The following is a 55339-nucleotide window of genomic DNA, read 5'->3' as shown; positions in this document are numbered from 1 at the left end:
CCGAGCCGAGACAGTGCAGCATCCCTATGACATGGCCGCGCTCGAGGAGTTCGAGCCGGTGATCCGCCGCATCTATGACTACGCTGCGGCGGCCGGACTGCCGCTCGACACGCTGATCCACGAATCAGGTACGGCGCAGCTTGAGATCAACTTCCTGCATGGCGATGCGCTGCCGCTGGCCGACAAGGTGCTGCTGTTCAAGCGGCTGACGCGACAGGCCGCGCAGCAAAGCGGCATGCACGCCACCTTCATGGCCAAGCCGATCGCCGCACAGGCCGGCAGCTCGATGCATCTGCACATGTCGGTCATCGACGAGGCCGGCAGGACGTTGTTTGCCGGCAGCGACGATGCCGACACCGCAATGTTCGGCCATTTCATCGGCGGCCTGCAGAAATATGTCCCGGAAATCATGCCGCTGTTTGCGCCCAACGTGAACTCTTTCCGCCGCATCAGGCCGAACCACAGCGCGCCGGCCAACATCGAGTGGTCGCATGACAACCGTTCCTGCGGCCTGCGCGTGCCGGCCGGCGGCCGCTCCGCGCGGCGGGTCGAGAACCGGCTGCCGGGCGCGGATTCCAATCCTTACCTGGCGATAGCCGGCTCGCTGCTTGCCGGCTATCTCGGCGTCGAACAGAGACTGGCGCGGTCGGCCGAAGCGTCGGGCAATGCCTACAAGATCAAGAGCACGCTGCCGAAAACCATGGAGGAGGCGCTCGATCGTTTCGAGGCTTGCGGCCCGGTGCGTGAACTGCTGGGCGAGGATTTCTTCCAGACCTATCTGCGCGTCAAGAGCGTCGAGCTCGACCTTTTCCAGGGCGTGGTGACCAGCTGGGAACGCGACCACCTTCTGCTGAAGGTGTGACTATGGCTTGCAGTTCAACGGGCTTCAATTCGGGCCTCGATATCGCCAAATCCTATTATGTCGCCACCGCCAATCCAGCGCCGGACCATCCGGCGCTCGCCGGCGATGTCGATGCCGACCTGGTGGTGGTCGGCGGCGGGTGCACAGGGTTGTCCGCCGCCCTTCACGCCGCCGAGCGTGGGTTGAAGGTGGTGCTGCTCGAAGGCGGCAAGATCGGCTGGGGGGCGTCGGGGCGCAATGGCGGCCAAATGATCCCCGGCCTGCGCAAGGGCGCCAAGGGACTGGTCAAACTCTACGGGCCGGAGCGGGCAAAGGTGCTGTTCGATCTTGCCTTCGAGGCGCGCGGGCTGGTGCTCGATATTATCGAGCGGCATGCCATCGACTGCGATCTCAGGCTGACCCGCCATCTGGTCGGCGCGGTCAACGGCTCCGACCTTAGGGATCTCGAGGAAGAGGCCGAGTGCCTGGCCACGGTGATGAAGTTCCCGCATGCGGAAATCCTATCGGCGGCTAAAGCCCGAGCCAAGGTCGATACACCCTACCATGGCGCGATGTATGAGCCGCTCGGCGGCCACATGCATCCGCTGAACTATACGCTCGGCCTTGCCCGCGCAGCGGTTGCTGCCGGCGTCACCATCCACGAGAATTCGGTCGCCGTGCGGCTGGAGCGTGAGCCTTCGATCCGGGTCTCGACCGCAAAGGGATCGGTTCGGGCCAGACATGTCGTGCTGGCGGGTGACGCTCTGCTCAACGGGCTGGAGCCGCGCGTCAACAGCCGCATCATGCCGGTCGGCAACTACATCGTCGCCACCGAGCCGCTTGAGGGCAAGCGCAACGTCATCCCGGCCAATGTCGCGGTCTCCGATACCCGCTTCGTCGTCAACTACTACCGGATGTCGGCGGATGGACGCCTGCTGTTCGGCGGCGGCGAGCGCTACACGCCTTCACCGCCGGCCGATATTGCCGGCTTCGTGCGGCCGCACATGGAAGCCACCTTTCCGCAACTCAAGGGCTGCCGCATCGATCACGCCTGGGGCGGGCTTGTGTCGGTGACGACGTCGCGACTGCCGCATGTCGGGCACTATGGTGAGGTCTATTTCGCGCATGGTTATTCCGGCAAGGGCGTCATCCTGTCGACGCTGTCCGGCAAGCTGCTGGCCGAAGCGATCACCGGCGATGTCTCGCGGCTCGATCTGTTCTCGACGCTGACCCCGATGCCGTTCCCGGGCGGCACGGCGCTGCGCGGTCCGCTCTATGTGCTGGGCATGCTTTGGTACGCGATGCGGGATCGCATCAAGCATTGAGGGGGCGTTGCTGCAACGGCACAAATAGTACCGTAGCGATCCTTCACACCCCCCTCTGTCCTGCCGGACATCTCCCCCGCAAGGGGGGAGATTGGCAGGTTCAGCGCTGCGATCACCCGACAGCGGTGGAGATTGGCGAAAGCCGAGATGAGAGCTGATCTCCCTCCTTGCGGGGGAGATGGCCGGCAGGCCGGAGGGGGGTGCTGTCCCGCCGACGTCGAAGGTTGGATGAAGCTTCTTAAACCACAAAGAAATCCTCGATGCGCTGCTTGGCCTCCAGTAGTGCCGGCAATATCTCCCGCTCCATCTCCGCGACGGAGAAGCGTGCCGACTGGGTCGAGACGTTGATGGCCGCGACCGTGCGCTCCGCTCGGTCGCGGATCGGTACGGCGACCGAGCGCAGGCCGAGTTCTAGTTCCTCATCGACGATGGCAAAGCCGTCAGCCTTCGCCTTGGCGATGGCGTTGGCTAACAAACGCCTGTTGGTGATCGTCTTCGGCGTCCGTCTCTCGATGGTCGCCTGGCCGAGGAATGCGTCCAATTCCCCTGATGTCAGCCCGGCCAGCAGGATGCGCCCCATCGAGGTGCAATAGGCCGGCAGCCTGGTGCCGACATCGAGCGACACGCTGAGGATGCGGCGGCCGGGAATGCGGGCGACATAGACGACATCCTCACCCGACAGGATGGCTGCCGAGCAGGCCTCGTTCAGCTGAGCGGCGACCGCGCGCATGATGGGGGCGGCGAAGGCCCATAGCGAGGCGCCGCCGAGCCAGGTGCGGGCAACCGTCAGCAGGCGCGGCGACAGCGAGAACACGCGGCCGGCCTGTGTTGCATAGCCGGTGGCGGTGAGTGTCAGCAGGAAGCGGCGGGCGCCGGCGCGGGTCAGGCCCGCTTCCTCGGCCATTTCAGTCAACGTCATGCCCGAGGGATGGCGGGCCAGGATCTCCATGACGGCAAGGCCGCGTTCAAGCGAGCCGACATGATCACGGGAAACAGCCTCTTCGTCCATCTTGTCTCCGCAGAACGACATCGGCGTCAGGATTGACTCCACGCCTCTGCTCAGCATAGAAAGTATCGCATATAAAACATATGTTCACAATACGAACTTTCTCAGCCTGGAGCCGATGCGATGGTCAAGTTCCTGCCGCTCAAACAGGCCGTGGCCGAGAATTTGAAAGATGGTGACACGGCTGCCTTCGAGGGCTTCACCCATCTGATCCCGACGGCAGCGGCGCATGAGGCGATCCGCCAGGGTTTTCGCGACCTGACCTTGATCCGCATGACGCCGGACCTGATCTACGACCAGATGATCGGCATGGGCATGGCGAAGAAGATCGTCTTCTCCTATGTCGGCAATCCCGGCGTCGGCCTGCTGCGCCGCGCCCGCGATGCCATCGAGAACGGTTTCCCGCGCTCACTTGAAATCGAGGAGCACAGCCATGCCGGCATGGCCAACGCCTATGAAGCGGGTGCTGCCGGCCTGCCCTGCGCGGTGTTTCGCGGCTATCGCGGTGCTGGCCTCGCGGCGGTCAACCCGAACATCAAGTCTGTCACCTGTCCGTTCACCGGCGAGGTGCTGGCCGCTGTTCCTTCGATCCGGCCTGACGTCACCTTCATCCATGCGCAGAAGGCCGACAAGAAAGGCAATGTGCTGGTCGAAGGCATCATCGGCATCCAGAAGGAAGCGGTGCTGGCGGCCAAACGCGCGGTGGTGACGGTCGAGGAAGTGGTCGACAATTTCGACGATCTGCACCCCAATCTGACCGTGCTGCCGCGCTGGACGATTGCCGCGATATCGGTCGTGCCCGGAGGCTCGCATCCGTCCTACGCGCATGGCTATTATGCGCGCGACAATGCCGCCTATCTCGAATGGGACGAAATCGCCGCCGACCGCGAGAAATTCCAGGCGTGGATGCGGGCCAACGTCATCGAGAAGAGTGCCGGCGATTTCGAGGCCCGGGTCGAGCATCTGAGGAAAGCGGCATGAGCGACAATCAGGGCTTCACCCCCAACGAGATGATGACGATCGCCGCCAGCCGCGCGCTGCGCAATGACGATGTCTGTTTCGTCGGCATCGGCGCGCCATCCGCCGCTTGCAATGTGGCGCGGCTGACGCATGCGCCCGACATCACCTTGATTTACGAGAGCGGCACGATCGGCACCGCGCCCGACGTGCTGCCACTGTCAATCGGCGATGGCGAATTGTGCGAAACCGCCGTCACCACCGTCGCGGTGCCGGAGATGTTCCGCTACTGGCTGCAGGGTGGGCGCATCTCGATCGGCTTCCTCGGTGCGGCGCAGCTCGACAAGTTTGGCAACATCAACACCACGGTCATCGGCGATTATTTTCACCCAAAGACCAGGCTGCCCGGCGGCGGCGGCGCGCCAGAGATCGCGACGTCGTCGAAGGAGATCTACATCACCATGGCGCAGACCAAGCGCGGCATGGTCGAGAAGATCGATTTCTTCACCTCCTTCGGCCATGGCGAGGGCGGCGATCATCGAAAGCGTCTGGGCATCGACACCGCCGGCCCGACCTTGCTGATCACTGATCTCGCCATCTGGAAGCCGGATCCGGTGAGCAAGGAATTCACCGTCGTGTCGCTGCATCCAGGCGTCACCCGCCAGCAGGTGCAGGAGAGCTGTGGCTGGGTGGTTAAGTTCGGCGAGGCGCTTGACGAAACGCCGGCGCCAAGCGAACTCGAACTCAAGACATTGCGCGACCTGCAGGCCCGCACCAAGGCGGCGCATGAGGGAACCGGAAAAGCAAAGGCTGCATGACATGGCCGAGGCCTACATCTGTGACTACATCCGCACGCCGATCGGCCGCTTCGGCGGCTCGCTGTCTTCCGTGCGTGCCGACGATCTCGGCGCGATACCGCTGAGGGCATTGGTCGAGCGCAATCCCGGCATCGACTGGCAGGCTGTCGACGATGTCGTCTATGGCTGTGCCAACCAGGCCGGCGAGGACAACCGCAACGTGGCGCGCATGGCGCTGCTGCTGGCAGGCTTGCCGAAGGAGATTACGGGCTCCACCGTCAACCGCCTGTGCGGCTCCGGCATGGATGCGCTGACCATCGCAGCCAGGGCCGTCAAGGCAGGCGAGGCGGAACTGATGATCGCGGGTGGCGTCGAATCGATGAGCCGGGCACCCTTCGTCATGCCCAAGGCCGACACGGCGTTTTCGCGCAATGCCGAGATTTACGACACCACCATCGGCTGGCGCTTCGTCAACCCACTGATGAAGAAGCAGTATGGCGTCGATTCGATGCCGGAGACCGGCGAGAATGTCGCGGAAGAGTTCGCCATCTCCCGCGCGGACCAGGATGCCTTTGCCGTGCGCAGCCAGGACAAGGCGGTCGCCGCGCAAGCCAATGGCCGGCTGGCCAAGGAGATCACGCCAGTGACGATCCCGCAGCGCAAGGGCGATGCGGTTGTCGTCTCGAAGGATGAACATCCCCGTGCTGGCACGACGGTCGATGCGCTGGCCAGGCTGCCGACACCGTTCCGCCAGGGCGGCACGGTGACGGCCGGCAATGCCTCCGGCGTCAATGACGGGGCGGCGGCCCTGATCGTTGCCTCCGAGGCAGCCGTGAAAAAGTATGGCCTGACGCCGATCGCCCGCATCCTCGGCGGCGCTGCCGCCGGTATTGCGCCGCGCATCATGGGCATCGGCCCGGTGCCGGCGACGCAAAAACTCTGCGCGCGGCTTGGCCTGACACCAAAACAGTTCGATGTCATCGAGCTCAACGAAGCCTTTGCCTCGCAAGGCATCGCCGTGCTGCGCCAGCTCGGCATTGCCGAGGATGCACCGCACGTCAACCCGAATGGCGGCGCCATCGCGCTCGGCCATCCCCTGGGCATGTCGGGTGCCCGCATCTCCGGCACGGCGGCGCTGGAGCTTCGTGAGCGCGGCGGCCGCTATGCGCTTGCCACGATGTGCATCGGTGTCGGCCAGGGCATCGCGATCGCGCTGGAACCGGTTTGATCGGCGGCCCTTGCTTGGCCGGCTAAGATCAAGAATCCGGTGCGCGGTTCAAATTTGACCACGTGGACAAAAGTCTGGCGTCGTTCCATACTTCCCCGTCTGACATTTTCACGAACAGCCGGCTCGACACGGCTGTCGAACAGAGGGGAATGCAATGGAAAACCGGAACAATAAATCGCAGATAAAACGCGAAGGGCTTTCGCGACGCAATGTACTGGAGCTGGGCGCGCTTAGTTTGGCGGCAACGATGCTGCCGGGCGCCGCCTTCGCGGCGGACAAGAAGCTGAAGGTGGCGGCGATCTTCGCCACGCCGATCGAGGAGCCATGGGACAACCAGATCCATGTCGCCCTGCAGAAGGCCGAGAAGGAACTCGGCATCGAATACAAATGGTCGGAGAAGGTGCAGACCGCCGATTTCAGCCGCGTCATGCGCGAATATGCGCAAGGCGGCTACCAACTGGTGCTGGGCGACGCCTTCGCCGCCGAGCGCGAATCGCGCCGCACCGCCAAGCAGTTCCCGAAGACCGCCTGGCTGTTCGGCTCCGGCGCCGGCCCGGCGGAACCCAATTTCGGGGTGTTCGACAACTGGATCCACGAGCCCGCCTATCTCTCGGGCATGATCGCTGGCAAGATGTCGAAGTCGGGTACGATCGGCGCCGTCGCGGCGATGGGCATTCCGGAGGTGAACCGGCTGGTCAACGCCTTCTTCGCCGGCGCCAGGGAGGTCAATCCCAACATCAAGAAGAAGGTCGCCTTCATCGGCTCGTTCTTCGATCCGCCCAAGGCCAAGGAAGCGGCGGTCGCGCAGATCGACGCCGGCGTCGACGTCATCTACGCCGAGCGCTTCGGTGTCATCGAAGCCGCGGTGGACAAGAAGATCCTCGCCATCTCCAACATGTCCGACCAGTCGAGTCTCGGCCCCGACACGGTCATCACCGGTCCGGTCTGGGACATGTATCCGACGGTCGAGCAGGCGATCAAACTGGTCAGGGCCGGCGTCTTCACCGCGCAGGACTATGGCGATTTCTCGCGCATGGCCAAGGGCGGCTCGCATTTGGCGCCCTACCACAAGTTCGACAAGACGCTGCCGGCGGACGTCAAGGAGCTGGTCGAAAAGAAGAAGGCGGAGATTCTGGAAGGCAATTTCCGGGTGGATGTGGACGAGAATACGCCGGTTTCGGATTGATTTCTTTACCCTCCCCCTTGTGGGGAGGGTCGATCCGCGAAGCGGAGCGGGGTGGGGGTCCTCGTAGGGCGCATCCCCACCCCGTCTCGCAATCTCCGCTTCGCTCCGACTGCGAGCCGACCCTCCCCACAAGGGGGAGGGTGAAGCAGAGCCTCTCTCCGCAGGAGCATCCTTGTCCGCCCCACTCATCGAAATGCGCGGCATCACCAAGAGCTTTGGCGCCGTCAAGGCGAACGAGGCCGTCGATCTCAGCGTCGCGCCCGGCGAGATCCTCGGGCTACTGGGCGAAAACGGCGCCGGCAAGACGACGCTGATGAATGTGCTGTTCGGCGCCTATGCGCCCGACGCCGGCGAGATTCTCATCCAGGGCCAGACGGTGCGGATCACCAGTTCCGCCGATGCGCTGGCCGCCGGCATCGGCATGGTGCACCAGCATTTTCACCTCGCGCCGCGGCTGACGGTGCTGGAAAACCTGCTCATCGGCATTCCCGGCAAGACAGGACGGATCGACCGCGCCGGCGGGCTGGCGCGGCTGGCCGAGATCGGCCGCCAGCATGGGCTGGTGCTTGACCCGGACCTGCCGGTCTCGGCGCTGTCGGTCGGCGAGCAGCAGCGGCTCGAAATCGTCAAGGCGCTGTTTCGTGGCGCCAGGCTGCTGATCCTCGACGAGCCGACGGCGGTGCTGGCGCCAAGCGAGGTCGACGGGCTGTTTTCGGCGTTGCGTTCTATGGCGGCGCAAGGTCTCGGCATCATCTTCATCTCGCACAAGCTCAACGAGGTGCGGGCGCTGACGCATCGCTGCACGGTGCTGCGGCATGGCCGCGTTGCCGGCCGCGTCGATGACCCGGCCAACACGACATCCTCGGAGATGGCAACACTGATGTGCGGCCATGAGATCGTGCCGCCGGCGCGGGGACCATCGGCGCCGGGTGCTGATGTGCTGACGCTCGACGGTATCTCAACCTCGCATCATTCGGGCACGGCGCTGCGCGACGTATCGCTTGCCGTCCGTGCCGGCGAAATCCTCGGCATTGCCGGGGTGTCGGGCAATGGCCAGCGGGCGCTGGCGGAGGTGATCTCCGGCGTGCGGGCGCCCGATGCCGGCCGGATGACGATTGCCGGCCAAAAGGTCTCGCGGTTCTCGCCGCGCGAGGTGCAGGCGCTCGGACTTGGCCGTATCCCGGAAGACCGCATGACGACCGGACTGGTGACCAATCTGCCGCTGGCCGATTCGATGGTGCTGCCGCGCATCGGCACCACAGCGTTCAGCAGCAGGGGCCTGCTCAAGCCCGATGCGATCCGCGCCTTCACTGAGGCGCAGATCAAGGCCTATGATATCAGGTGCCCCGGGCCGATGACCCGCGCCGGGGCGCTGTCCGGCGGCAATCTGCAGAAGGCGTTGTTGGCACGCGAGCTTGCCTTCGATCCGAAGGTGCTTGTTGTCTCGCAGCCGACGCGCGGCCTCGACATCGGAGCCGCCCGCTTCATCCACGAAAAATTCCTCGACATGCGCGCCAAGGGCTGCGGCATCGTCGTCATTGGCGAGGATCTCGAAGAACTGCTGGTGCTCTGCGACCGCATCGCGGTGATGTATGAGGGCCGCATCGTCGGCACGCTCGACAGCGCCGATGCAACGATCGCACGGCTCGGCCTGATGATGACCGGGGCGGAGGGCCACAGCTGATGTTTCGCCTGGAGGTCCGCAGCTCGACGCCGACCTGGTTCAACCTCGCTCTGCCATTGCTCGCGATCGGAGCAACGCTCATCTTGTGCAGCGGCCTTATTGCGCTGGCCGGCCCCGGCGTGCTCGAAGCTTATGGCGTGATGTTCACGGCGTCGCTGGGCGACAGCTATGCGATCACCGAAACGATGGTGCGTGCAACACCCATGATCTTCACCGGACTGGCGGTCGCGGTCGCCTTCCGAGCAAAATTCTGGAACATCGGCGCCGAAGGGCAATTGCTTGCCGGCGCGGTGGCCAGCTGCTTTGTCGGCGCCATTCCAATGCCGGGGCCGCTCGCCATGGTCTTGATGGCGGTGGCGGGCGCCGCAGCGGGAGCCGCAGTCGCGTTGGTGCCGGCGACGCTCAGAGTAAAATTCAAGGTCGATGATGTCGTCAGTTCGCTGTTGCTCAACTCGGTCATCTATTACGCCTTGATGGCGCTGATCGAGGGGCCGTGGAAGGACAGTTTCAGCGGCTATCCGATCTCGCCGCCGATCGAGGATTCGGCCAATTTCCCGGTGCTGCTCGAAGGCACGCGGCTGCATCTCGGCGTCGTCGCGGCACTGATCGCGGCGCCGCTGATCTGGTTCCTGATCGTGCGCACGACGCTCGGCTTCAGGATCAGGGTCACCGGCGAAAACCCGGAAGCCGCCAGATATGGCGGCATCCACGTCGAGCGGGTGCTGATCTCGACGGCGCTGCTGTCCGGCGCGCTGGCCGGATTGGCCGGCGTCGGCGAGGTCGGCGGCGTGCATTTCCAGGTGATGAGCGACATCTCGCCGGGCTACGGTTATTCCGGCATCGTCGTTGCGATGCTGGCGCGGCTCAATCCGCTCGGCGTCGTGCCGGCGGCGATCTTCCTTGCCGCCGTGATGACCGGCGCCGAGGCGATGTCGCGGGCGACCGGCGTGCCGGCCTTCCTCAGCGACGTCATCCAGGGCACCGCATTGCTTGCCATGCTTGTGGCGCTGCTGTTCACCGCCTATCGCATCCGTCGCGTCGGAGTTGCCCGATGAGCGCGGTGTTCGAACAAATATTCCAGGTCGGCTTCCTGGCCGCGATCATCCGCATTGCCACGCCGCTGGCTTTCGCGACGCTCGGCGAAATGTTTTCCGAGCGGGCCGGCGTGCTCAATCTCGGCATCGAAGGCATCATGCTGTTGTCGGCGATGACGGGCTTCACCGCCGCCAGCCTCACCGGCAGCCTGTGGCTTGGCGTGCTGGCGGCGGTGCTCACCGGCATGCTGATGGGCGCGCTGCATGCGCTGTTCACCGTGGCGCTCGGCCTCAGCCAGCACGTCTGCGGCATCGGCGTGACGCTGTTCTCGTCGGGCCTCGCCTATTTCCTCTACCGGCTGATCTTCGGCCAGCAATCAGTGCCGCCCAGCATCAAGGGTTTTCAGACGCTGCCGATCCCTCTCCTGTCTGACATCCCGGTGCTCGGGACGGCGGTGTTCAACCAGTTCGCGCTGGTCTACATGGCGATCCTCGCCATTCCGCTCGCCGCCTTCGTGCTCTACCGCACGCCATGGGGCCTGTCGGTGCGCATGGTCGGCGAAAACCCGCGCGCCGCGGATTCGGCGGGGGTCAGTGTCACCGCCACGCGCTTCCAGGCAGTCATCCTCGGCGGGGCGCTGATGGGGCTGGCCGGCGCCTTCCTGTCGATGGCGCAGTTCAACGCTTTCACCTTCGGCGTGGTGTCGGGGCGCGGCTGGGTGGCGATCGCGCTGGTCGTGTTCGGCCGCTGGGATCCGTGGCGCTCGGCGGGTGCGGCACTGCTGTTCGCCTTCGTCGATGCGCTGCAGCTGCGCATGCAGGCCAGCGGGCTCGGACACATCCCCTACGAGGCGTTCCTGATGCTGCCGTTCATCTTCACCATCGTCGCCATGGCGGTGATGTCGCGCAACGCGGTGGCACCGTCGGCGCTGCTCAAGCCGTTTCGGCGGGAAGAGCGGTAGCAAAGCTTGGGTTCCTCGCCCCGCAAAGCGGGGAGAGGTGGCCGCGAAGCGGTCGGAGAGAGGCCTGCGACGCTGGCGAGTTGTCGCCGAAGCAAGGCAAGGTCGAGCCATTCCCCCTCTCCGTCTCGGCTTCGCCGAGCCACCTCTCCCCCCATTCGTGGGGGCGAGGAACCCGCATCCTGCCAAGTTCGCGCCTTCTTTGAGCGTCTCACATCGCGGTAAAGCCGTTATCCACAAACAGATGCGTGCCGTTGACGAAGCTCGACTCGTCGCTGGCCAGGTAGAGCGCTGCCCTCGCCACCTCTTCCGGTTCGCCGATGCGGCCCTGCTGCGCGGCCAGCGCCGCGTCGGAGACGTCGACGCCGAGCCTGCCGAGGTCGGCGACCTCGCGCAGGCCGTGCGGCGTGCGGATGAAGCCGGGGCAGACCGCATTGCAGCGGATGTTGCGGTCGCGGAACTCGACGGCGATGGCGCGGGCGAACATGTGGCAAGCGCCCTTGGTGGTGTCATAGAGCACTTCGTTGGGAGTCGCCGCCACCGCCGAGATCGACGAAGTACAGACGATCGAGCCGCCGCCGGCCGCAATCATGCCGGGCAAAACGGCGCGCGTCATCAGGAACATCGAGCGCACATTGACGGCATGCAGCCAGTCCCATTCCTGGACCGTCGTCTCCAGGAAGGGTTTGATGACGATGGTGCCGGCGTGGTTGAACAGCACGGTGACCGGTCCGAGTTTTTCGATAGCACCCTTCACCGCCGTTTCGACCTGGGCTTCGTCGGAGACGTCGGCGATGAAATGCTCGGCTATCTGTCCCCGCGCGCGTATCGCCGCTGCGGTTGCGGCGGCCGCCTCGCCGTTGCGGTCGATGATCGCCACCTTGGCGCCTTCGGCGGCGAACAGCTCCGAAGCCGCTCCGCCCATTCCCGTCGCTCCTCCCGAAATGATGGCGACCTTGCCGGCCAGTCTTGTGCCCATTTTTCTGCCCCTGTGTGACGATTTCGCTTTGCTGGTTGGGCGATGCTACCGCGCCCGTGCCGGGCGGCCAATCCACGAATTGAGCGCAGCGAGGGCAAGGCCATAGGTCCATTCGGACGCAGAAGCAAAAAACGGACGCGCCATATGGATCGGCCGTCCGAGCGCTCCCTCTAAGCAAGTGCCTACCAACTTCCGGCATCATAGGAGAAAATTATTCTGTCTTTAGCCCAAAAATAGCAATCGACAAAGTCTACCAGTTTTATAGATTAATCGCCGAGACGGAGGTCGATATGTCCTACATCCAGAACGCCCAGACGGATCGCAGCGCTCAGCGGTCGGCCAATGCCCAGGCCTTTCGCCCGGCCTATGCCGGGGCTTTCGCCTATCTCGTCTTTGCCCTTGCGTTCGTGTTCACCGGGGCAGTTGTTCTGGGCCTTATTCCCTGAGTCGTCAGATCGACCGGGGTTAGCTGCCCACCGCTTTCAGGCAATCGGAGTTGAATGAACCGAATCCTCGGCGTGCTTTCGCGCGCCCGACACAACGGAGGACATGGCAATGCCGATCGAGTTCACGCATATTCCGGGTAAGACCGCCGATGCCGCGGTTCCCTTTTTCTACGACTTTGCCGAGACCGCGACCAAGCTCGGGCTGATCGAGGATGGCGGCTTCCGCAAGATCGTCGTCGACGATTCGGCCGGGCTGCTGACCAACATGGATCTTGCGGCCCAAGTGCTCGATCGCACCTCGTCGCTGGAAGTCGTGCTCACCCATTGGGCGGGCGTGGTCGAACCGACCGTGGCAGCCCGCCAACTGGCGTCGATCGACAGGAAAAGCGGCGGACGCCTGGCGCTGAGGATGATCAGCGAGCCGCTGAGCGACGCCGACGCCGAAACACGGCCGGTCGGGCACACCGTCATTTGGCAGCGCATAGACGAATATCTGGTGTTGCTGAAGCGGCTGTGGTCGAACGACCGGCCCTTCGACCACGAAGGAACGTTCTACAGCATCAAGGGCGGCTACGTGCCGCGCAAGGGACCGCACGGCGCCGACCTGGTCATCCGCATGGGCGGGCAGTCCGGAACGGCACTCAAAGTTGCCGGCCGGCATGCCGATGTCTTTGAATTGGCACCGGGCTCGATCGATGAGATCCGGCAATTGATGGAGCGGGTGCGCCGCTCGGCCGCCGAACATGGCCGGGCCGGCAAGCTGCGCTTCGCGCTTCCGGTCGGGATTCACCAAGGTGCTTCCGCCTCCGGCCACAAGGCGATCGATGTTGCCGGGCCGCCAGCCCAGGCCGCCCTGTCGCTGCTTGCCTATGCAGCCCTCGGGATCGATGAATTCATGATTGTCGGCGTCGACACGCCGCGTGAGATCGCAACGGTCGGCCGGGAAACCATCGCCCTGCTGCGCAATTCGCTGGCGCGTCGCGAACACGAGGCATTCCAGCCTGGGGCATATGCGTCTCGTGCAGGATTGGAGACGCGCGCAACGGGCTGAGTTCTGGCCTACGGAATGAAAGCTATTCCGGTAACGCCGAGATCCTTCACACCCCCCTCTGTCCTGCCGGACATCTCCCCCGCAAGGGGGGAGATCGACAGCTTCACCCGCAGCGCTCGTCTTGCCACGTTGGCGATTAGTGAAAGCCGAGATGACAGCCAATCTCCCTCCTTGCGGGGGAGATGGCCGGCAGGCCAGAGGGGGGTGCTGTCCCGCCGGCATTGATCTTGGCGCCCTAACTCGCCATGCCCGACAATCGCGACAAGCCTTCAATGACAGCGCTGGAATCAGCGAGCGCGCCAAAGACGCCATCCTCAACCGTCACCATGTGAAGCGCTGCTTCGTGCGCTTGTCTGTCGCCGCTGGCGCAAGCGTCCGAGATCGTCAGGCGTTGGAAATTCCGGTCGCAGGCTTCGCGCAGCGTGGTGTGGACGCAGACATCCGTCGTGCATCCGGAAAACATGAGATGCGTGATGCCTTGCGCGCGCAGGACAAGCTCGAAATCCGTATAAATGAAGGCGCTGTTGCAGGTCTTGTCGACAATGATGTCCTGCGGGGCCACATTGATCTCCGGAACGATCTGGAACCCCGTGCCCGAGCGCAGCAGGATATCGGTGCCGTCGAGACCGGCGCGCTTGCGGCGCCATTTTTCGTAAGGCGTCATATCGGCCATATCGGCCCGATAGCCCTGCCTCGTGTGGATGACCCTGACGCCGGCCTTGCGCGCGGCCGCGATCAACCGGCTCACCGTCGGCAGGATCGCCCTTAGAGGCGACGGGTCATAGCCCTGCCTGGCGAAGTAGCCTGATGTCGAAAGGAAATCCTGCTGCAGGTCGATGACGATCAGCGCGGTGTTTTCGGCCACCAGCCTGCCGTCATAGGGGAAATTGAAGGGCGTTGCCTTGATCATCCGGGGCTCCCTGCCTCGGCCGCCACCATAGTGGATCAGCGCGACGACACCAGATGCTGGGCGTCGTGCAGGCGCCGATAGATACCGCCGGCGCGGAGCAGTTCGCTGTGCGAACCCTGTTCGACGACGCCGGACTCCGAGACGACGACGATGCGGTCGGCGCCGCGGATCGTGGCCAGCCGGTGTGCGATGACCAGCGTGGTCCGGCCCTCGGCAAGTTCGGCCAACGACTTCTGGATTTCGCGCTCGGTCTCGGTGTCGAGCGCCGACGTCGCCTCGTCGAGGATGAGGATCGGCGGGTTCTTCAGGAACATGCGGGCGATCGCCAGCCGCTGCTTCTGGCCGCCCGACAATTTTACGCCGCGCTCGCCGATGATCGTGTCATAGCCGGCCGGCAGGCCCGATATCATGCCGTCGAGCTGCGCCCGCCGCGCGGCATCGGTGATGGCCTCGTCGGAGGCGCCGAGACGGCCATAGGCGATGTTTTCGCGGATCGAGCCGCCGAACAGGAAGACATCCTGCTGGACGATGCCGATCTGGCCGCGCAGCGAAGCGAGCGTCATGTCCCTGATATCGATGCCGTCGATGCTGATCCCGCCGGCGCTGACCTCATAGAAACGCGGCAGCAGCGAGCAGATGGTAGTCTTGCCGGCGCCCGACGGTCCGACGAAGGCGATGGTTTCGCCGGCGTGAATGGTGAGATCGATATCCCTGAGCACCGGCTTGCCGTCGCCATAGCCGAAGCTCACACCGCGATATTCGATGTCGCCCTTGAGGCCGCTTACGGTCACGGCACCTGGCCGGTCGGCGATGTCGGGTTCGGTGTCGAGCAACTCGGTGTAGCGGCGGAAGCCGGCAATGCCTTTTGGATAGGTCTCGATCACCGAATTGATCTTCTCGATCGGCCGCACGAAGACGCCGACCAGAAGCAGGAAGCCGACGAAGCCGCCATTGCTCAGGCCTCCCGTAATGACGAGGTAGCTGCCGGCGATCATGACCACGAGCTGGATCAGCCTTATGCCCATATAGTTCAGCGAATTGCTGGCCGACATGATGCGGTAGGCGTCGAGCTTGGTCTGGCGGTAGCGCTGGTTGTCATGCGCGAACAGCGTGCGCTCATGCTCCTCGTTGGCGAAGGCCTGGACGACGCGCATGCCGCCGACATTCTCCTCGATGCGGACGTTGAAATCGCCGACACGCCGGTAGAGCGCCTGCCAGTTGCGCTCCATGCGGTCGCCATAGCGCATCGTCACCCAGGCGATCAGCGGCACGATCACCGCCGTGATCAGCGCCAGATGCATGTTGACGGTGAACATCAGCACGAAGGCGCCGGCGAAGGTCATGATGGCGATGAACAGGTCCTCGGGACCGTGATGGGCGATCTCGCCGATTTCCTCGAGGTCCTTGGTGACACGGCCGACGAGATGGCCGGTCTTGTGGTTGTCGTAGAAGCGGAACGACAGCTTCTGCAGATGGTCGAAACTCTTGCGCCGCATCTCGGTCTCGATGTTGATGCCGAGCATGTGACCCCAATAGGTGACAACCGCCATCAGCACCGTGTTGAGCAGATAGATCACCAGCAGCCCGGCCGACGCGATGATGATCAGCGTCCAGTCCTGCTGCGGCAGCAGCTGGTCGACGAAGGTGCGGACCGCCATGGGAAAGCCGAGTTCGAGCAGACCGGCCAGCACCGCGCAGGAGAAGTCGAGCGCGAACAGCCCCTTCCAGGGCGCGTAATAGGAAAGGAAACGTCTGATCATCGAGGTGAACCGCAAGCTGTTTTGATGGACGCGGCGAGGGCGCCGGCCGCCATCGATGGGCGCTGCTTACAATCGGCAGGGCAGGGCCGGCAATATGCCAGGGCCGACTTCATTGCCTGCCTTTCCACATCAGCGCCATGAAATAGGGGCCGCCGACGAAGGCGGCGATGAGGCCGGCCGGCACTTGCCAGGGAAAGATCAGCGTCCGGCCTGCCCAGTCGGCGGCAACGAGGATCAGCCCGCCTGTCATGGCGGAGGCCAGAAGCTGCGGCACGGCGCGGCGGAAGCCGAGCATGCGTGCGAGGTGCGGCGCCATCAAGCCGACGAAGCTCAGCGGGCCGATGACCAATGTCGCGGTTGCGGTGGCCAATGCGGTGAGCGCAAGCAATGTGGCGCGAACACGTCCCAGTCGCAGGCCAAGGCCACGCGCGGCGGTTTCGCCGAGCGGCATGATGTCGAGCCAGCGCGCCGTCAGTGGCGCCAGGGCGAGGACGGCAACCGCGACCGTTGCGGCGGTGAAAGCATCATTGGGTGTTGCGCGATAGGTCGATCCCGATAGCCAGGCGAGCAGGAAGTCCATGCGCGGATCGCCGCTGGCCAGAAGCAGCGCGGCGAAGGCGGACGCGACAGTGGCAACGGCGACGCCGGCAAGCAGCAGCCGTTCCGGCGACAGTGCATTGCGCCGCCCGGCCAGAACGACGATCGTCAGCGCCAGCAAGGCGCCGGCGAGGGCGGCGCCGAGCATTGCCGCGCGGTCGAAGCCGTCGCTGAGCAACAGCAGCGCCAGCACGCCGAAAGAGGCGCCGCCGGAAATGCCCAGGACCTCGGGCGCGGCCATCGGGTTGCCGGTCATGCGCTGCATCAGCGTGCCGGCGACGGCGAGCAGGACGCCCGCCGACAGGGCGACGACGACGCGAGGCGCGCGCAGGGCAAGCAGCTCGCTCAAATCCTCGGATGCGATCCAGTGCCAACCGCTTGCGCCACGGCCAAAGCCGATGGCGAGAACAACCGCGAGGATGAGCGCCAGCAGGCCCGCGATCAACGGCAGGCCGTTTGACCGCAGGCGTACCGACGACACCATGTCGGTCTGCCTTTCGGGAGTGGTTCGCATTCGCGGCAACAGGAACAGCAGCAGCGGCGCGCCGAGCAAAGCGGTCGCGGTGCCGGCGGGGATTTCGCCGGCGAACGGCAGATGCTGCACCAGAGGGTCGGTGAGCCAGAGCAGGGCGCCGCCGACCAGCGGCGACCAGACCAGGCGGCGGCCAAGCGTGCGCGCTCCGGCCAGCCGCGCCAGCGCCGGGGCGGCGAGCGCCACGAAACCGATGACGCCCACCTCGGCGACGACCAGCGCGCTGAGCGAGACGGCGACAGCCATGCCGGCAAGGCGGATGACGGCCGGCCGGGTGCCGAGCGATGCCGCGCCGTCGTCGCTGAGATCGAGCAGCCGGAGGGGTCGCCAGAGCAGGAACGCGGCGCAGATGCCGGCCAGCAGCCACGGCGCCAGAGCAACGACCGCCGCGTCGCCATTCTGCACCAGCGAGCCGCTCTGCCAGATGAACAGCTCCTCGGTGTATTCGCGGTTGAGCGCCATCAGCAGCGCGCCGGCCGAGCCGAAAGTGAGGCTGACGACGAGGCCGGCGATGATGATCGACACTGGCGAAAAGCTGCGCCCGCGCGCCAGTGCGAAGACGGCTGAGGTGGCGAACGCGCCGCCGGCCAGCGCCACGCCTTCGCGGCCGCCCTCCAGCAGCCATGGTGCATAGAGGGTGGCTGCTGCCAAAGCGAGGCTCGCTCCCGCATTGGTGCCGATCGTGGTCGGCTCGGCCAGCGGATTGCGCAGCACATGCTGCATGATGGCACCGGCGAGACCAAGTGCAGCGCCGGCCAGCATGCTGACGGCGACACGCGGCAGGAAGGCGTAGCGATACAGCAACTGCGCTGGATCGGATGTGTCGGGGGCGGTGAGCGCCTGCCACCACAGGTGCGTAGGCAGAAGGTGGATGAGATCGAAGACGGTCAGCATCAGCGCCAGCCCCGCAGGCACGGCTACCAACAGGATAAGCGCGCCGATGCCGTCGCTCTGTCGCGGCAGGGACATTGCCTGGGCGATCATGCCGCTGCCACGAATTCGGCGAAACGCGCGGCAGCAGTGAGACCGCCGAACGGCCAGACCGGCGGAATGGTCCGCACTTGGCCGTTCCGGACGCAGGGCAGATTGGCCCAGAGCGAGCTGCGGGCAATCCTGATCCTGATGTGCGGCGGGATAGGATCGAGCGAGATCAGCTGCGCCTCGCCGACGGCGACCAGTTCCTCGATGCCGACCGTCGAAAAACCCCATTCATTGGTGGCGCCGGTCCAGGCGTTGACGAGGCCGAGCCGGTCGAGGACATCCTGCAGCAGGTTGCCGGCGCCGTAGACGCGGACATGGCGATCATCGAACATGCTGACGACGCAGACCGGTTTTTGCACCGCCCGCTCCAGCTTGGCACGCGCTTGGGCGATCGAGGCTTCGATGCGCCCGACAAGGTTTCCTGCTTCCGTCCTGCGGCCAAGCATGTCGCCAAGCTGCAGCGTCACCTGTTGCGCCTGCGCGTAAGGTGGAGCCTTGCCGCTGTAGAACGGCACGTTGAAGGTCGGCGCCAATCTGGTGAAGCTGTTCTCGTCCAAGCCATAGCCATAGGCGCCGACGATCAGGTCGGGCCGCAATTCCCGGAGCAGTTCGAGATTGGGTTCGCCGCGCGATCCCAGGTCGACGGTGGCCTGCGGCAGCGCCGGGCCCTGCACCCAGTCGCCATAACCCCTGGTGTCGCCGACGGCGAGCGGCGACAGGCCGAGCGAAACCACCATTTCGGCCGATGTCCATTCCAGGCAGACGACGCGGGCAGGTGCCGCGCGTGCCATGCCGCCCGGCAAAGCGAGGCCGGTCGCGGCGAGGCCGGCAAGATACTGGCGCCGTGTCAGCGCCGCCATTTTGGGTCGGCCCGCCACCTTGCTTCTACCATGTGTATTTCACCGAACCGTTGATCCTGCGGCCCTCGCCGTAGAAGCAGCCGAAGCCCGAGGAGAAGCAGGAGGCGACGTAGCGTTTGTCGAACAGATTGCTGGCATTGAGGCTGAGCGTGGCGTTCTGCCAGGCGTAATGCACCGCCGCGTCGGCGAGCACGACCGACGGAACCTTGAAGCTGTTGTCGTCGTCGCCATAAGTCGAGCCGACATAACGGATGCCGGCACCCAGGCCCAGACCCTCCAGGCGGCCGCTGCCGAGAGTGTAATTCGCCCACAGAGACGCGGAATGCTTCGGCACGCCGAAAGGCGTGTTGCCTTCATTGCTGATTGAACTCCCATTATCATCAACAACAGAAGTCGCCTTGGTGATCCTGGTGTCGAGATAGGTGTAGGCCGCTCTCAGGTCGAGGCCGGAATCGAGGCTGGCAACGGCCTCGAGTTCGACGCCGCGAGAGCGGATCTCGCCGGTCTGGAACATGTCGTCGGGCCGGCCCTCATTGCCATAGCGCACGACATTCTGCCGGATCAGGTCGAAGGCCGAGACCGTGATGAACGAGTTCCAGCCGGTCGGCTGGTACTTCAGCCCGATCTCGTATTGTCTGCCGGTCTCGGGCACGAACAGATTGCCGTCGCTGTCGGCGCCCGCCACCGGCTGGAACGATTCGGAATAGCTGACATAGGGCGCAAGCCCGTTGTCGGCGAGGTAGACGAGCCCCGCCCGGCTGGTGAAGGCGTTGTCCTTCTGCTCGGGAATGTAGCCACCGGCCAGATTGTCGTAGACCTTGGCGTCCGACCAATCCTGGCGGCCGCCAAGGGTCAGCCGCCAGTTGCCGAGCTTGATCTGATCCTGCGCATAGAGGCCAACTTGCTGCTGGGTGGTGTCGGTATCGGTGTAGGGCGTCAGATCACCGATCTTGTAGCCGTAGACCGGATCGAAGACGTTGAAACCGTCCTCGACGGTCCCTTCCGAGGCATAGTCGCGGTAAGTATAGCGTTTGTAGTCGAGGCCGACGAGCAGCGTGTGGGCAAGCGGCCCGGTGTCGAAATCGGCTTGTGCCTGGTTATCGATGGTGACGCCGCTGAGCTTGGTGCCACCGGCATCTGCATAACGGTAGTAGTCGCCGCTTGAAGGTTCCAGGCCGTTCGAGTCCGTCAGTCCGCCACCAAAGACGCCTTCCTCGGTGTGGGTAAGGTGGACGTAGCGGGCATGCTGTCGAACCTGCCAGGTTTCGTTGAAACGGTGATCGAATTCGTAGCCGATCGAGGCCTGGTCGTTGTTGTAGGAGTCGAAGCCGGGTTCGCCGACGAACATGCTGTTCGGCAGGTACTTGCCGTCCTTGCCCGGTATGACCGTGCCGTAGGCAGGCAGATACTGCATCGCCCATCCCGAGCGATCGCGCTGATAGTTGGCGAGGATGGTCAGGCTGGTGTCGGCATCTGGCTGCCAGGTGATCGCCGGCGCGATGAAGATGCGGTCGTCCTTGACGAAATCGGTCTGCGTGTCGCCCATGTGAGCGGCACCGGTGAGGCGAAACAGCAGCGACTTGTCGGCGTTCACGGCACCGCTGAAGTCGAACTTGCCTTCATACCGGTTGAAGCTGCCACCACCGAATTCGACCTCGCGCAGGTTTTCCTGGGTTGGCCGTTTGCTGACATAGTTGATGATGCCGCCGGGGCTTGCCTGGCCATAAAGCACCGACGCCGGTCCGCGCAGCACCTCGTAGCGTTCCGCGCCATAGGAATCGAGTGCGGTGAACAGGGTGAAATTGCTCTCCTTGAGCTGCAGCCCGTCCCTGTAGAAGACGCCGCTGGCGTTCGAAATGCCGCGCAACTGCAGGCCGAGGCCGCGATTGTCGGTGCCGTAGAGATTGCCGGTGGCGCCGGGTGTGTAGCGCAACGCGCTGTTCAGGCTGTCGACGGCTTGCGCTTCCATCTGGTCCCTGGTGATGACCGATATCGATTGCGGCGTCTCGATCAGCGGCGTGTCGGTCTTGGTGCCGGTGGAGCCCTTGGTGGCAACGTAGCCCTTAACCGGCCCGAAAGCGCTTTCGACACGTTCCTGGACGTTGATCGGGTCCAGGGTGGTGGTGACCGTCTCCTGGGCCAGTGCATGGCCGCAGCCAAGCAGGGCCGGCAGCGACACCGTTGCGATCAGCAGGCGCTTGCGCGCCATCCGGTTCTGCCAAATCGGTCCATGTCCTGAAATCATCCGGTGCGCCTCCTGTTTCCCAATTCCGTGCCGATATCGCCGGTCGCGACGATTTGTTGATCGTTGCAGTCATCTTCAATGTTGACTAGTAAGGTCATGTTTCATAGTCAACCGGGCATGACCTGTCGAAAGCCGGAATCTGGAAATGCGGGCGGCCGCACTGGAGAAAAGCCATGAGCATGGCTGGAATTGATGCCCAGACTGCCTTCCATATCGATGCCGTACGCTTTGCCGTCGGCGAGCGGACGCTGCTCGGTCCGGTTTCGCTCGAACTGGAGCGCTCGCGCGTCTATGGGCTGATCGGCCACAATGGTTCGGGCAAGTCGACGCTTATCAAGCTCATGGCGCGCCAGCAGCCGGCGAGTTCAGGCGCCATCACTTTCGCCAGGCGTCCGTTGCCGCAATGGGGTGCCCGCGAATTTGCCCGCGCGCTTGCCTATCTGCCGCAGACGACGCCTGCGGCGACCGGCCTGACCGTGCGCGAACTGGCGACGCTCGGGCGCTATCCCTGGCATGGCGCGCTTGGCCGTTTCCGCGCCGAGGACAGGCAGCATGTCGAGGAGGCGCTGGCCCTGACCGATATGGAGGGTTTTGCCGACCGGCTGGTGGACGAATTGTCGGGCGGCGAGCGCCAGCGCGCCTGGCTCGCCATGCTGGTGGCGCAGAACGCCGGCGTCATGCTGCTCGACGAGCCGATCTCGGCACTCGACATCGCCCATCAGGTCGAGGTGCTCGGGCTGGTCAAGGAGCTCAGCCGCAAACGCGACCTATGTGTCGTCGTCGTGCTGCACGATCCCAACATGGCGGCGCGCTACTGCGACGAACTGATCGCGCTGAAGGACGGCAAGCTGCTGACGCGCGGCACGCCCGGCGAAATCATGCGCAGCGATGTGCTGAAAGGCATTTTCGGTGTGGAGATGGGCGTGTTCGCGCACCCCGTCACCGGCCAGCCTGTCGGCTATGTGCAGTGACAATATCTGATGCGGCGGCGGGAAATAAAAGGCGGCAGGCCGCTGTGAGAACAAGGAAGAAGCTGTTGTCGAGAACTGGTTTGTTGGCGGCGTTGGTCGCATCCGTCATCCTGTCGGCCGGCAGCGCGATGGCCCAGGAGCAACCCGCCGGTGCCGCGCCGGCGATCGAAACCCCCGCCGTGCCCGCAGCCCCAGCGCCGATTGCACCCGCACCCGCCGCACCGGCAGTCGCTCCGCCGGCCACAATGGCGCCTTCGCAGCCAGGCACGCAGCCGAATACGGCCGCGCCGGCCGAGACCGGACCTTCGACGGCGATGGAGATGACCTTGCCGCATGACCTGTCGCCATGGGGCATGTTCATGGCGGCCGATATCGTCGTCAAGGCAGTGATGATCGGGCTGGCCTTTGCCTCCCTCGTCACCTGGACGATATGGTTGGCCAAGTCGCTGGAGCTTCTCAGTGGCAAACTGCGCATCCGTCGCGCCGTGCGGGCGATCAGCGAGGCCGCCACGCTGAAGCAGGCCAGCCGTACCCTTGACCGCAGCGGCGGCCCCGGCGCGCTGCTGGTTCGGGCGGCCGAGGAGGAGACCGCACTCTCGGCCGGTGCGCTCGATCATGTTTCGGGCGACGGCCTCAAGGAACGGGTCACGTCGCGCCTGTCGCGCATCGAGGCGGCGGCGGCGCGGCGCATGTCGCGCGGCACTGGCGTGCTGGCGACGATCGGCTCGACAGCGCCCTTCGTCGGCCTGTTCGGTACGGTCTGGGGCATCATGAACGCCTTCATCGGCATCTCGCAGGCGCAGACCACCAATCTCGCCGTGGTCGCGCCGGGTATCGCCGAGGCGCTGCTGGCCACCGCGATGGGCCTAGTCGCCGCGATACCGGCCGTTGTCATCTACAACGTCTTTGCCCGTTCGATAGCCGGCTATCGGCAGATCCTCGCCGATGCCGCGGCCGGGGTCGAACGGCTGGTCAGCCGCGACCTGGACTTCCGCACCGTTGCGCCGGCAACGCCACTGGCGGCGGAGTAGCGCCATGGGAAGCAGAATCCGACAGACCATGGATGATGATCTCGAGGAAAGCCACGAGATCAACGTCACCCCGTTCATCGATGTCATCCTGGTGCTCTTGATCATCTTCATGGTCGCGGCACCGCTGGCCACGGTGGATGTCAATGTCGATCTGCCTGGTTCGACGGCAACGCCCGCACCGAGGCCCGAGACACCGCTGTTCCTGACGCTGAAGGACGATCTGACGCTGGCGATCGGCAATGACAGCGTGCCGCGCCCGGCTTTCGCCACGACGCTGGACGCCAAGACCAAGGGCGACAAGCAGACGCGCATCTTCCTGCGCGCCGACAAGGCGGTCGCCTATGGCGACCTGATGGAGGCGATGAACCTATTGCGCGGTGCCGGCTATCTGAAGATCGCGCTGGTCGGCCTGGAGACGGCTCCCGCGTCCAATTCTCCGGCGCCCGCAGCCACGGGTGCGCCGACGCCATGACGCAGGCGGTCGCTGTGCCCTCGGTCCAGTTGTCGCGCTTCGGTTGGCGCGACCTTGGCTTGTGGGCCGGTGCTGCCGCGCTGGTCCTTGGAGCCCATGTCGCGGTCGCCTATGCAGTGCAGAACCTCACAATGGTCACCGAAGCGGATGGCGGTCCCCCCCCCGCGCAGATGATCGAGATGGCACCGATGGTGGTGATGCCGGCCGTGGAAGAACAGGTCGCCGCGCTGGATGCGGTGACGCCAGATCAGACCGAACCGACACCGACGACCGAGCCGACACCTGAAGAACCGGTCGAAAAGGCGGAGCCGGTTGTCGAGCCGCCGGAAGCGGTCGCGCCAGACGAGACCCAACCCACCCAGACCGAAACGGCTGAAGAGGTCGATCAGCCGCCGCCGGACGAGGTCGTCCCGGATGTTGTCGAGGCTGTCACGCCAGACGTCGTCATTCCCTTGCCGCAGCCGAAACCGGTCGAAGCTGTCAAAGACAAGAAACCGGTCGCGGCCAAGGCGAAAAAGCCTGTCGAGAAGCCCAAGCCGCGGCCTAAGAAGGAGAAGGCGCCCCCGCCGAAGACGGCAACCGCCGCCAGCGCCGACGCACGGCCTGCGGCCAGGACCGCCGCGCCGAAGTCGGCGGAATCGACGTCTCGCTCCGGCGACTCCAGCAAATGGGACTCCCGTCTGGGCGCCTGGATCAAGCGGCACACGCGCTATCCCAGCTCTGCCAAGGCCCGACGCGTCGAAGGCAGGCCGTATGTCGCCTTCACGGTCGACTCGTCCGGCCGGGTCCTGTCCGCCAGGCTCTCTCGTTCCTCGGGGGATGCGGATCTGGACCGTGCGGCGCTCGCCGTGCTGCAAGGCGCCACGGTGCCGGCACCGCCACCGGAACTTGGTTCGCGTCTGAGCCGTACAGCGCCGTTCGTGTTCAGCCTGCGCAACTAGAGCATTCACCGTTTCACGGAAACGGCGAGCTGCTCTAACTCTTTGTTTTGACGCAATTCTCTAGGGAAAGCGCTACGCGCTTTTCCCGGGAAAACCGCTTCACACTTTTCCTAGAATTGCTCTAGAGCCGAACTTGATCGGGCCGGCCTGTCAATAGGCCAGTGACAGGCTCAGGGCCTCGACCTGTTCGAGATAGAATCGGCATTTCGTGCGCAAGGGCCCGAGGCCCGGGTCATCGGCGCCGTTGATCTCGACGGTCTGCATCATGAAGTCGAAATGGGCGTGGAAAGCGTCCACTGTACCCCAGAGACTGTCGGCCTGGCAGCTGTCGGCAATCGCCATCGAGACGAGTTGGCGGGCCTCGACCCGCGCGGCGTCAGGCGACGGCGGCCGCCTGGCGATCAAGACGTGGAGCCGGCTGAAAATGCTTTCCCTGGCATCGACGCTTCTGATGTTGGCTATCATGTTCATGTGCAGGTCCCCCTTGGCATTCCAGACGCGCAATAGGTTCCGGTCCGAAATTGAAAAACTGGTGATCGGAGCATTTTCAGCGGCGCCAATGAACGCGTCGCGTTTGGGCGGGCGACATGCATCAAGCTTGAGCGACCGACCGCCGGTCCTGCGGGCAGGATGCAATCAGGGCCGGGATGGCGGTTGCATCGGAGGGGTGGCCCCTGATGATGTTGGCGACCTCGGCATCGGCCTGCTCGAACCAGTAGACCATGTCGGCGCGGCGCAGGTCCGTCGCGGCCTTCTTCAGCAAGGGCAGCAGGCTTTGCAACGCGCACAGTGTCTCCCACCGGTTTGGGGAGGTCGAGCCGGCCACCGCGCATGCGGCTGACGATTGCATGTCGCTACGCTCTCCGTGGCTGGACGGCCCGAGTGTCTTTTGCCTGCGCCTTGGGGTGCAGCGGGTTGCCGCTGAGCTGCGCATGCCTGGCCGGCCGTGCGCCGCGAAGAACGTCGAAGGCCTCTGCATAGGCCATGCCGAGCAGATAGGAGATCATCGGAAAACGGCTGGCTTCGGCCATTTGCACGAGCTCATTGGTCATCGACGAAATATATTGAAGACTATCGATTTCCGACTGGCGTAAGGATTGATTTGGCACGTGCTGCTCCTGTCTCTGGTTATACCTAGGGAACGCGTTACTGGCCGCGATGCACATAGTTGGTCGACTAATTGATGGATTGGCCCGCCGTCGAGGGATCTCTTTCCGGGGTCGAGAGGGTCAAGGCATAGATCGGTGCGTCGGTGAAACTGTCGAGACCAAGCAGCCGCTTGATCGCGGAATGACTGAGCGCGGCTGTCGGACATGCCGACAGGCCATGGTTGGTCGCCGCCAGCATGATGTTCTGGCCGATATGGCCGGCCTCGATCAGCACGACACGATAGGCGTTGGCGTCCTCATATTTCCACATCGTGCGATCGAGCCTGGCGCAAAGCAGGACCAGGCACGGCATGGCGTCGGCCCACTCCTGTCCGCCGACCAGTTCGGAGATCTTCGGCAGATGGTTTGCAGAAATCCTGCCAAGGTCGTGATCCGCGGCGGAATAGTGATAGACACCGGGTTCGAGGCCATCGACGCCGAGCGCGACCACATAGGCCTCATAGGGATTTCGCGCGCCGCCTGAAGGGGTCATGCCGAGCGGCAGGGTGCCAACGCAATTGGCGGTCTCGCCGATGATGCCGAGCCCTGCGAACAGGCAATCGGAAAGCTGTTTGGCCGTGATGGTGGGCTGAGCCGCCGTGCGGTTGGTGCGGCGCCGCGCCATCAAGCTGAGAAGTTCATTGTCTTCCAGTGCATTCGGCAGCTGGATGGCGCCCGCGGAATTCTTGAGCATGAGGTTCGGCTGCGGCGTATGGCCGGCGCGTTCTATCTGCCGCTCTTCCGCCTGCTCGATGGTCATGTATTCGCTGTCCTGGACGCAGAAATGCATCAGCGCCGTCGGAAGCCCCCAACTCCATTGTCCTGAAAACTGTTCCTCCTGCTCGGCGAGAGGCGATCCGGCTGTGACCAGCGCGGAAAAATCGAGCAACTGCGGAACGACAGCCTTCAACTCGGACTTCGACCATCCATGGGCGCGGGCAATGTCCGCCGTCGATGCCCATTTGTCCCACGATGCGAGAAGGCCGACCATCTCGGGGCTGCATTCAAACACGCTTCTGGTCAGGAAGTTGCATGCCGTGACCTTGTTCGGTCCGGGGTAGAAAACAAGCGTTTTCGAAGAGCGCATTTTCATGAAGCTGGTTGCCATCTGCGGAGCCGAGGCGCCGACAAGCAAGACGCTCGTCGGCGCAGAACGGCTTCAGCGCTTGTTGTAGTGCATGCCCTGCGAAAAGAAGACGGTCTGTGTGCCGGCGGCAATCGTCAGCTTCGGAGCATTGGTCACTTTCTTGGCCATTTTCATCCCTTTCCTGACCCCGATTTGGGATCCGTTGAAAGACCCCCAGAACGGGATCCGCGTGAAGAAAGGTAAGGTCGGAAGAGTTAATGGTTTGTTAAAATTATAGTAAAACCACGAGCCTAAGACGGACCCGTGGATTATCTTTCCTGGCATTAAAGTGTAAAATATCGATTTTATTCAGATACAGAGTAGACAATCGTTGGCATACGCTTTATCGGCGTACGCTTATTCTTATTCGGCGTAAGACACGGCGATCCGAGGGGTTAGCCCAACCCATCCCGGGTGAGGCTGACAACCAGTTGATCGACGCCCGGATCGTCGAGATTGATGACATGCGCCATGCTGATGGCATCCCTTGGGTGGATGTTGGCGATGTCGCGCCGCATGATGACGGACACGAATGCCGGGCCGGCCTCCGTCAGTAGCATGGCCTTGCCCATCAGCACCGGTTCGGAGATGGGAGCCCATTGCACGGAGATCAGCGACGGCTCTCCGGTCTGGCGGCGATTGATGCCGCTGAAATAGATCCAGTTCAGCCGCGAGATCGCCACGCCATAATGATTGCCGCGCGCTCGTGCCCAGGTCGATCCCCGGCGCTCCGACCATCCGGTCACCCTTCGGAAGGTGACCAGTTCGGCTTCGCGCCGCACGAAGGTCACCGAGCGCACCAGGAGATCGAGGCGGCCCGGGATCGAAAAATAGGTGAAATAGGTGCCGCCCGCGATCGAAGGACTGGGAGGGCGGATCATCTGGTTGAACAGGCTCTCGGAAACCGGCGGCAGGCCACGCATCGCTGGCTCGGGTGCGCCGGGATCCTGGTACAGTTCGGCCTCGTCGATCCGAAAGTAATCGCATATCAGCTTGGCGGTGGCCTTGTTGGGAACGGTCTGCCCTTGCAGGTAGCGTTCGAACTGCGTGCGATTGATGTGCAGCTCACGGCATACCGCACTTACGGAGGCATGGTCCTTGCACAGCCGTCTAAGGTTTGCAGCGAGGTTCTCGCGAATTGACACGTCTTTGCTTCCGCAGGCGGATTTTTCATTTCGACTCGAAATCCATATAGCGTCTCCGGCCGCCCCAGCCGAAACGCCCTGGTCACAACGCACAGAAAAACTGATTTGGTGGCGTCAATTTAGTGGGGCGGTTTCCAAAAAAAACGGAAACAATCAGTGAGCGCTTCCGCCATAAGTCCAATTGACAAAAGTCTTACCGGATATCGCGAAAACAGGCGGTGCACCCGCGGCCTTTTAAGGCGCGCTGGCACAGCAAATGCCACCCGCGGGGGCAAGCCGGGACGAGCGTCGCGGACTGCATCTGGCGCGGAGAGTGGAGAATTATTCCACTGGTGGAGCTGAGGAGGATCGAACTCCTGACCTCGTCATTGCGAACGACGCGCTCTCCCAGCTGAGCTACAGCCCCGTCCAGCGGATGGGCGCATTTATCGGGCGACGCGGTTTCCTGTCAAGGCAGAGGTTTGCCGAAATCCAGTGCCGTCAAGCGTCGAGTTGGCGCCGGCGGATAGCGGCCCTTGCCGGTTTTGTGTATTCGCGCCTTCGTTGGGGTGTCGGCGACATGCCGCCCTACAGGTCAGACCGAGCCGGTATTGGCGCCCCACAGAAAGGCGGCCCTTGCCGGTTTCGCGTGCAATGGCTACATGTCGGCAACAATTGGAGACCGGCATGCTCGCCCTCATTCAAACAATCGTCATGGCGCTTGACCTCTACTGGTGGATCATCATCGCCTCGGCGATCTTTTCCTGGCTCTACGCCTTCAACGTCGTCAATTCGAAGAACCAGTTCGTCGGCAGCATCGGGAACATGCTCTACCGGCTGACCGAGCCGGCGTTGCGGCCGATCCGCCGCTTCATGCCGGACCTTGGCGGCATCGACATCTCGCCGATCATCCTGCTTCTGATCCTGTTCTTCCTGCGGCAGTTTCTGCTCACCACGGTGGCGCCTCTGATCCTGTGAGCAGGATGACCTTATGAGCACGCCGTTTCGCCTGCGCGAAAACGGCGCCGAGCTGTTTGTCCGGCTGACGCCAAAAGCTGCGCTGGACAGGCTCGAAGGCTTCGAGGCCACGGCGGACGGGCGAAGCCATCTGAAAGCGCGCGTCCGCGCCGTACCGGAAAACGGCAACGCCAATCATGCGCTCGAAAAGCTGCTGGCCAAGGCTCTGGGCGTGCCCGGGTCCGCTGTCTCGGTTGTCGCCGGCGGCACCGCGCGGCTGAAGACCGTGCGCATTGAAGGCGATCCGGCGACGTTGGCGAATAGCATCGAGGCGCTCGGCCATCAGTCCTGATGTCCTTGTCGGAGGGTTCAATCGCCCAATGGCAAACGCGGATCGTCGACTTTCAACGTGTTCACGCTCTGCTTGATGCGGCGCAGATTCTCCAGAACCCTTGGTCCGCGCGTCTCGGCGACCGAGGTGACGATCATGTCGACGATCGACAGCAGCGCATAGCGCGACGATGTCGGCTTGTAGATATTGCCGTCCTCGAGCGACTGGAAATGGATGACCGTGTCGGCGACCTTGGCGAGTGCGGAGTCCGGCGGGGTGATGGCGATCGTGGTGGCGCCATATTGCTGGGCGACCTGCACCGCATCGATGACCGATCGCGCATAGCCGGAGACAGAGAAGGCGATCAGCGTGGTGTCAGGGGTGGCGACGGCGGCGTACATGCGTTGCAACTGTCCGTCGATCTGCGCCAGCACCGACACGCCAAGCCTGAACAGCCGGTTCTGCATTTCGGTCGCCATCATGGACGAAATGCCACCGGAGCCGATGCACAGCACATTACCGGAAACAGCGATGCGTGCGGCGACGGCGACCAGCGTCGTCATGTCGAGGTTTTCGCTGGCGCGCTGGATGGCCGATATCGCCGCTTCGGTGATCGCGGAAGCGATGCGCTGTTCGCGGGCATCGCGGCTCAACGGTTCCGGCGACAGATACTGGCCGCCGATGGCGATGGCCTGCGCCAGATAGAACTTGAAGTCGCGCAGGCCCTCGCAGCCGAGGTTGCGGCAGAACCGCGTCACCGTTGGCTCGCTGACACCGACGCGCGCGGCAATTTCCGAAATCGCCGCCTTGGAAACGAAATCGAGGTCTGCCAGGACGAAGCCGGCCAGCTTGCGATCCGACTTGGTTCCGTCCTGCGACATCAGCTGCAGGCGCGTGATGATGTCGGCCGGCGTCTTCATGCTGCTATTTTCATAGAGGCAGGCCCGTCGCCTTGTCGAACAGATGGATGTTGCCGGGGTCGACAGAGACCGGCAGCAGGTCTCCCGGCCTGACCGGCACCCTGTCGCGGAACACGGCGCGTACCGTATCAGCACCGATAGCGCCATAGACATGTGTTTCGGAGCCGGTGGGCTCGACGACATCCACCCTGATCGCCATCGCATCGACAGCCTCGCCGATGATAAAATGCTCGGGCCGGATGCCAGCCTCCACCGCGCTGTCCGCCGGCACCTGTTTGCCGGCAAGCGCAAGCCGCCCGCCACCGGCCGATTCGAACCAGGTTTTCTGAGCTGCCGCCTTGAGCGAACCGGACACAAAGCTCATCGACGGCGAGCCGAGGAAGGAGGCGACGAACTTGTTGGCCGGCCTGTCATAGAGCTCCAGCGGCGCCCCGACCTGCTGGATCCTGCCGCGGTCCATCACGACGATGCGGTCGGCCATCGTCATGGCCTCGATCTGGTCGTGGGTGACGTAGACGATCGTCGATTTCAGCCGCTGGTGCAGCGCCTTGATCTCGACGCGCATCTGCACGCGCAATTGCGCGTCGAGGTTGGACAGTGGCTCGTCGAACAGGAACACCGACGGTTCGCGCACGATGGCGCGGCCCATGGCGACGCGCTGGCGCTGGCCGCCCGACAGCTGGCGGGGATAGCGGTCGAGATAGGAGAAGAGATTAAGGACGCCGGACGCCTTCTTGACCTTCTCATCGATCACCGTGCGCGTCTCGCCGCGAATCTTCGGGCCAAAGCCGATATTGTCTGATGCCTTCAGATGCGGAAACAGCGCATAGGACTGGAACACCATGGCGATGTTGCGCTGCTGCGGCGGCAGCGCATTGGCGCGCACGCCGCCGATCAACAGGTCGCCGGAGGTGATCGTCTCCAGGCCGGCCAGCATGCGCAGCAAGGTCGACTTGCCGCAGCCGGACGGGCCGACTAGGACGACGAACTCGCCGCTCTTGATATCGAGGCTGATGTTCTCGAGGATCTTGTGCTGCCCAAAGGATTTCGACAGGTCGCGGAACTCGACGTCGGTCATTGTCACGCTCCCAATATGTCGTCGATGAAGGGCAGGCAACCGGCGGTCAGCCCCGCGTCCACGGGCATCACCACGCCTGTTATTCCCGATGCGCGATCGGACGCAAGGAAGGCGACGGCTTCCGCCACTTCCGCGGCGTTGACGATGCGGCCGAGCGGATACAGCCGCTGCAATTTGCCGAGGATTTCGGGATCCTTGGCAAGGCGATGGTCCCAGGCGGCGGTCCGGATCGATCCGGGGCAGACGACATTGGCGCGCAGGCCGCTGCGGCCGAGCTCGACGGCGATCGCCTTGGCATAGGCGTTGATGCCGGCCTTGGCGGCGGCATAGGCGGGATTGCCGAAATGCGCGATGGCGTTGACCGACGAGATGAAGACGATGCTGCCTGAGCCGCGGCCTGCCATCACCTTGACCAGCGGGTCGGCGAAGTTCATCACGCCAGTCAGGTTGAGGTCGAGTTCCTGCTCTATTCTGTCGGGATCGAGTGCTGAAATCGTCTCGGCGCGCGTCCAGCCGGCATTGTTGACGAGAATGTCGGGCACGCCATCCCGGTCGAGGATCGCGGCGACCGCCGTGGCTATCGATGCCTTGTCGAGAAGATCGAAGACGTGGCGGGAGGCAAGGTGCGGACTGTTCAGCGCCTCGCTTGACTGATCGCAACCGACGACCCTGGCGCCTCTTTGCGCCATCAGCGCCACGATGGCCGTACCGAGGCCGCCGCCGGCACCCGTCACCACGACAGTCTTGCCCTCGAACTCGGCCCGGCCTTCGAACTTGGCCCTGCCTTCGAACTCGGCCCTGCCTTCGAACTCGGATTGCGAAACCACCGTGCGTCATCCTCCGGGAGTTCTGACAGATCGTGCAAGGCCTAGGCCCGTAAATGTAATTAAGCAACAAAATAATCCGCTTGCAAGCCTTCAAATCATCGATAATGTAGGAAAGTCACATAATCTTCTGCTCCGGCAACGAAGAGGCGCGCAGGCGCAAAATCAAAATGGGAGAGATCAAATGAGCCTTGCAAAATGGACTGTCGGCCTGATGGCCGGAATGAGCACGCTGGCAATTGCGGCGCAGGCGGATGCGGGCGAGGTGCGGGTCACCGTGGCCGAGTACAGCGCCAAGACTGCTCCCTATTTCGCCGACGTCAAGAAGGAATTCGAGGCGGCGAACCCCGGCATCACCGTCAAGTTCGAAGTGGTGCCGTGGGATGTGCTGCTGCAGAAGCTGACCACCGACATCACCGCCGGCACCAATGCCGATCTGTCGATCATCGGCACGCGCTGGCTGATCGACTTCGTCCAGCAGGATGTCGCCGAGCCGCTCGACGGCTACATCAAACCCGACTTCAAGGACCGCTTCATCGATACCTTCCTGTCGCCCTCGATCATGGACGGCAAGACCTACGGCCTGCCGATCGCGGCCTCGGCGCGCGCCATGTACTACAACAAGGAGCTGTTCGAGAAAGCCGACATCGCCAAGCCGCCGGCAACCTGGACCGAGCTGCAGGACGATGCGCGCAAAATCAAGGCGTTGGGGTCCGGCACGTTCGGCTTCGGCCTGCAGGGCAAGGAGATCGAGACCGACGTCTATTACTATTATGCGATGTGGTCGCAGGGTACCGAAATCCTCAACAAGGACGGCACTTCGGGCCTGAGCACGCCAGGTGCGCTTGAAGCCGCCAAGCTCTACAAGTCGATGATCGACGAAGGCCTGACCGAACCCGGCGTCACCTCCAACAGCCGCGAGGACGTGCAGAACCTGTTCAAGCAGGGCAAGGTCGGAATGATGATCACCGCACCGTTCCTGTCCAACCAGATCAAGGACGAGGCGCCCAACCTGAAATACGGCGTGGCGGCCATTCCCGCCGGACCGACCGGCGCGCGCGGCACTTATGGCGTGACCGATTCCATCATCATGTTCAAGAACTCCAAGAACAAGGACGAAGCCTGGAAGCTGCTCGATTTCCTGTTCACCACGGAGCAGCGCGCCAAGTTCACGCAAGGCGAGGGCTTCCTGCCGGTGAACAAGGAAGAGGCCAAGATGGACTACTACGTCAACAATGCCGATCTGGCGGCGTTCACCGCGCTCCTGCCCGACGCCCGCTTCGCGCCGGTCATTCCGGGCTGGGAAGAAGTTGCCCAGATCACGTCGGACGCCATGCAGAAGATCTATCTCGGCGGCGACCCCGAGGCGGGCTTGAAGGACGCAGCCGCCAAGGCCAACACCGTGCTGAAGAAATAGGGCGTATCTCCCTGCGCCCGTGGCGCGCTCCACTCAGGCGGGGCGCGCCACCCCTTGGTTCCCGGCCCGGTGCGGCGGATCCGAAATTCGCATAAGCAGACCTTCTGATCCAGCGCACCGAGGTTGCAGGCCAGCAGATGCAAAATCGTTTCTTGCCCTATCTCCTGACCTTGCCCAGCCTGTTTCTGGCGGCGGTGGTCATCTTCTGGCCGGTCTGGGACCTGATCCAGATCTCGACGCATGAGGTCAGCCGCTTCGGCCAGCTTCGCGACTTCAACGACTTCGCCAATTTCGCGGCACTCGCTGCCGATCCCGATTTCACGGCCGCGCTCTGGCGCACCGGCCAATGGACGGTGATGGTGGTCGGCGGTGCGCTTCTCTTGTCGATCCCGGTGGCGATGATCCTCAACACCGATTTCTATGGCCGCGGCATCGCCCGCGTCATCATCATGCTGCCCTGGGCGGTGTCGCTGACCATGACCGCGGTGGTCTGGCGCTGGGCGCTGAGCGGCGAAAGCGGCATGCTCAATTCGGCGCTGATCGGCCTCGGGCTCATCGATCACAACATCCAATGGCTGGCGAGCGCCGAGACCGCTTTCCCGATGCAGGTGCTGATCGGTATCCTGGTGACGGTGCCGTTCACGACCACGATCTTTCTCGGCGGGCTGTCGTCGATTCCGGACGATCTCTACGAGGCGGCGGCGCTCGAAGGGGCGACGCCGCTGCAGCAGTTCCGCGAAATCACCTTTCCGCTCCTGAAACCGTTCATCAACATCGCCATCGTGCTCAACACCATCTACGTCTTCAATTCCTTCCCGATCATCTGGGTGATGACGCAGGGCGGCCCGGCCAACTCGACCGATATCCTGGTCACCCATCTCTACAAGCTGGCCTTCCGCATCGGCAAGCTGGGCGAAGCGTCGGCGGTGTCGCTGGTGATGTTCGCCATATTGCTGGTCTTCACCATGATCTATGTGCGGCTGGCGATGCGGGAGCAACGCACATGACGAGCAAGCTGAAGCGCTCCATCATCGCCTGGCTGCTGCTGGCGCCGCTGATCGTGGTGACGCTCTTTCCCTTCGCGGTGATGTTCCTGACCGCGGTCAAGCCGAGGCAGGAAGTGCTGTCGCCGACCTGGTGGCCGAGCGAATTCCGCTGGTCGAATTTTTCCGACATGTGGGTGGCGACCGGCTTCGGCCAGGCGCTGCTCAATTCGCTCTACGTGTCTGTGATCGCCACAGTCGGCGCCATCCTGATCTCGGTTCCGGCGGCCTATGCGATGTCGCGCTTCCGCTTTGCCGGCTACGGCGCCTTGCGCCAGTTCCTGCTGATTTCGCAGATGATCTCGCCGATCGTGCTGGTGCTTGGCCTGTTCCGGCTGATGGCGGCCTGGGGCCTGGTCGAGAGCACGACGGCGCTCGGCTTCATCTACATGGCCTTCAACGTCGCCTTCACGGTGTGGATGCTGCAGAGCTATTTCGACACCATTCCGCGCGATCTCGAGGAGGCGGCCTGGATGGAAGGCGCCGGCCGCTGGCTGACCTTGCGCAAGGTGTTCCTGCCGCTCTGCCTGCCGGCGATCGCGGTGACGGCGATCTTCACCTTCATCAATGCCTGGAACGAATTCGTCGTGGCGCTCACCATGTTGCGCAGCCAGGAAAGCTACACGCTGCCGATCCAGGTGTTCTCGCTGGTCGCCGGCCGCTACACCATCGAATGGCATCACGTCATGGCCGCCACGCTGCTGGCGACCTTGCCGGTGGCCATCCTGTTCATCTGGCTACAGCGTTATCTCGTTCGCGGGCTGGCGCTCGGAGCGGTCAAGTAGCCGCTATCTTTCTACGGAGCTTTCATGCGCATCTTCACCGCCTCGCTGGCGACGGAAACCAACACCTTCTCGCCGGTGCCGACCGATAGGGCCTCGTTCGAGATGGCCTTCTATGCCGGGCCCGGCAAACATCCGGACACGCCGACGCTGTGCTCCTCGCCGATGGTGGCGCTGCGCCGGCGGGCAGCGGCCGAAGGCCTCGATGTCATCGAGGGCACCGCAACCTGGGCGGAGCCGGGCGGCCTGGTGCAGCGGCAGACCTATGAGGTTCTGCGCGACGAGATCCTTGGCCAGCTCGAGGCCGCGCTGCCGGTCGATGCTGTCATCCTCGGCCTGCATGGCGCCATGGTGGCGCAAGGCTATGACGACTGCGAAGGCGACCTGCTCGAACGGGTTCGCGCAATGGTCGGGCCGGAGGTGGTGATCGCAGTGGAACTCGATCCGCACAGCCATCTGACACCGAAGCGCGTGGCGGCCTCCGACATCCTCGCCTACTTCCTCGAATTTCCGCACACCGATTTCTACGAGCGCGGCGAACACGTCGTCGAGCTTGGGCTTGCGGCGGCGAGGGGCGAGATCAAGCCGGTCATTTCGACCTTCGATTGCCGCATGATCCAGGTCCTGCCGACCAGCCGCGAGCCGATGCGCTCTTTCGTCGACCGGATCAAGGCGCTGCACGGCAAGGACGGCGTGCTGTCGGTCTCCGTCATCCACGGCTTCATGGCGGCCGACGTGGCCGAGATGGGCACGCGCATCCTGGTCGTCACCGACAATGACAAGGCCAAGGGCGACGCGCTGGCGGAACGGCTCGGGCGGGAACTCTACGCGCTGCGCGAAAAGACGGCGATGACGATGCTGAGCGCCGCCGACGGCATCGATCGGGCGCTGGCCGTGCGCGCCGAGAATCCGGGCAAGCCGGTGGTCATCGCCGATATCTGGGACAATCCCGGCGGCGGTGTGCCCGGCGACGGCACCTTCGTGCTGCGCCAGATGCTGGCGCGTAGCCTGGACAAATTCGCCGTGGCGACGATCTGGGATCCGATCGCCGTCACCTTCTGCCTGGCGGCCGGCGAGGGCGCGGTCATCAACCTGCGCTTCGGCGGCAAGGCCGGGCCGCAGGCCGGCGAGCCGATCGATGCGCGCGTGCGCGTGCTGAAGGCGGTTCCGGAGGGTTGGCAGAGTTTCGGGCCAAGCCGGGTGACGCTCGGGCCGACGGCGCTGGTCCGCCTCGAAGGCACCGAGGTAGACATCATCCTCAACACCAATCGCACGCAGACCTTCGAGCCGGATATCTTTTCCAACATCGGCGTCGATCCGCTGGCCAAGGACGTGCTGCTGATCAAGTCGACCAACCATTTCTACGCCGGCTTCGAGCCGATCGCCGCCGAGATCATCTATGTCTCGGCGCCAAGTTCATATCCCAGCAATCCGGCGGTGACCGATTACAAGAAGCTGACGCGGCCGGTGTGGCCAAGGATTGCGGATCCGTGGAAGGTGGCTGGGTAATCTCCCCCCTTGCGGGGGAGATGTCGCCGAAGGCGACAGAGGGGGTCGTCGCGCGTGAAGCGCCAACCTTCTTCTGCCGCAGCAGGTCGAGTCCGGTCGAACCGACCCCCAGCGCTACACCAGCCCGCGCTTCACCATCATTGCTTCCGGCGACGGCATCTTGCCGCGAAATGCCGTATAGAGCTCTTCCGGGTCCTTCGAGCCGCCAGCGGCATAGATGTGCTTCCTCAGCCGTTCGGCCAGCGCCGGGTTGAAGGGGTCGCCGGTCTCCTCGAAGGCGGCGAAGGCGTCGGCATCGAGCACCTCCGACCACATGTAGGAGTAATAGCCGGCCGAATAGCCGTCACCGGAAAACACATGGCCGAAATGCGGGGTGCGGTGGCGCATGGCGATGGTGTCAGGCATGTGCAGCTTCGCAAGCGTTTCGGCCTCGAAACGAAGTGGCTCCTGCGGGGCATCAGGCCGTGCATGGTAGGCCATGTCCATCAAGGCGGAGGCGGTGAATTCTACCGTTGCGAAGCCGGCGCCAAACGTGCGCGCGGCCAGCATCTTGTCGAGCAGCGCCTTGGGCATCGGCTTGCCGGTCTTCACATGCAGCGCGTGCTTTTCCAGCACCGCCGGCACGGTCAGCCAATGTTCGTAGAGCTGCGAGGGCAGTTCGACGAAATCGCGGCTGACGGAGGTGCCCGAAACCGAGGGCCAGGTGACGTCGGTCAGCATGCCGTGCAGAGCATGACCGAATTCGTGGAACAGCGTTTTCGCCTCGTCCACCGACAGCAGCGCCGGCTCGCCGGCCGGCGGCTTGGCGAAGTTCATGATGTTGTAGATGACCGGGCTCGCACCGTGGCCGAGCCTGTAGCCGGATTGCAACGCGCTCATCCAGGCGCCAGAGCGCTTTGACGGCCGGGCGAAATAGTCGGCCAGGAACAGGCCGTGCTCGCTGCCATCGGCATTCTTCACCACGAAGACGCGGGCATCCGGATGCCAGGCCGCGATGCCCTTTTTCTCTTCGAAGGTGATGCCGAACAACCGTGTCGCCACATCGAAGCAAGCGTCGATGATGCGGTCGAGCTGCAAATAGGGCTTCAGTTCCGCCTCGTCGAAGGCGAATTTTTCCGCGCGCAGTTTCTCCTGGTAGAAACGCCAGTCCCAGGCAGCGAATTTTTCGTTGCTGCCGGCCTCCGTCGCCAACCGTTGCAATTCGATCTGGTCGCTTGCTGCCTTCTCCAGCGCCTTCTCCCACACCGGATCGAGCAGCGCGTGTACCGCCTTCGGCGTCTTGGCCATGGTGTCATCGAGCTTCAGCGCGGCGAAGGAGGCATAGCCGAGCAGCTTTGCCTTTTCGGCCCGCAGGCGCAGCATGTCGCGCACCACGTTCGTGTTGTCGGTGGTGTCGCCATTCTGCCCGCGCATGGTGAAGGCGCGGAAGGCGATCTCGCGCAGGTCGCGGCGTTCGGAGAAGGTCGAGAACGGCTCATAAATCGAGCGCGACAGAGTGACGGCATAGCGGCCCTTCTGGCCACGCATTTCGGCGGCCTCGGCCATGGAGCTTTTCACGAAATCCGGCAGGCCGGCAAGGTCGGCGTCATCGAGGAACAGCGCCCAGTCGCGCTCGTCGGCCAGCACATTCTGGCCGAAAGCCGTGCCGAGCGAGGACAATTCCTCGCTGATGCGTGCCAGCCGTTTCTTGCCGTCGGCGTCGAGCTTGGCGCCGGAACGGACGAAGCCCTTCCAGGTCTTTTCCAGCACCCGCAGGGTCTCTGCGTCGAGCTTCAGGCTCTCGCGGCGCTGGTAGAGATCGTCGATGCGGGCAAACAGCCGCTCATTCATCGAAATCGCCGAGAAATGCCTGGACATTTTCGGCGAGATGTCGCGCTCCAGCGCCTGGATCGTCTCGTTGGTGTAGGCGCCGGCGCGGCACCAGAAGATCGACGAGACGCGGTCGAGCGCTTCGCCGCCGAGTTCCAGCGCGGCAAGCGTGTTCTCGATGGTCGGCGCATCCTTGCAGCCGGCGATCGCCTCGATCTCGGCCTCGTGCGCCTTCAGCGCCGCGTCGAAGACCGGGGAGAAGTCGCCGTCACCAATGCGCGTGAAATCGGGCAGGCCGAGCGGCCCTTGCCACGCGGTCAGCGGATGGGCGGCGAGGTCGACGGCTTTCGTGGAAGGCATGGACAGTCTTTCGCTGGTGAGGGCAGGCAGGTGGATGGTACCCGATGTAGGGCGCGGCTGGCGGACCCGCAATATGCGGATTTGGCCGATATCGGCCTCAGAAGCCGTCGCAGTTCTCGGCGATCGTGGCTTGCGAACTGGCGGTGATGCGGTTGTCGCTTACCGCGAAGGTTTCGTGCATCAGCATGTCGTTGTTGGGGAAATCGTAGCAGGCGACCACCGTGGTGACGCCGCCTTCGCTTTTCTCGACCCTGTGCCGGATTGCCGCACCGGCAACCGCACCTTTCCACTCGTCGATCGAAGCGATGAATTCCTGCTTGCTTTGCACGATGCCGAGGTCGTCCAGCTTGATGCGGACATCGTCGGCGAGCAGGTCGGACAGTTCGGTGCGGTCGGCGACCAGCAGCGCCGAATACCAGCGGCTGATGAGGGCACGATCATCGGCGCGGGCGGCAATAATCGCTACCAGCAGCGCGGCCGCCGTCAAAACGATCGACCTGATGTTCACCACCTTGCGCGCCGCTGTGTTCATCCCAGCTCCGGCCGTTCGAAATCGCCGGTCTCCTTGTTCATCGTCCAGAGTTCGCCGGTCGAGATATCGAACCAAGCCCCATGCAGCGACAGTCGCCCCTTGCCCTCGAGAATCGAGACGCAAGGAAAGGTTCTGAGGTTGGCGATGGAATAGCGGATCGAGATGCGCTCCAGCGCGGTCTGGCGCTCCGACGCGGTCATGAAGGTGCTGGAGGAGACGGTTTCGGCCGCCGGCGCGATCAGGCTCATCCACTTGCCGATGAAGTCGCCCGGCGAAAGCGGCGCGGAATTGCTGTCGAGCGCGGCACGGATGCCGCCACAGCGGCCATGGCCCATGACGACGATGTTCTTGACCTTGAGGCTCTGCACGGCGAATTCAAGCGCCGCCGAGGTCGAGTGGAACTCGCCGTCGGGAGCATAGGGCGGCACCAGATTACCGACATTGCGCAGCACGAAGAGTTCGCCGGGCCCGGCGTCGAAGATCGCCTCGGGCGCCGAACGCGAATCGCAGCAGGCGACGATCATCGTCTCCGGCGCCTGGCCTTCCCGAGCGAGATCGCGATAGCGCCCGCTCTCTGTGAGATAGCGGCCATTCATGAAATTGCGGTAGCCGGCGAGAAGATGTTCAGGGAGATGGGACATGGGCGGCGTCTGGAGCCTTTCCGGGTTGGATGCGGCAGCTCGTTGCGGTCTAGAGAGGCTCTAGCGGCAAAAGCCGGTCGCGAGCAATGCAGAATTATGAGGGCTGGCTAGAAATGCCATGCATCGAGCGCAACCTTGGCCAACAGCGTTACGCCCAGATGGCGACAGGAATGCCAAAGCTGTCGCGGCGCGGCGGGTCGGGCAGCGGCCGTGCCTCACCGCTGGCGATGCGACCGGCGATCAGCATCATTGCGGCCGCGTCGAGGAAATCATCGGCGGCTGCGCCGCGCGGTGGCGGCTGGTCGAGAAAGCCCGTCTCATAGCCATGCCGGCAAAGCAGAGCCTTGCGTTCCGTCATGCCGGCCGGATTGACGCTGCCCTTGATCTTCTTCGGCAGCTGCATGGCCTGATCGCCGTTCAAGCAGCAGAAAGCGACTTCCGGATGCGATTCGTAGACGCGGCCGCGCAAATCGGGTCGCGCGATCAGCAGGGCGTCGATCTCGCGAATCTTGGCAAAAATGCCGAAGGCCTGGATCGAGACGCCACGCGGCGGGTCGGATGTGGTCATGGCCACCTCGCTTGCCCTGATGTGCGCGGCATACCAGGCTTCGATGGTGGTGAAGCCGTTGGTGTCGGCATAGAGCGCGGCGCGGGAGGGGATCGAGAAGACGCTGGATTGGCGTGCCCCGAGCAGCGGCCGCACCAGCGCTTCGGGGCCGCGACCGCCCTTGCCCGAAAACTCGGGCAGGCCGATCGGCATGTCGACAGCGATGACAGTATCTGTGGGAAGCGATGCGTGCAGGGCGGTGAAGGTTGCAAAGACACCGACCGACGGTGCCATGCCAGAAGCGCGCCGGACGGCGATCCAGCCGGCCTTGCAGCCGTCGACGCCGACAAGCACGGCCTCAGTCGACGTCACGCCCGGCGGCCCCGCCCCGGATGCGTGAGGTGGCGAAGCTGGACCATCGCCATCGGATGCGACAGGCTCTGCGCATCGGTTTCGAGCTGCAGTTCGTCGCCGCCGCGCTTGGCGGTGCGCGCCAGGATCTCGTAGACCGCCGCCGTCGTCGATTGCAGCGCCTTGATCGGCGGCTGGCCGGACAGGATACGTGCCAGATAGACGGCCGCCGTCAGATCGCCCAGGCCATTCGGCGGCTTGTCGATCAGGCGATGTTCGGCGAGCAGCGCCTGGCTGCTATCGAGCAGGAGATTGCCGGTGCCGCCCGTCATCATCGACGGCGCAGAGGTGACCAGCATGGTCAATGGTCCGGCGTGGAGCGCTGCCGCGATCGCCGATTTCAGGTCGGGCAACGCGGCGCCGGCCATCCATTCCAGTTCGTAGCGGTTGGGGGTGGCTATGTCGGCGATCGGCATCAGCCGGTCGCGCATGGCTATGGCGGTTGGCTCGGGCACATAGAGGCCGCCCGAATCACCCATCACGGGATCGCAGATATAGACGGCGCCGGGCGTCCTTGCCTTGACCGCGGCGACCAGCGAGGCGACGGCCTCAGCCTGGCCGGCCTCGCCGAGATAGCCGGACAACACGGCGCCGACTTCACCCAGCCATGGCGCCCGCTCGAGATCGGCCATCAGCGCCTTGAATTGGTCGAGCGGCGGCACGATGCGCGTTGCCCGGCCATGGCCGGGATGCCAGGGCAGGATGACGGTCGGCACCGCCCAGACCGGGAAACCCAGGGTCTCCAGCGCAAAGACGGCGGCACGGTTGCCGACCGAGCCGCGCGCGACATGGCTGGAAATGACGATGACCGCACGCGGCGCGTCGGTTTGTTCGGCGCTCATTGTCGTTTGATTCCTAACTGCCCCGGATGACGTAAAGCACGAGCCAGACCATCAGGCCCAGCGCCAGCAGCAGGCCCAGCGTGCGGCCAAAGCGGGTGCCCCAGACTTCGATCGGATCGGCGCGATCGGCATCGGCCGCGGTAGCGTGATCGTGCATGCCTTTCGCGGCCCGCCCCGCAAACGAGTCGCCGGCCGGATCCGTCTCGTGCGCGATGCGCTCGAGGATACGGCGCGATTCCTTCTCGCTGTCCTGGTGCTCCGCCATGATGATGTCCCGTTTTGCAGGACCTTATCGCGTTCGTACGGCCAATCACAGAGCCTTGCAGCGGCATTGGGCATGCCAGGCGAGGGCTGCCGGCCCGGGCGGTTTTCTTGCGCGCTGATTGTGGTAATGCTTCGCGTGCAACTTCTACCGAGGGACCCCATCATGTTTGCCCAGCGCCTTGCCTCGCCGTCCACGTTCCGCACGCTGCCCGCCTTCCTGATGATGGCGATCGTGCTGCCGCTGCTTGCCGGCTGCGGCTACAACACCATCCCCACAGCGGAAGAAAACGCCAGGGCGGCATGGAGCGAGGTGCTGAACCAGTATCAGCGCCGCGCCGACCTCATCCCCAACCTGGTCGAGACGGTGAAGGGTTATGCCTCGCACGAAAAGGATACGCTCGACGCGGTGGTCGAGGCACGCGCCAAGGCAACGCAGATCACGGTAACACCGGAAACGCTGAAGGATCCCGAAGCCCTCAAGAAGTTTCAGGATGCCCAGGCGGGGCTGACCAGCGCGCTGTCGCGGCTGATCGCGGTCTCGGAGGCCTATCCCGACCTCAAGGCCAATCAGAATTTCCTGGCGCTGCAAGCCCAGCTCGAAGGCACCGAGAACCGCATCGCGGTGTCGCGGCGCGACTACATCCAGGCGGTCAGGGACTACAATCTGACGCTGAGGACCTTTCCCTCGGTGCTGTGGGCGACCTTCTGGTTCCGCGGCAACGAGCCCTTTGCCAATTTCACCGTCGCCGAAGACAAGATGCAGCCGCCGAAGGTCGATTTCGGCACGAAGCAGGGCGGGTGAAGGACGCATGGTGAGCTTGGTCATTGTCGACCTTGTGTTCCTTCACACCCCCCTCTGTCCTGCCGGACATCTCCCCCGCAAGGGGGGAGATCGGCTGCTTTGGCGGATTGGCCAATTTTCAACATCACAGGAAAAGAGCCGTCAGTGAAGACAGCCAATCTCCCCCCTTGCGGGGGAGATGTCCGGCAGGACAGAGGGGGGTGCCAAGAAACGCCAGCCTGACATTCTTGGCTGTCATTCTCAGCTTCCTCTTCCTGCCACTCGCCATCGCCGCCGATCTCCCCGTCCTGACCGGCCGTGTCGTCGACAATGCCGGCATCCTCGATGCCGCGACCAAGGCGGCGCTGACGCGGAAGCTCGCCGACTTCGAGACAAAAGGCTCCGACCAGATCGTCGTCGCGACGATCCCGAGCCTCGACGGCGAGGAGATCGAGCCCTACGCCAACCGGCTGTTCCGCTTCTGGAAACTCGGCCAGGCGAAGGAAAACAACGGCGTGCTCCTGCTGGTCGCCCCGAACGACCGCAAGATGCGCATCGAGGTCGGTTATGGGCTGGAAGGTACGCTGACCGACCTGCATACCAAGCTCATCATCGAAAGCGACATGGTGCCGGCCTTCCGTGCCGGCGATTTCTCCGGCGGTATCAGCAAAGCCGTAGACGACATGATCATGGTGCTGGAAGGAAATCCGGAGGAGCTGGAGGCGCGCGGCGAGCGCAACCAGGAGGCGCCTTTCGAGTCCGACGACCTGTTCTTCACCGTGTTCATCGGCATATGGATAACCATTATGGTCGGCAGTCTTGCTGTCTCCATCTTGCCGCCGATCTTCGGCCAGAAGCTCGGTCCTGGCCGCTACCGCTGGCTCGGCATGACCTTCGAGCCAAGCCGGCGATCCTCCCGTGGTGGCTGGTCGTCGGGAAGTTCCAGCGGCGGCTGGTCTTCGGGGTCAAGCAGCGGTGGAGGCTTTTCCGGCGGCGGCGGTTCGTCCGGCGGCGGCGGCTCGTCGGGAAGCTGGTGATGGCATGACGATACCCAGCATCAGCCTGTCGAAACACGACCGCCTCGCCTCGGCCGTCCTGATTGCCGCGGTCGTGCTGTTCTCCTGCGTCATGGCCTACGCGGCCGACCTGCCGGCGCTGACCGGCCGTGTCGTCGACAATGCCGGCATCATCGATGCCGCGACCAGGGCGGCGCTGACCCAAAAACTCGCCGACTTCGAGACAAAAGGTTCCGATCAGATCGTCGTCGCGACGATCCCCAACCTTGATGGCGAGGAGATCGAGCCCTACGCCAACCGCCTGTTCCGCTTCTGGAAACTTGGCCAGGCGGGCGAGAACAATGGCGTGCTCCTGCTGGTTGCCCCGAACGACCGCAAGATGCGCATCGAGGTCGGTTATGGGCTGGAAGGTACGCTGACCGACCTGCACACCAAGTTGATCATCGAAAACGACATGGCGCCGGCCTTCCGCGCCGGGGACTTCTCCGGCGGTATCAGCAAAGCCGTCGATGACATGGTCATGGTCCTGGAGGGCAATCCCGAAGAACTGGAAGCGCGAGGCAAGCGCAATCCCGCCGATGACGGCACGTCCATCGATCCGATCGTTGCCGTGTTCCTGATCCTGTGGGCGACGATGTTTTTCGGCGGGTTGGCGATGGCGTTCCTGCCGCCGATGTTCGGCACGAAGCTGTCGCCGGGCGTGTACAGATGGCTGGGCATGACGTTTCGTTACGGCCGTGGGCCGAGCGGGTACTCGGGCAGCAGCGGCTGGACAACGGGTTCGTCTTCGGGCGGCTGGTCGTCGGGCAGCTCCGGTGGTGGTTGGTCTTCGGGATCAAGCGGCGGTGGCGGGTTTTCCGGTGGCGGCGGCTCATCGGGTGGTGGCGGTTCTTCAGGAAGCTGGTGAGACATATCATGGCAACACGACCAATCAGCCCGCAGGATCATGAGCGCATCGCAACCGCGATCCGCGCCGCCGAGGAGAAAACCGACGGCGAGATCTACTGCGTCGTGGCCCATGCCAGCGACGGCTATTTCTTCCCGGCCGCCTTCATGGCGACCGTGTGCATGCTGATCGTCAGCCTGGCGGTCGGCTACGGTCTGGAGGCCTGGTGGCTGTCGATCCGGCTGCCGCATTTCGTCCTCGCCCAGCTCCTGGCGCTTGCCTGCGTGCTGGCCTTGTTGTGGGCGCTGCCCGGCCTGCGCATCCATCTGGTGCCGAGGCGGCTGCGCTACCAGGCGGCGCACGCGAACGCGGTCAAGCAGTTCCTTGCCCGCAACGTCCACCGCACCACGGCGCGCACCGGCGTGCTGGTCTTCGTATCGATCGCCGAGCGCTATGCCGAAGTGGTCGCCGATTCGGGCATCGACGCCAAGGTCGGCCAGCATGTCTGGGACGGTGTCGTGCGCGACTTGACCGCGCATGCCGGCGACGACCGGCTTGCCGACGGCTTCGTCAAGGCGATCGAGCAGGTGGGTGCGGTACTGGCCGAGCATTTCCCGGTCACAGTGGGCGACAGCAACGAACTCGACGACCATTTGGTCGAAATCTGAGTCCTTCCAGTGAAGCTTCGAGGGCCCTGTCTTAGGTGGTGACCGCCTGTGAGAAAGCAGCCGGCGGGCCGCCGGGACTCTTGCAATCGGGCGATGCGGGTTTATGGTTAACAAATCATGAATACGCTGACGATCGACATCCGGAAAGCCGACCCGCGCGATGCCAGTGCCATCGCCGAGGTGCATCTGGAGGCCTGGCGCGGCGCCTATTCCGGCATCATTCCGCACCGCACCCTGACATCGATGATCAACCGTCGAGGCGCCGACTGGTGGGCGAATGCGATTCGCCGCGCCGCCACCGTCCTGGTCGTCGAGATCGGCGGCAAGATCGCCGGCTATGCGACGATCGGCAAGAACCGCGCCCGCGAACTGCGCCAGCAAGGCGAAATCTACGAATTGTACCTGCGGCCGGAATATCAGGGCATCGGGCTTGGCAGCCGGCTGTTCGCGGCGGCCAGGGCGCGCCTGGCCGACCATGGGCTGAAAGGCATGGTCGTTTGGGCGCTGGAAGACAACCAGAACGCGCTTGCCTTCTATGCCGGCGCCGGCGGCCGCGATGTAGCCGAAGGCGTCGAGATCTTCGAGCAGAAGGCGCTCAAGAAGGTCGCTTTCGTCTGGGAATGACAGCCCGGCCTTTCGGCCATTGCGTCTCCCGATTTCAGCCAGCACCATTCGCCGCATTGCACCATGGCGCGCCGCCCGCTATCGATCGCCCATCGAGAGAGGGATTTAAGCCATGCGCATCGAAGCCATAGCCAGCGGAAAGAACCCGCCTGAGGACGTCAACGTCATCATCGAGGTGCCGATCGGCGGCGAGCCGATCAAGTATGAGATGGACAAGGAAGCCGGCACGCTGTTCGTCGACCGCTTCCTGCACACCTCGATGCGCTACCCCGGCAACTACGGCTTCGTGCCGCACACGCTGTCGGGCGACGGCGATCCGATCGACGTGCTGGTCTGCAACACGCGCGCCCTGGTGCCGGGCTGCGTCATCAACGTCAGGCCTATCGGCGTGCTGATCATGGAAGACAATGCCGGCCAGGACGAGAAGATCATCGCCGTGCCGTCACCGAAACTGACGCTGCGCTACGAGAACGTCACCGAATACACCCAGCTGCCCGACATCACGCGCCAGCAGGTGCAGCACTTCTTCGAGCACTACAAGGATCTCGAGCCCGGCAAATGGGTCAAGATCGAAGGCTGGCACGATTCCAAATATGCCAAGAAGATGATCGTCGAGGCGATCGAGCGGGCCAAGGCGAGCAAGTAGCTGGGCTTAGGCTCTGCGGAGCATCAACCTCGCAGGGCCTAGGCCTCGCGAGGCCCCTCAACTTCGTCATACCAGGGCGGAGCAGCCGCGAAGCGGCGTCGCGGAGACCCTGGTATCCATGCCGTGACGCTCGGTGAAGTGCGCGGCTAAGCAGAATTCTGCACCGTTGTGGTGTTGTTGGTGTCGCGGCATGGATCCTCGGGTCTGCGCTGCGTCGCTACGCTCCTTGCTGCGCCCGTGGATGACGAAGTCAAAGGCGTTTCGGTCAATCCCGACGTGTGCGACCTGCATGTGGCAGAAGTTCCGTGCTAAGCAACTGATCTAGTTATCCACCCGGCCGAAAGCCGGCACGTTGCCGATGACAGTGCGCCTGTCCTTGCCACAGGCGAAGGTCCGTGCCTTGCCGTCGGCAAGCTTGCGCGCCTGATCGTTGGCGGTGGGATTGCCCGTGGCCAGCACCAGGCCGACGGTGCAGCCGTCGCGGGCTTCCATCTGGCCGACCTTGGCGACGAGCAGCACCTCGGTCGGCTTTTTCTCGTCCTCGGGATTGCTGATCGAGCGGCGATGGATGGCGGCATAGGGCACTGCCGTGTCGCCCTTGGTTTCGATGCGCCATTCGATCTTGGCTCCGGACGAATTGAAGCCGGAAAAGCTTTCCCAGACCGTCGTCATGTCGCCGCCGGGCGGAAAGCCGTAGAACAGCGATTCACGCGCGTCGTCATAGGCGATCAGTACGGGATAGCCGCGATAGCCCGAACAGGCGAGTTCGGCCCAGTCGCCGTCGCCTTCTTCTGCCTGCGCGTAGGTCACGCAGTCCGTTTTCGAATCCAGATCGGTGTAGGCGCTGGAAATGCCGTCGGCTTGCGCCGCCTGACCGAGACCGACCAGAACAAGCGGGATCAGAATGGCACGCATGGCGGTCAATCTCCGTTGCAAGCCGCTGCAGCGTAGCGTCAAACGCTATTTCTTCAAGCTCGCTTCAATCAGCAGGTCGGCATTGCGGGCAACCGCCTGGGCCGGGCCGCCGAGCCCGAACAGCTGGCCGCTGATATAGGCGCCCTCGATCAGCAGCAGCAGGCCGTCGCCGAGCGTGTCAGGGTCTTGCGCGCCCATCGCGGCCGCCATGGCGCGCAGCCGGCGGCGCAGTTCCTGCTTGTTGGCCTCGCTGACCACGCGGGCCGGATGGCTGTGGTCGGGATATTCGACCGCCGCATTGGTCATGCCGCAGCCGCGATAATCCGCCACTTGCGTGCGCTTGCCGATGCGGGTCAGAAAAGCCTTGATCTGTGCGCGCGGCTCGCCGGGATGAGCGGCGACCGCCTCGTCGAAACGCTCCCAATATTCAAGATCGTACTGCCTGAGATAGGAGGCGGCCAGTTCATCCTTGGACGGAAAGCTGCGATAGAGGCTGGGCTTGGTGACGCCGGCACGTTTGACGATCTCGTCGACGCCTATCGCCCTGATGCCGCGCCGGTAGAACAGGTCATAGGCCACATCGAGGATCTTCTTGGCTGCTTTCGGCGGCGCCGACGCATGACCGTCGCTGATGGTCAGATCAATATTTTTGTCCGTTGGCATCGTGTGGCTCGATTGACAATGTTACCGATCGGTACGTATACATACTCCACCTGCAACGTACCGGTCAGTAACATGATAGCTCAATCCCGCCCATTTGGCCAGCGCTACGCTTTCGTCGTGGTCGGCGTCATCTTCCTTAGCCTGCTGGTCGCGGCCGGTCTGCGGTCCGCTCCCTCTGTCATGATGCTGCCGCTGGAGACCAGTTTCGGCTGGCGGCGCGACATCATCTCGCTGGCCGCAGGTGTCGGCATCCTGCTTTACGGCCTGACGGGGCCATTTGCCGCGGCCCTGATGGAGCGCATCGGGCTGCGCCGCACATTGCTGGCCTCGCTGGTGGTGATGTCAGGCTCGACCGCGCTCAGCCTGCTGATGACCAAGCCGTGGCATCTGTTTATCACCTGGGGCGTGTTCTCGGGCATTGGTTCCGGTGCTGTCGCCAGCGTGCTCGGCGCGACCATCGTCAACCGGTGGTTCAAGACCAATCGCGGCCTTGTCATGGGATTGATGTCGGCCTCCAGCGCCTCGGGCATGCTGGTGTTCCTGCCGCTGATCGCCGCGCTGGCGCAGTCGGGCGGCTGGCAGCCGGTTGTCGTTGCGGTCGCGATCGCAACCGCGGCTCTGATACCGCTGGTCTGGCTGCTGGTGCCGGAGCGGCCGGCCTCGATCGGCATGGTGCGCTACGGCGCCGATGCCGACGACCTGCCGCCGGCTCCGCCCGCGTCACAGGGCAATTTCCTCGCGCATACGTTCTCGACGCTGCGCCGCGCCGCCGGCACCCGCGTCTTCTGGTATCTGTTCGCCACCTTCTTCGTCTGCGGCTTCACCACCAACGGGCTGGTCGGCACGCATCTGATCGCGTTCTGTGGCGACATGGGCATCGGCGAGGTGCAGGCCGCCGGCCTGCTGTCGATGATGGGTATCTTCGACCTGATCGGCACGACACTGTCCGGCTGGCTCACCGACCGCTACGACCCGCGCAAGCTGCTCGGCGTCTATTACGGCATTCGCGGCCTGTCGCTGATCTACCTGCCCTATTCCGGCTTCTCGGCGACCAGCCTGATCATCTTCGCCGTGCTCTACGGCCTCGACTGGATCGCCACCGTGCCGCCGACGCTGCGGCTCGCCAATGAGGCGTTCGGCGACCGCAGCGGGCCGATCGTGTTCGGCTGGATCGTCGCCGGACACCAGATCGGTGCGGCGACAGCCGCCGCCTTCGGCGGCACCATGCGCGAGTTGCAGGGCAATTACGAACTGGCGTTCCTGATCGCCGGCATGACGGCAATCGCCGCCGCCTGTATCTCGCTGCTGATCAACACCAGCAAGCCAGCTTTCGAGCCAGAGCCGCAGGCGGCTTGAAGCTCGGCGACGGAGCAAATCTCCCCCTCGAGGGGGAGATGGCCGCGAAGCGGCCAGAGGGGGCGGTCCGACCGGGCTCGGCCTCCTGGTGCAGATGGAGGCTGGCGCTCCATGCGCGGCGACCCTCTCTGTCGCCTTCGGCGACATCTCCCCCTCGAGGGGGGAGATCACCCGCCTGTTGATCGTCAGAAAAACTTCATCATTTCGAGATGTCCCTGAAACATTGACGCTGGATTTTGGTGGCACCGTTCAAGCCATCCAGGAGACAGCCGTGAACAAGCTTTCGATGACCCGCCGCGCTTTCGTCACTTCCGCCGGCGCCGTTGGCCTGGCCGGCGTTTCGGGTCTGGCGCTGCCCTACTATTCGCGCGCCAATCAGCGGCCGGCCTTCACCCATGGCGTCCAGTCCGGCGATGTCGACGCAACCAGCGGCATGGTGTGGACGCGCACCGATCGCCCGTCGCGCGTCATGTTCGAAGTGTCGTCGACGGAGAATTTTGCCAATGCGACGCGCCTGGCGCCTCTCGATACGTCGCCGGCCAGCGATTATACGGTCAAGCGGCTGCTCACCGACCTCGCTTCCGACCAGGACATCTTCTATCGAATGACGGCAGCCGACCTCGCCGACATCAACGCCGTTTCGGAGCCGATCACCGGCCGTTTCAGGACGGCGCCAGCCTCGAAGCGCGACATCCGCTTTGCCTGGTCCGGCGACACCGCCGGCCAGGGCTGGGGCATCGATGAGACCGGCATGAAGACCTACGCCACGATCGGCAAGCACACGCCCGACTTCTTCCTGCATTCGGGCGACACCATCTATGCCGACGGCGCCATGAAGGACGAGGTCGACCTGCCCGGCGGCGGCAAGTGGAAGAACGTCGTGTTGATCGACGGCAAGCGCAAGGTCGCCGAGACGCTGGATGAATACCGGGACCAGTGGAAATACAACATGATGGACGGGAACGTGCTCGGCCTGAGCGCCATCTGCCCGACTTTCTACCAGTGGGACGACCATGAAGTGCTGAACAACTGGTCGGATTCCAAGGATCTCAGCGCCGACAACCGCTACACGGAAAAATCCATCCACGTGCTGGCGGCCCGCGCGGCGCGGGCTTTCCACGAGATGACGACGATCCGCTACGAACCTTCCGAGCCCGGCCGCGTCTATCGCAAGATCGCTTACGGGCCGTTGCTCGACGTGTTCTTCCTCGACATGCGCTCCTATCGCGGCCCCAATGGTCCGGACATGCAGGATGAGATGACGCCGCAATCGCGCATGCTGGGCGAACAGCAGACGAGATGGCTGAAGCGCGAACTGGCGAATTCGAAGGCGACCTGGAAAATCATCGCCGCCGACATGCCGCTCGGCCTCGTCGTCTGGGACGACGGCACCAAGAAGGTTGGCGCCGAAGCGGTCAGCAATGGCGACAATGGCTTGCCAAAAGGGCGCGAGCTCGAGATCGCCGACCTGCTGCGCTTCATAAAGAATGCCGGCATCAGCAACACCGTCTGGCTGACCGCCGACGTGCATTACACGGCCGCGCACTACTACAACCCGGACAAGGCGCAGTTCCAGGAGTTCAATCCGTTCTGGGAATTCGTCTCGGGTCCGATCCATGCCGGCACGTTCGGGCCGAACGATTTCGACATGACGTTCGGTCCGGAGCTGAAGTTCATCAAGGCGCCGACCGCCGAACAGGGACAGAATCTGCCGCCCTCGGCCGGGCTGCAATTCTTCGGGCTGGTCGATATTTCAGGCGCCAGCGAGCAGATGACGGTGCGGCTGATGGATCGCGACGACAATGAACTCTACAAGGTGACGCTCGACCCGGTGCGGTCGGCATAAGCGCGCGCTGATGGAAAGGTGTCGCGCACGTCTAGAGCGCGCGGTGTCTCAGTCCGGGTAGCAGACCATGGGGATATTCGGCCAGACGGCGCTGTCGCAGTTGGCGGCGTCCTGCCGCTGCTTGAAGGCGGCGCTGACCGGGCCGGTCACCATCGGGTCGACGCCGTCGGGCGCGTCGGCGAAAATCTGCTCGGCCGACTGTGCCTCTGATGGCAAGGTAGGCCGTGATTCCTTCATCGTCGCGGCCGACTGCGCGGCGTTGGCCGCCAGCAGGACAGCGAAGGCAACTGAGGCGATGAGCGGCCAAAATCGGTTGAGTTTATCGGTCATGACGTTCGAACTGTCTGGGCCCCGAAGGGTTCCCGCCTTGGTTAACAAAATCATCTCACACGCAGATGCTTAAGATTTGATGAGTATTTGGTGACGCGCCTCCTCTTTCGCAACTGCGAAAAACCCTGTATGAGCCGCGCAACCGAAAGAGGCAGCGCCTTTGGCCTGCTGCCTGCAACGCTTCCGAGACCAGAACATGAAAATCCGTAATATCGCGATCATCGCGCACGTCGACCATGGAAAGACCACCCTGGTCGACCAGCTTTTGAAGCAGTCCGGCTCCTTCCGAGATAATCAGCGCGTCGCCGAGCGCGCCATGGATTCCAACGACCTCGAAAAGGAACGCGGCATCACCATCCTGGCCAAGGCGACTTCGGTCGACTGGAAGGATACCCGCATCAACATCGTCGACACCCCCGGCCACGCCGATTTTGGCGGCGAGGTCGAACGCATCCTGTCGATGGTGGACTCAGCCATCGTGCTGGTCGATGCCGCCGAAGGGCCGATGCCGCAGACCAAGTTCGTCGTCGGCAAGGCGCTCAAGGTCGGCCTGAAGCCGATCGTCGTCATCAACAAGATCGACCGTCCGGACGCCCGTCATGTCGAGGTGGTCAACGAGGTGTTCGACCTTTTCGCCGCGCTCGACGCCACCGACGAGCAGCTCGACTTCCCGATTCTGTACGGTTCAGGCCGCGATGGCTGGGTTTCGGAAAATCCGGAAGGACCGAAAGACCAGCAGCTGGCGCCGCTGTTCGACCTTGTCATCAAGCATGTGCCGGAGCCGACCGTTCATCCCGGCCCGTTCCGCATGATCGGTACCATCCTGGAAGCCAATCCGTTCCTCGGCCGCATCATCACCGGCCGCATCGAGAGCGGCACGCTGAAGGCCAACCAGCCGGTCAAGGTGCTGCACCATGACGGTACCCAGATCGAAACCGGCCGTATTTCCAAGATCCTGGCCTTCCGCGGCCTTGAGCGCCAGCCGATCGAAGAAGCGCAGGCGGGCGACATCGTCGCCATTGCCGGCCTGTCGAAGGGCACCGTCGCCGACACGTTCTGCGACCTGAGCGTGAGCGAACCGCTGCATGCGCAGCCGATCGATCCGCCGACCGTGACCATGTCGTTCCTGGTCAACGACAGTCCGCTGGCCGGCACCGAAGGCGACAAGGTGACCAGCCGCGTCATCCGCGACCGCCTGCTGCGCGAAGCCGAAGGCAATGTCGCGCTGAAGATCGAGGAATCGCCTGACAAGGATTCGTTCTTCGTCTCCGGCCGCGGCGAATTGCAGCTGGCCGTGCTGATCGAGACGATGCGCCGCGAAGGCTTTGAAATCGCCGTGTCGCGTCCGCGCGTCGTCATGCAGAAGGGCGAGAACGGCGAATTGCTGGAGCCGGTCGAAGAAGTCGTCATCGACGTCGATGAGGAGCATGCCGGCGTCGTCGTGCAGAAGATGTCCGAGCGCAAGGCCGAGATGGTCGAACTGCGCCCATCCGGCGGCAACCGCCAGCGCATCGTCTTCCACGCGCCGACCCGTGGCCTGATCGGCTACCAGTCGGAGCTGTTGACCGACACGCGCGGCACCGCCGTGATGAACCGGCTTTTCCATGCCTATGAGCCCTACAAGGGCGAGCTGCCGGGCCGCACCAATGGCGTGCTGATTTCCAACGAACAGGGCGAATCGGTCGCCTACGCCATGTGGAACCTGGAAGATCGCGGCCCGATGGTCATCGATCCGGGCGTCAAGGTGTATCAGGGCATGATCATCGGCATCCATAGCCGCGACAATGATCTTGAAGTGAACGTGCTCAAGGGCAAGAAGCTGACCAACATCCGTGCCGCCGGCAAGGACGAGGCGGTCAAGCTGACCCCGCCGATCCGCATGACGCTGGAACGCGCCCTGGCTTGGATTCAGGACGACGAACTGGTCGAAGTGACGCCGAAGACCATTCGGCTGCGCAAGCTCTATCTCGATCCGAACGAGCGCAAGCGGTTCGAAAAGTCGTCCAAGGTGGTCGGCGCGGCGTAAGCTCTCTATTTTCCAACAACCGAGAGGGGCGGAGCAACCAGTGTTCCGTCCCTTTTTCGTTCATCCACCAGCAGCCGAGATGATGGCCTGCCGATCGGTCTCGCGGGCCAGATCGATGCGGATCGCGATTCCCGCGCGGGCCGGCTTGCGCAGGGCCTTTGCTCCATCCGGGTCAACGATGAGCAGCCGCTTCTCCTCCAGCGCCTGAAGCCGTGATCGCGAGATGCCAAGTTCGCTGGCGAGCAGCCGGTCGAGTCGCAGCGATGTCGGCATTTCGAGCCCAAGCTGGATTTCCAACACGGTCGCGGCTTCCCTGGTGTCGCCGAGCCTGCGCTTGTGGACGCTGACATCGGGGAACTCCTCGACGCGCCCGATCCGGTTGCGCAACGCGATTACATCGAAGGCATGACGATGAGCGAGTGCAGGATCGTTGCTTTCGAGTGCCGCCAGCAGCGCCGGGTCGATGTCGCGGCGGTTGCAGCGCTCGAAAATGCCGAAATTCCAGGAGTTGTCGCAGTCGATGCAGCGATAGATCAGCCACACGTCGATGCGTTTGCCATTGGCGTTGACGCGGAATTTCCCGCTGCTGCAATAGGCCTTCACAGTGCCGCAGCGATTGCAGCTGATGAGCGGCCGAGGTGGGGTTTTGGGTGCGATCGTCCAATGGATACGCAGTGGTCCAGACATGCCGATAAGCCCTTCCCGTCGGGAAGTTCATCAGGCCGGCGATGTCGAGATGCCCATGTGGGCACGGCGTGGCGAGAGGCTGCGGTTTTTGGAAATCGGGTGTCACGGGCAAAAGCCGCGCGACGCGGTTCAGCAGTGCCAAACCGGTCTCGAACCGCCGCCCAGAAGAACACATGGAAACGAAAACAGACACCGCGAACGCGGTGTCATGCCTTGTGTCGGGGGAGTTGGCGAGACCGGCGGTTACGTAGGCAAAGTGAAGCTCGAAATTGTTTCGCGGCGGCCTTTCTAGCCGCGAGATGCTGGAGGTGCAAGGGACCTCGCAAGCCTTGGGTTCCTCGCCCCCACGGGAGTGGGGGAGAGCGACTATCTGGGGTGTCAAGTTGCAATTACGAACTCGTTGCGCGCATCGCGTGCTTTTGCATTGAGGATGACCA

General features: G+C 63.8%; 55 protein-coding genes and 1 tRNA gene (1 of these 56 cut by a window edge). 30 read left to right on the top strand and 26 right to left on the bottom strand.

Going from position 1 to position 55339, the window contains the following annotated elements:
• Both NKH97_RS15305 and NKH97_RS15300 read left to right on the top strand, forming a co-directional pair.
• Positions 1 to 862, top strand: the 3' portion of a protein-coding gene (locus NKH97_RS15305) for a glutamine synthetase family protein (protein ID WP_352797699.1). Its footprint begins 518 nt before the window's first position; 862 of the gene's 1380 nt are visible here — the last part of the coding sequence; its start codon lies beyond the left edge, outside the window; its stop codon occupies positions 860 to 862.
• Positions 863 to 864: 2 nt separating this feature from the next.
• Positions 865 to 2166 (top strand): NAD(P)/FAD-dependent oxidoreductase, encoded by a 1302-nt coding sequence (locus NKH97_RS15300; protein WP_352797696.1) that lies wholly within the window; start codon positions 865 to 867, stop codon positions 2164 to 2166.
• 238 nt (positions 2167 to 2404) lie between these two features.
• On the opposite strand, the gene NKH97_RS15295 is transcribed toward NKH97_RS15300, so the two are convergent.
• Positions 2405 to 3175: an IclR family transcriptional regulator domain-containing protein gene (locus tag NKH97_RS15295; RefSeq protein WP_352793102.1), complete on the bottom strand. Its 771-nt coding sequence runs from the start codon at positions 3173 to 3175 to the stop codon at positions 2405 to 2407.
• Positions 3176 to 3295: 120 nt separating this feature from the next.
• Here NKH97_RS15295 and NKH97_RS15290 point away from each other — a divergent pair, with 120 nt between their 5' ends.
• The 7 genes from NKH97_RS15290 to NKH97_RS15260 all read left to right on the top strand — a co-directional run bounded on the left by NKH97_RS15290 (position 3296) and on the right by NKH97_RS15260 (position 11020).
• Positions 3296 to 4153: a CoA transferase subunit A gene (locus tag NKH97_RS15290; protein WP_023811186.1), complete on the top strand. Its 858-nt coding sequence runs from the start codon at positions 3296 to 3298 to the stop codon at positions 4151 to 4153.
• Positions 4150 to 4947 carry a CoA-transferase subunit beta gene (locus tag NKH97_RS15285; protein ID WP_352442122.1) on the top strand — a complete coding sequence of 266 codons (798 nt, stop codon included), beginning with the start codon at positions 4150 to 4152 and terminating at the stop codon, positions 4945 to 4947. The genes NKH97_RS15290 and NKH97_RS15285 overlap by 4 nt, the downstream gene beginning before the upstream one ends.
• A 1-nt stretch (position 4948) precedes the next feature.
• Positions 4949 to 6154 (top strand): 3-oxoadipyl-CoA thiolase, encoded by a 1206-nt coding sequence (gene pcaF / locus NKH97_RS15280; protein ID WP_352797871.1) that lies wholly within the window; start codon positions 4949 to 4951, stop codon positions 6152 to 6154.
• A gap of 154 nt (positions 6155 to 6308) precedes the next feature.
• Positions 6309 to 7340, top strand: coding sequence for a BMP family protein (locus tag NKH97_RS15275; RefSeq protein WP_023811183.1), 1032 nt, complete (start codon positions 6309 to 6311; stop codon positions 7338 to 7340).
• Positions 7341 to 7512: 172 nt separating this feature from the next.
• Entirely contained in the window at positions 7513 to 9024 is a 1512-nt protein-coding gene (locus NKH97_RS15270; protein ID WP_128304111.1) for an ABC transporter ATP-binding protein, read from the top strand.
• On the top strand, positions 9024 to 10079 hold the full coding sequence (locus tag NKH97_RS15265) for an ABC transporter permease (RefSeq protein WP_128304110.1): 1056 nt from the start codon (positions 9024 to 9026) through the stop codon (positions 10077 to 10079). Before NKH97_RS15270 ends, NKH97_RS15265 begins: the two co-directional genes overlap by 1 nt.
• On the top strand, positions 10076 to 11020 hold the full coding sequence (locus tag NKH97_RS15260) for an ABC transporter permease (RefSeq protein WP_128304109.1): 945 nt from the start codon (positions 10076 to 10078) through the stop codon (positions 11018 to 11020). The genes NKH97_RS15265 and NKH97_RS15260 overlap by 4 nt, the downstream gene beginning before the upstream one ends.
• Before the next feature lie 208 nt (positions 11021 to 11228).
• Here the strand turns inward: NKH97_RS15260 and NKH97_RS15255 are convergent, their stop codons facing one another.
• Entirely contained in the window at positions 11229 to 11996 is a 768-nt protein-coding gene (locus NKH97_RS15255) for an SDR family NAD(P)-dependent oxidoreductase (protein ID WP_023811180.1), read from the bottom strand.
• Between the two features lie 290 nt (positions 11997 to 12286).
• On the opposite strand from NKH97_RS15255, the gene NKH97_RS15250 reads away from it, so the two are divergent.
• Both NKH97_RS15250 and NKH97_RS15245 read left to right on the top strand, forming a co-directional pair.
• Positions 12287 to 12442, top strand: a complete 156-nt coding sequence (locus NKH97_RS15250; RefSeq protein WP_023811179.1) for a hypothetical protein — start codon at positions 12287 to 12289, stop codon at positions 12440 to 12442.
• A 109-nt stretch (positions 12443 to 12551) separates the two neighbouring features.
• Positions 12552 to 13493 (top strand): LLM class flavin-dependent oxidoreductase, encoded by a 942-nt coding sequence (locus NKH97_RS15245; RefSeq protein WP_128304108.1) that lies wholly within the window; start codon positions 12552 to 12554, stop codon positions 13491 to 13493.
• Between the two features lie 235 nt (positions 13494 to 13728).
• On the opposite strand, the gene NKH97_RS15240 is transcribed toward NKH97_RS15245, so the two are convergent.
• The 5 genes from NKH97_RS15240 to NKH97_RS15220 all read right to left on the bottom strand — a co-directional run bounded on the left by NKH97_RS15240 (position 13729) and on the right by NKH97_RS15220 (position 21378).
• The gene (locus NKH97_RS15240) at positions 13729 to 14403 is read right to left on the bottom strand and encodes a cysteine hydrolase family protein (RefSeq protein ID WP_352797689.1); all 675 of its coding nucleotides are present in this window, start codon (positions 14401 to 14403) and stop codon (positions 13729 to 13731) included.
• A gap of 35 nt (positions 14404 to 14438) precedes the next feature.
• A complete protein-coding gene (locus NKH97_RS15235) occupies positions 14439 to 16163 on the bottom strand; it encodes an ABC transporter ATP-binding protein (RefSeq protein ID WP_352613055.1) in 1725 nt (574 codons plus the stop codon).
• Positions 16164 to 16272: 109 nt separating this feature from the next.
• Positions 16273 to 18276 (bottom strand): Fe(3+)-hydroxamate ABC transporter permease FhuB, encoded by a 2004-nt coding sequence (gene fhuB, locus NKH97_RS15230; protein ID WP_352797686.1) that lies wholly within the window; start codon positions 18274 to 18276, stop codon positions 16273 to 16275.
• Positions 18273 to 19133, bottom strand: coding sequence for an ABC transporter substrate-binding protein (locus NKH97_RS15225; RefSeq protein WP_352613051.1), 861 nt, complete (start codon positions 19131 to 19133; stop codon positions 18273 to 18275). The genes fhuB and NKH97_RS15225 overlap by 4 nt, the downstream gene beginning before the upstream one ends.
• Positions 19134 to 19158: 25 nt before the next feature.
• Complete coding sequence (locus NKH97_RS15220) at positions 19159 to 21378, bottom strand: TonB-dependent siderophore receptor (protein WP_352797683.1); 2220 nt, start codon at positions 21376 to 21378, stop codon at positions 19159 to 19161.
• A gap of 179 nt (positions 21379 to 21557) precedes the next feature.
• Here NKH97_RS15220 and NKH97_RS15215 point away from each other — a divergent pair, with 179 nt between their 5' ends.
• From NKH97_RS15215 to NKH97_RS15200, 4 genes are all read left to right on the top strand, one after another.
• A complete protein-coding gene (locus NKH97_RS15215) occupies positions 21558 to 22349 on the top strand; it encodes an ATP-binding cassette domain-containing protein (RefSeq protein WP_164762277.1) in 792 nt (263 codons plus the stop codon).
• A gap of 65 nt (positions 22350 to 22414) precedes the next feature.
• Positions 22415 to 23380 (top strand): tonB-system energizer ExbB, encoded by a 966-nt coding sequence (exbB, locus tag NKH97_RS15210; protein WP_352797680.1) that lies wholly within the window; start codon positions 22415 to 22417, stop codon positions 23378 to 23380.
• 4 nt (positions 23381 to 23384) lie between these two features.
• Positions 23385 to 23852: a TonB system transport protein ExbD gene (gene exbD, locus NKH97_RS15205; protein ID WP_023811695.1), complete on the top strand. Its 468-nt coding sequence runs from the start codon at positions 23385 to 23387 to the stop codon at positions 23850 to 23852.
• Complete coding sequence (locus NKH97_RS15200) at positions 23849 to 24793, top strand: energy transducer TonB family protein (protein WP_023811696.1); 945 nt, start codon at positions 23849 to 23851, stop codon at positions 24791 to 24793. Before exbD ends, NKH97_RS15200 begins: the two co-directional genes overlap by 4 nt.
• Positions 24794 to 24943: 150 nt before the next feature.
• Here NKH97_RS15200 and NKH97_RS15195 read toward each other — a convergent pair whose 3' ends face one another.
• The 6 genes from NKH97_RS15195 to NKH97_RS15170 all read right to left on the bottom strand — a co-directional run bounded on the left by NKH97_RS15195 (position 24944) and on the right by NKH97_RS15170 (position 28618).
• On the bottom strand, positions 24944 to 25264 hold the full coding sequence (locus NKH97_RS15195; protein WP_352797676.1) for a hypothetical protein: 321 nt from the start codon (positions 25262 to 25264) through the stop codon (positions 24944 to 24946).
• Positions 25265 to 25385: 121 nt separating this feature from the next.
• Complete coding sequence (locus tag NKH97_RS15190) at positions 25386 to 25643, bottom strand: hypothetical protein (RefSeq protein WP_081734866.1); 258 nt, start codon at positions 25641 to 25643, stop codon at positions 25386 to 25388.
• Positions 25644 to 25647: 4 nt separating this feature from the next.
• Positions 25648 to 25902 carry a hypothetical protein gene (locus tag NKH97_RS15185; protein WP_023811699.1) on the bottom strand — a complete coding sequence of 85 codons (255 nt, stop codon included), beginning with the start codon at positions 25900 to 25902 and terminating at the stop codon, positions 25648 to 25650.
• Positions 25903 to 25969: 67 nt separating this feature from the next.
• On the bottom strand, positions 25970 to 26932 hold the full coding sequence (locus NKH97_RS15180; protein WP_352772716.1) for a SagB/ThcOx family dehydrogenase: 963 nt from the start codon (positions 26930 to 26932) through the stop codon (positions 25970 to 25972).
• A 530-nt stretch (positions 26933 to 27462) separates the two neighbouring features.
• The gene (locus NKH97_RS15175) at positions 27463 to 28212 is read right to left on the bottom strand and encodes a helix-turn-helix domain-containing protein (protein WP_352797671.1); all 750 of its coding nucleotides are present in this window, start codon (positions 28210 to 28212) and stop codon (positions 27463 to 27465) included.
• A 330-nt stretch (positions 28213 to 28542) separates the two neighbouring features.
• Positions 28543 to 28618: transfer RNA gene (locus NKH97_RS15170), tRNA-Ala, on the bottom strand.
• 260 nt (positions 28619 to 28878) lie between these two features.
• Between NKH97_RS15170 and NKH97_RS15165 the strand changes: the two genes are divergently transcribed.
• Both NKH97_RS15165 and NKH97_RS15160 read left to right on the top strand, forming a co-directional pair.
• Positions 28879 to 29169 carry a YggT family protein gene (locus tag NKH97_RS15165; protein WP_023811703.1) on the top strand — a complete coding sequence of 97 codons (291 nt, stop codon included), beginning with the start codon at positions 28879 to 28881 and terminating at the stop codon, positions 29167 to 29169.
• 13 nt (positions 29170 to 29182) lie between these two features.
• A complete protein-coding gene (locus tag NKH97_RS15160) occupies positions 29183 to 29500 on the top strand; it encodes a DUF167 family protein (protein ID WP_023811704.1) in 318 nt (105 codons plus the stop codon).
• A gap of 17 nt (positions 29501 to 29517) precedes the next feature.
• On the opposite strand, the gene NKH97_RS15155 is transcribed toward NKH97_RS15160, so the two are convergent.
• The 3 genes from NKH97_RS15155 to NKH97_RS15145 are packed head-to-tail and all read right to left on the bottom strand — an operon-like array spanning position 29518 to position 32214.
• Positions 29518 to 30399, bottom strand: coding sequence for a MurR/RpiR family transcriptional regulator (locus NKH97_RS15155; RefSeq protein ID WP_013528979.1), 882 nt, complete (start codon positions 30397 to 30399; stop codon positions 29518 to 29520).
• Between the two features lie 10 nt (positions 30400 to 30409).
• Positions 30410 to 31477, bottom strand: a complete 1068-nt coding sequence (locus NKH97_RS15150) for an ABC transporter ATP-binding protein (protein ID WP_352797666.1) — start codon at positions 31475 to 31477, stop codon at positions 30410 to 30412.
• A 2-nt stretch (positions 31478 to 31479) separates the two neighbouring features.
• Positions 31480 to 32214, bottom strand: coding sequence for an SDR family oxidoreductase (locus tag NKH97_RS15145; protein ID WP_352677061.1), 735 nt, complete (start codon positions 32212 to 32214; stop codon positions 31480 to 31482).
• Positions 32215 to 32485: 271 nt separating this feature from the next.
• On the opposite strand from NKH97_RS15145, the gene NKH97_RS15140 reads away from it, so the two are divergent.
• From NKH97_RS15140 to NKH97_RS15125, 4 genes are all read left to right on the top strand, one after another.
• A complete protein-coding gene (locus NKH97_RS15140) occupies positions 32486 to 33718 on the top strand; it encodes an ABC transporter substrate-binding protein (protein ID WP_352797663.1) in 1233 nt (410 codons plus the stop codon).
• Between the two features lie 137 nt (positions 33719 to 33855).
• Positions 33856 to 34725, top strand: coding sequence for a carbohydrate ABC transporter permease (locus tag NKH97_RS15135; RefSeq protein ID WP_023811708.1), 870 nt, complete (start codon positions 33856 to 33858; stop codon positions 34723 to 34725).
• Positions 34722 to 35546 carry a carbohydrate ABC transporter permease gene (locus NKH97_RS15130; protein ID WP_013528984.1) on the top strand — a complete coding sequence of 275 codons (825 nt, stop codon included), beginning with the start codon at positions 34722 to 34724 and terminating at the stop codon, positions 35544 to 35546. The genes NKH97_RS15135 and NKH97_RS15130 overlap by 4 nt, the downstream gene beginning before the upstream one ends.
• 24 nt (positions 35547 to 35570) lie before the next feature.
• The gene (locus NKH97_RS15125) at positions 35571 to 37052 is read left to right on the top strand and encodes a M81 family metallopeptidase (RefSeq protein ID WP_352722568.1); all 1482 of its coding nucleotides are present in this window, start codon (positions 35571 to 35573) and stop codon (positions 37050 to 37052) included.
• A gap of 114 nt (positions 37053 to 37166) precedes the next feature.
• On the opposite strand, the gene NKH97_RS15120 is transcribed toward NKH97_RS15125, so the two are convergent.
• From NKH97_RS15120 to NKH97_RS15095, 6 genes are all read right to left on the bottom strand, one after another.
• Complete coding sequence (locus NKH97_RS15120) at positions 37167 to 39221, bottom strand: M3 family metallopeptidase (RefSeq protein ID WP_023811710.1); 2055 nt, start codon at positions 39219 to 39221, stop codon at positions 37167 to 37169.
• A 97-nt stretch (positions 39222 to 39318) separates the two neighbouring features.
• Positions 39319 to 39753, bottom strand: a complete 435-nt coding sequence (locus tag NKH97_RS15115) for a hypothetical protein (protein ID WP_023811711.1) — start codon at positions 39751 to 39753, stop codon at positions 39319 to 39321.
• Positions 39750 to 40394 (bottom strand): carbonic anhydrase, encoded by a 645-nt coding sequence (locus NKH97_RS15110; RefSeq protein WP_027037320.1) that lies wholly within the window; start codon positions 40392 to 40394, stop codon positions 39750 to 39752. Before NKH97_RS15110 ends, NKH97_RS15115 begins: the two co-directional genes overlap by 4 nt.
• Before the next feature lie 148 nt (positions 40395 to 40542).
• Complete coding sequence (locus tag NKH97_RS15105; protein WP_352797657.1) at positions 40543 to 41313, bottom strand: DUF429 domain-containing protein; 771 nt, start codon at positions 41311 to 41313, stop codon at positions 40543 to 40545.
• Positions 41310 to 42194, bottom strand: a complete 885-nt coding sequence (gene pdxY / locus NKH97_RS15100) for a pyridoxal kinase PdxY (protein WP_352797653.1) — start codon at positions 42192 to 42194, stop codon at positions 41310 to 41312. Before pdxY ends, NKH97_RS15105 begins: the two co-directional genes overlap by 4 nt.
• 13 nt (positions 42195 to 42207) lie before the next feature.
• Positions 42208 to 42459, bottom strand: coding sequence for a hypothetical protein (locus tag NKH97_RS15095; RefSeq protein WP_352797650.1), 252 nt, complete (start codon positions 42457 to 42459; stop codon positions 42208 to 42210).
• 162 nt (positions 42460 to 42621) lie between these two features.
• Between NKH97_RS15095 and NKH97_RS15090 the strand changes: the two genes are divergently transcribed.
• The 6 genes from NKH97_RS15090 to ppa all read left to right on the top strand — a co-directional run bounded on the left by NKH97_RS15090 (position 42622) and on the right by ppa (position 47079).
• Positions 42622 to 43260 (top strand): LemA family protein, encoded by a 639-nt coding sequence (locus NKH97_RS15090; RefSeq protein WP_023811716.1) that lies wholly within the window; start codon positions 42622 to 42624, stop codon positions 43258 to 43260.
• A gap of 200 nt (positions 43261 to 43460) precedes the next feature.
• Positions 43461 to 44276, top strand: coding sequence for a TPM domain-containing protein (locus NKH97_RS15085; protein ID WP_352772736.1), 816 nt, complete (start codon positions 43461 to 43463; stop codon positions 44274 to 44276).
• Between the two features lie 4 nt (positions 44277 to 44280).
• A complete protein-coding gene (locus NKH97_RS15080; protein ID WP_352772738.1) occupies positions 44281 to 45162 on the top strand; it encodes a TPM domain-containing protein in 882 nt (293 codons plus the stop codon).
• Positions 45163 to 45170: 8 nt separating this feature from the next.
• Positions 45171 to 45809: a TPM domain-containing protein gene (locus tag NKH97_RS15075; RefSeq protein WP_352772741.1), complete on the top strand. Its 639-nt coding sequence runs from the start codon at positions 45171 to 45173 to the stop codon at positions 45807 to 45809.
• A gap of 117 nt (positions 45810 to 45926) precedes the next feature.
• Positions 45927 to 46433 (top strand): GNAT family N-acetyltransferase, encoded by a 507-nt coding sequence (locus NKH97_RS15070; RefSeq protein WP_056586049.1) that lies wholly within the window; start codon positions 45927 to 45929, stop codon positions 46431 to 46433.
• 112 nt (positions 46434 to 46545) lie between these two features.
• Positions 46546 to 47079, top strand: coding sequence for an inorganic diphosphatase (gene ppa, locus NKH97_RS15065; RefSeq protein ID WP_127294141.1), 534 nt, complete (start codon positions 46546 to 46548; stop codon positions 47077 to 47079).
• 321 nt (positions 47080 to 47400) lie between these two features.
• Here the strand turns inward: ppa and NKH97_RS15060 are convergent, their stop codons facing one another.
• On the bottom strand, positions 47401 to 47994 hold the full coding sequence (locus NKH97_RS15060) for a hypothetical protein (protein ID WP_352772744.1): 594 nt from the start codon (positions 47992 to 47994) through the stop codon (positions 47401 to 47403).
• Positions 47995 to 48039: 45 nt separating this feature from the next.
• Positions 48040 to 48657 carry a TetR/AcrR family transcriptional regulator gene (locus NKH97_RS15055; protein ID WP_023811722.1) on the bottom strand — a complete coding sequence of 206 codons (618 nt, stop codon included), beginning with the start codon at positions 48655 to 48657 and terminating at the stop codon, positions 48040 to 48042.
• Positions 48658 to 48729: 72 nt separating this feature from the next.
• Here NKH97_RS15055 and NKH97_RS15050 point away from each other — a divergent pair, with 72 nt between their 5' ends.
• Positions 48730 to 50013: an MFS transporter gene (locus tag NKH97_RS15050; protein WP_352772747.1), complete on the top strand. Its 1284-nt coding sequence runs from the start codon at positions 48730 to 48732 to the stop codon at positions 50011 to 50013.
• Between the two features lie 286 nt (positions 50014 to 50299).
• Positions 50300 to 51859 carry an alkaline phosphatase D family protein gene (locus NKH97_RS15045; protein WP_502896750.1) on the top strand — a complete coding sequence of 520 codons (1560 nt, stop codon included), beginning with the start codon at positions 50300 to 50302 and terminating at the stop codon, positions 51857 to 51859.
• 48 nt (positions 51860 to 51907) lie between these two features.
• On the opposite strand, the gene NKH97_RS15040 is transcribed toward NKH97_RS15045, so the two are convergent.
• Positions 51908 to 52189, bottom strand: a complete 282-nt coding sequence (locus tag NKH97_RS15040; RefSeq protein ID WP_352442147.1) for a hypothetical protein — start codon at positions 52187 to 52189, stop codon at positions 51908 to 51910.
• A gap of 196 nt (positions 52190 to 52385) precedes the next feature.
• Between NKH97_RS15040 and typA the strand changes: the two genes are divergently transcribed.
• Entirely contained in the window at positions 52386 to 54215 is a 1830-nt protein-coding gene (gene typA, locus NKH97_RS15035) for a translational GTPase TypA (protein WP_352442148.1), read from the top strand.
• Positions 54216 to 54275: 60 nt separating this feature from the next.
• On the opposite strand, the gene NKH97_RS15030 is transcribed toward typA, so the two are convergent.
• Positions 54276 to 54902, bottom strand: a complete 627-nt coding sequence (locus tag NKH97_RS15030) for a DUF1062 domain-containing protein (protein WP_352442149.1) — start codon at positions 54900 to 54902, stop codon at positions 54276 to 54278.
• Positions 54903 to 55339: the final 437 nt, after the last annotated feature.

Source organism: Mesorhizobium sp. M0870 (assembly GCF_040319775.1).
Taxonomy (GTDB): domain Bacteria; phylum Pseudomonadota; class Alphaproteobacteria; order Rhizobiales; family Rhizobiaceae; genus Mesorhizobium.
The sequence above is the reverse complement of the archived record's forward strand: the minus strand, read 5'-3'. Positions and strand labels throughout refer to the sequence as shown.

What these genes read in the sequence shown, in the direction of transcription:
- NKH97_RS15300 (WP_352797696.1), top strand. Translation starts at nt 865, where the DNA reads ATGGCTTGCAGTTCAACGGGCTTCAATTCGGGCCTCGATATCGCCAAA.
- NKH97_RS15295 (WP_352793102.1), bottom strand. Translation starts at nt 3,175, where the DNA reads ATGGACGAAGAGGCTGTTTCCCGTGATCATGTCGGCTCGCTTGAACGC.
- NKH97_RS15290 (WP_023811186.1), top strand. Translation starts at nt 3,296, where the DNA reads ATGGTCAAGTTCCTGCCGCTCAAACAGGCCGTGGCCGAGAATTTGAAA.
- NKH97_RS15285 (WP_352442122.1), top strand. Translation starts at nt 4,150, where the DNA reads ATGAGCGACAATCAGGGCTTCACCCCCAACGAGATGATGACGATCGCC.
- pcaF (WP_352797871.1), top strand. Translation starts at nt 4,949, where the DNA reads ATGGCCGAGGCCTACATCTGTGACTACATCCGCACGCCGATCGGCCGC.
- NKH97_RS15275 (WP_023811183.1), top strand. Translation starts at nt 6,309, where the DNA reads ATGGAAAACCGGAACAATAAATCGCAGATAAAACGCGAAGGGCTTTCG.
- NKH97_RS15265 (WP_128304110.1), top strand. Translation starts at nt 9,024, where the DNA reads ATGTTTCGCCTGGAGGTCCGCAGCTCGACGCCGACCTGGTTCAACCTC.
- NKH97_RS15260 (WP_128304109.1), top strand. Translation starts at nt 10,076, where the DNA reads ATGAGCGCGGTGTTCGAACAAATATTCCAGGTCGGCTTCCTGGCCGCG.
- NKH97_RS15255 (WP_023811180.1), bottom strand. Translation starts at nt 11,996, where the DNA reads ATGGGCACAAGACTGGCCGGCAAGGTCGCCATCATTTCGGGAGGAGCG.
- NKH97_RS15250 (WP_023811179.1), top strand. Translation starts at nt 12,287, where the DNA reads ATGTCCTACATCCAGAACGCCCAGACGGATCGCAGCGCTCAGCGGTCG.
- NKH97_RS15245 (WP_128304108.1), top strand. Translation starts at nt 12,552, where the DNA reads ATGCCGATCGAGTTCACGCATATTCCGGGTAAGACCGCCGATGCCGCG.
- NKH97_RS15240 (WP_352797689.1), bottom strand. Translation starts at nt 14,403, where the DNA reads ATGATCAAGGCAACGCCCTTCAATTTCCCCTATGACGGCAGGCTGGTG.
- NKH97_RS15235 (WP_352613055.1), bottom strand. Translation starts at nt 16,163, where the DNA reads ATGATCAGACGTTTCCTTTCCTATTACGCGCCCTGGAAGGGGCTGTTC.
- fhuB (WP_352797686.1), bottom strand. Translation starts at nt 18,276, where the DNA reads ATGATCGCCCAGGCAATGTCCCTGCCGCGACAGAGCGACGGCATCGGC.
- NKH97_RS15225 (WP_352613051.1), bottom strand. Translation starts at nt 19,133, where the DNA reads ATGGCGGCGCTGACACGGCGCCAGTATCTTGCCGGCCTCGCCGCGACC.
- NKH97_RS15220 (WP_352797683.1), bottom strand. Translation starts at nt 21,378, where the DNA reads ATGATTTCAGGACATGGACCGATTTGGCAGAACCGGATGGCGCGCAAG.
- NKH97_RS15215 (WP_164762277.1), top strand. Translation starts at nt 21,558, where the DNA reads ATGGCTGGAATTGATGCCCAGACTGCCTTCCATATCGATGCCGTACGC.
- exbD (WP_023811695.1), top strand. Translation starts at nt 23,385, where the DNA reads ATGGGAAGCAGAATCCGACAGACCATGGATGATGATCTCGAGGAAAGC.
- NKH97_RS15200 (WP_023811696.1), top strand. Translation starts at nt 23,849, where the DNA reads ATGACGCAGGCGGTCGCTGTGCCCTCGGTCCAGTTGTCGCGCTTCGGT.
- NKH97_RS15195 (WP_352797676.1), bottom strand. Translation starts at nt 25,264, where the DNA reads ATGAACATGATAGCCAACATCAGAAGCGTCGATGCCAGGGAAAGCATT.
- NKH97_RS15190 (WP_081734866.1), bottom strand. Translation starts at nt 25,643, where the DNA reads ATGCAATCGTCAGCCGCATGCGCGGTGGCCGGCTCGACCTCCCCAAAC.
- NKH97_RS15180 (WP_352772716.1), bottom strand. Translation starts at nt 26,932, where the DNA reads ATGGTCGGCCTTCTCGCATCGTGGGACAAATGGGCATCGACGGCGGAC.
- NKH97_RS15165 (WP_023811703.1), top strand. Translation starts at nt 28,879, where the DNA reads ATGCTCGCCCTCATTCAAACAATCGTCATGGCGCTTGACCTCTACTGG.
- NKH97_RS15160 (WP_023811704.1), top strand. Translation starts at nt 29,183, where the DNA reads ATGAGCACGCCGTTTCGCCTGCGCGAAAACGGCGCCGAGCTGTTTGTC.
- NKH97_RS15155 (WP_013528979.1), bottom strand. Translation starts at nt 30,399, where the DNA reads ATGAAGACGCCGGCCGACATCATCACGCGCCTGCAGCTGATGTCGCAG.
- NKH97_RS15150 (WP_352797666.1), bottom strand. Translation starts at nt 31,477, where the DNA reads ATGACCGACGTCGAGTTCCGCGACCTGTCGAAATCCTTTGGGCAGCAC.
- NKH97_RS15140 (WP_352797663.1), top strand. Translation starts at nt 32,486, where the DNA reads ATGAGCCTTGCAAAATGGACTGTCGGCCTGATGGCCGGAATGAGCACG.
- NKH97_RS15135 (WP_023811708.1), top strand. Translation starts at nt 33,856, where the DNA reads ATGCAAAATCGTTTCTTGCCCTATCTCCTGACCTTGCCCAGCCTGTTT.
- NKH97_RS15130 (WP_013528984.1), top strand. Translation starts at nt 34,722, where the DNA reads ATGACGAGCAAGCTGAAGCGCTCCATCATCGCCTGGCTGCTGCTGGCG.
- NKH97_RS15125 (WP_352722568.1), top strand. Translation starts at nt 35,571, where the DNA reads ATGCGCATCTTCACCGCCTCGCTGGCGACGGAAACCAACACCTTCTCG.
- NKH97_RS15120 (WP_023811710.1), bottom strand. Translation starts at nt 39,221, where the DNA reads ATGCCTTCCACGAAAGCCGTCGACCTCGCCGCCCATCCGCTGACCGCG.
- NKH97_RS15115 (WP_023811711.1), bottom strand. Translation starts at nt 39,753, where the DNA reads ATGAACACAGCGGCGCGCAAGGTGGTGAACATCAGGTCGATCGTTTTG.
- NKH97_RS15110 (WP_027037320.1), bottom strand. Translation starts at nt 40,394, where the DNA reads ATGTCCCATCTCCCTGAACATCTTCTCGCCGGCTACCGCAATTTCATG.
- pdxY (WP_352797653.1), bottom strand. Translation starts at nt 42,194, where the DNA reads ATGAGCGCCGAACAAACCGACGCGCCGCGTGCGGTCATCGTCATTTCC.
- NKH97_RS15095 (WP_352797650.1), bottom strand. Translation starts at nt 42,459, where the DNA reads ATGGCGGAGCACCAGGACAGCGAGAAGGAATCGCGCCGTATCCTCGAG.
- NKH97_RS15090 (WP_023811716.1), top strand. Translation starts at nt 42,622, where the DNA reads ATGTTTGCCCAGCGCCTTGCCTCGCCGTCCACGTTCCGCACGCTGCCC.
- NKH97_RS15080 (WP_352772738.1), top strand. Translation starts at nt 44,281, where the DNA reads ATGACGATACCCAGCATCAGCCTGTCGAAACACGACCGCCTCGCCTCG.
- NKH97_RS15075 (WP_352772741.1), top strand. Translation starts at nt 45,171, where the DNA reads ATGGCAACACGACCAATCAGCCCGCAGGATCATGAGCGCATCGCAACC.
- NKH97_RS15070 (WP_056586049.1), top strand. Translation starts at nt 45,927, where the DNA reads ATGAATACGCTGACGATCGACATCCGGAAAGCCGACCCGCGCGATGCC.
- ppa (WP_127294141.1), top strand. Translation starts at nt 46,546, where the DNA reads ATGCGCATCGAAGCCATAGCCAGCGGAAAGAACCCGCCTGAGGACGTC.
- NKH97_RS15060 (WP_352772744.1), bottom strand. Translation starts at nt 47,994, where the DNA reads ATGCGTGCCATTCTGATCCCGCTTGTTCTGGTCGGTCTCGGTCAGGCG.
- NKH97_RS15055 (WP_023811722.1), bottom strand. Translation starts at nt 48,657, where the DNA reads ATGCCAACGGACAAAAATATTGATCTGACCATCAGCGACGGTCATGCG.
- NKH97_RS15050 (WP_352772747.1), top strand. Translation starts at nt 48,730, where the DNA reads ATGATAGCTCAATCCCGCCCATTTGGCCAGCGCTACGCTTTCGTCGTG.
- NKH97_RS15045 (WP_502896750.1), top strand. Translation starts at nt 50,300, where the DNA reads ATGACCCGCCGCGCTTTCGTCACTTCCGCCGGCGCCGTTGGCCTGGCC.
- NKH97_RS15040 (WP_352442147.1), bottom strand. Translation starts at nt 52,189, where the DNA reads ATGACCGATAAACTCAACCGATTTTGGCCGCTCATCGCCTCAGTTGCC.
- typA (WP_352442148.1), top strand. Translation starts at nt 52,386, where the DNA reads ATGAAAATCCGTAATATCGCGATCATCGCGCACGTCGACCATGGAAAG.
- NKH97_RS15030 (WP_352442149.1), bottom strand. Translation starts at nt 54,902, where the DNA reads ATGTCTGGACCACTGCGTATCCATTGGACGATCGCACCCAAAACCCCA.